This window comes from Porphyromonas cangingivalis (assembly GCF_900638305.1).
Lineage (GTDB): Bacteria > Bacteroidota > Bacteroidia > Bacteroidales > Porphyromonadaceae > Porphyromonas_A > Porphyromonas_A cangingivalis.
Genome location: NZ_LR134506.1, coordinates 980415 through 1038085, shown reverse-complemented (window position 1 = coordinate 1038085; position 57671 = coordinate 980415). Strand labels below are relative to the sequence as shown.

The 57671-nt window shown below is 48.7% G+C and carries 49 protein-coding genes and 1 pseudogene (2 of these 50 cut by a window edge); 16 read left to right on the top strand and 34 right to left on the bottom strand.

The window, feature by feature from the left end; translation table 11 throughout:
* Both EL262_RS04350 and EL262_RS04345 read left to right on the top strand, forming a co-directional pair.
* Positions 1 to 386, top strand: the 3' end of a protein-coding gene (locus EL262_RS04350; RefSeq protein ID WP_036852668.1) for a RagB/SusD family nutrient uptake outer membrane protein. 1009 nt of this gene lie to the left of the window's left edge; 386 of the gene's 1395 nt are visible here — the last part of the coding sequence; its start codon lies off the left edge, out of view; it ends in the stop codon at positions 384 to 386.
* 6 nt (positions 387 to 392) lie between these two features.
* Entirely contained in the window at positions 393 to 1781 is a 1389-nt protein-coding gene (locus tag EL262_RS04345) for a TlpA family protein disulfide reductase (protein WP_234983413.1), read from the top strand.
* A 420-nt stretch (positions 1782 to 2201) separates the two neighbouring features.
* On the opposite strand, the gene EL262_RS04340 is transcribed toward EL262_RS04345, so the two are convergent.
* The 11 genes from EL262_RS04340 to EL262_RS04290 form a co-directional block, all read right to left on the bottom strand.
* Positions 2202 to 3170: a calcium/sodium antiporter gene (locus EL262_RS04340; protein WP_025837174.1), complete on the bottom strand. Its 969-nt coding sequence runs from the start codon at positions 3168 to 3170 to the stop codon at positions 2202 to 2204.
* A gap of 39 nt (positions 3171 to 3209) precedes the next feature.
* Positions 3210 to 5225, bottom strand: a complete 2016-nt coding sequence (locus EL262_RS04335; RefSeq protein ID WP_036853377.1) for a M3 family metallopeptidase — start codon at positions 5223 to 5225, stop codon at positions 3210 to 3212.
* A 139-nt stretch (positions 5226 to 5364) separates the two neighbouring features.
* Positions 5365 to 5802, bottom strand: a complete 438-nt coding sequence (gene rpiB / locus EL262_RS04330; protein ID WP_025837177.1) for a ribose 5-phosphate isomerase B — start codon at positions 5800 to 5802, stop codon at positions 5365 to 5367.
* 32 nt (positions 5803 to 5834) lie between these two features.
* Positions 5835 to 7862, bottom strand: a complete 2028-nt coding sequence (locus EL262_RS04325) for a transketolase family protein (protein ID WP_078735566.1) — start codon at positions 7860 to 7862, stop codon at positions 5835 to 5837.
* Positions 7863 to 8127: 265 nt separating this feature from the next.
* Positions 8128 to 8514 (bottom strand): DUF3127 domain-containing protein, encoded by a 387-nt coding sequence (locus EL262_RS04320; RefSeq protein ID WP_025837180.1) that lies wholly within the window; start codon positions 8512 to 8514, stop codon positions 8128 to 8130.
* An 83-nt stretch (positions 8515 to 8597) separates the two neighbouring features.
* Positions 8598 to 9590: a tryptophan--tRNA ligase gene (gene trpS / locus EL262_RS04315; RefSeq protein ID WP_025837182.1), complete on the bottom strand. Its 993-nt coding sequence runs from the start codon at positions 9588 to 9590 to the stop codon at positions 8598 to 8600.
* 307 nt (positions 9591 to 9897) lie between these two features.
* Entirely contained in the window at positions 9898 to 10641 is a 744-nt protein-coding gene (gene pflA / locus EL262_RS04310) for a pyruvate formate-lyase-activating protein (protein WP_036845248.1), read from the bottom strand.
* Between the two features lie 2 nt (positions 10642 to 10643).
* Entirely contained in the window at positions 10644 to 12872 is a 2229-nt protein-coding gene (gene pflB / locus EL262_RS04305; protein WP_036845245.1) for a formate C-acetyltransferase, read from the bottom strand.
* A 640-nt stretch (positions 12873 to 13512) separates the two neighbouring features.
* Entirely contained in the window at positions 13513 to 16524 is a 3012-nt protein-coding gene (locus tag EL262_RS04300) for an NAD(P)(+) transhydrogenase (Re/Si-specific) subunit beta (RefSeq protein WP_025837190.1), read from the bottom strand.
* Positions 16524 to 16853: an NAD(P) transhydrogenase subunit alpha part 2 gene (locus tag EL262_RS04295; RefSeq protein ID WP_025837193.1), complete on the bottom strand. Its 330-nt coding sequence runs from the start codon at positions 16851 to 16853 to the stop codon at positions 16524 to 16526. The genes EL262_RS04300 and EL262_RS04295 overlap by 1 nt, the downstream gene beginning before the upstream one ends.
* Before the next feature lie 99 nt (positions 16854 to 16952).
* A complete protein-coding gene (locus tag EL262_RS04290) occupies positions 16953 to 18110 on the bottom strand; it encodes an NAD(P) transhydrogenase subunit alpha (RefSeq protein ID WP_025837195.1) in 1158 nt (385 codons plus the stop codon).
* 151 nt (positions 18111 to 18261) lie between these two features.
* Between EL262_RS04290 and EL262_RS04285 the strand changes: the two genes are divergently transcribed.
* On the top strand, positions 18262 to 18465 hold the full coding sequence (locus EL262_RS04285; RefSeq protein WP_126464354.1) for a hypothetical protein: 204 nt from the start codon (positions 18262 to 18264) through the stop codon (positions 18463 to 18465).
* Between the two features lie 40 nt (positions 18466 to 18505).
* Here EL262_RS04285 and EL262_RS10230 read toward each other — a convergent pair whose 3' ends face one another.
* Positions 18506 to 18640: a hypothetical protein gene (locus EL262_RS10230; RefSeq protein ID WP_262501320.1), complete on the bottom strand. Its 135-nt coding sequence runs from the start codon at positions 18638 to 18640 to the stop codon at positions 18506 to 18508.
* 111 nt (positions 18641 to 18751) lie between these two features.
* On the opposite strand from EL262_RS10230, the gene pyrF reads away from it, so the two are divergent.
* The 6 genes from pyrF to miaA are packed head-to-tail and all read left to right on the top strand — an operon-like array spanning position 18752 to position 24443.
* Positions 18752 to 19585, top strand: a complete 834-nt coding sequence (gene pyrF / locus EL262_RS04280) for an orotidine-5'-phosphate decarboxylase (RefSeq protein WP_025837197.1) — start codon at positions 18752 to 18754, stop codon at positions 19583 to 19585.
* Between the two features lie 36 nt (positions 19586 to 19621).
* A complete protein-coding gene (lpxD, locus tag EL262_RS04275) occupies positions 19622 to 20671 on the top strand; it encodes a UDP-3-O-(3-hydroxymyristoyl)glucosamine N-acyltransferase (protein ID WP_036852285.1) in 1050 nt (349 codons plus the stop codon).
* 24 nt (positions 20672 to 20695) lie between these two features.
* Entirely contained in the window at positions 20696 to 22078 is a 1383-nt protein-coding gene (locus tag EL262_RS04270) for a bifunctional UDP-3-O-[3-hydroxymyristoyl] N-acetylglucosamine deacetylase/3-hydroxyacyl-ACP dehydratase (RefSeq protein ID WP_025837199.1), read from the top strand.
* Between the two features lie 25 nt (positions 22079 to 22103).
* On the top strand, positions 22104 to 22892 hold the full coding sequence (lpxA, locus tag EL262_RS04265) for an acyl-ACP--UDP-N-acetylglucosamine O-acyltransferase (RefSeq protein WP_025837201.1): 789 nt from the start codon (positions 22104 to 22106) through the stop codon (positions 22890 to 22892).
* A 42-nt stretch (positions 22893 to 22934) separates the two neighbouring features.
* Complete coding sequence (locus EL262_RS04260) at positions 22935 to 23519, top strand: IS1096 element passenger TnpR family protein (RefSeq protein ID WP_025837203.1); 585 nt, start codon at positions 22935 to 22937, stop codon at positions 23517 to 23519.
* A 15-nt stretch (positions 23520 to 23534) separates the two neighbouring features.
* Entirely contained in the window at positions 23535 to 24443 is a 909-nt protein-coding gene (gene miaA / locus EL262_RS04255; protein WP_025837205.1) for a tRNA (adenosine(37)-N6)-dimethylallyltransferase MiaA, read from the top strand.
* Between the two features lie 114 nt (positions 24444 to 24557).
* Here miaA and EL262_RS04250 read toward each other — a convergent pair whose 3' ends face one another.
* A complete protein-coding gene (locus EL262_RS04250; protein WP_078735564.1) occupies positions 24558 to 26069 on the bottom strand; it encodes a Do family serine endopeptidase in 1512 nt (503 codons plus the stop codon).
* Positions 26070 to 26851: 782 nt separating this feature from the next.
* Here EL262_RS04250 and pheT point away from each other — a divergent pair.
* Together pheT and EL262_RS04240 are read left to right on the top strand one after the other, a co-directional pair.
* Positions 26852 to 29307, top strand: a pseudogene (gene pheT / locus EL262_RS04245) (phenylalanine--tRNA ligase subunit beta).
* 44 nt (positions 29308 to 29351) lie between these two features.
* A complete protein-coding gene (locus tag EL262_RS04240; protein ID WP_025837208.1) occupies positions 29352 to 30080 on the top strand; it encodes a YebC/PmpR family DNA-binding transcriptional regulator in 729 nt (242 codons plus the stop codon).
* 54 nt (positions 30081 to 30134) lie between these two features.
* Here EL262_RS04240 and EL262_RS10030 read toward each other — a convergent pair whose 3' ends face one another.
* Positions 30135 to 30275, bottom strand: coding sequence for a hypothetical protein (locus EL262_RS10030; RefSeq protein ID WP_159100497.1), 141 nt, complete (start codon positions 30273 to 30275; stop codon positions 30135 to 30137).
* A 108-nt stretch (positions 30276 to 30383) separates the two neighbouring features.
* On the opposite strand from EL262_RS10030, the gene mfd reads away from it, so the two are divergent.
* Both mfd and EL262_RS04230 read left to right on the top strand, forming a co-directional pair.
* Positions 30384 to 33764: a transcription-repair coupling factor gene (mfd, locus tag EL262_RS04235; protein WP_025837210.1), complete on the top strand. Its 3381-nt coding sequence runs from the start codon at positions 30384 to 30386 to the stop codon at positions 33762 to 33764.
* Positions 33761 to 34639, top strand: coding sequence for a CPBP family intramembrane glutamic endopeptidase (locus EL262_RS04230; RefSeq protein WP_078735563.1), 879 nt, complete (start codon positions 33761 to 33763; stop codon positions 34637 to 34639). The genes mfd and EL262_RS04230 overlap by 4 nt, the downstream gene beginning before the upstream one ends.
* 393 nt (positions 34640 to 35032) lie before the next feature.
* Here the strand turns inward: EL262_RS04230 and secG are convergent, their stop codons facing one another.
* From secG to rpmB, 13 genes are all read right to left on the bottom strand, one after another.
* Positions 35033 to 35422, bottom strand: a complete 390-nt coding sequence (gene secG, locus EL262_RS04225) for a preprotein translocase subunit SecG (RefSeq protein WP_025837216.1) — start codon at positions 35420 to 35422, stop codon at positions 35033 to 35035.
* 22 nt (positions 35423 to 35444) lie between these two features.
* The gene (locus tag EL262_RS04220) at positions 35445 to 36188 is read right to left on the bottom strand and encodes a hypothetical protein (protein ID WP_025837218.1); all 744 of its coding nucleotides are present in this window, start codon (positions 36186 to 36188) and stop codon (positions 35445 to 35447) included.
* Between the two features lies 1 nt (position 36189).
* The gene (gene lptE / locus EL262_RS04215; RefSeq protein ID WP_052095442.1) at positions 36190 to 36714 is read right to left on the bottom strand and encodes an LPS assembly lipoprotein LptE; all 525 of its coding nucleotides are present in this window, start codon (positions 36712 to 36714) and stop codon (positions 36190 to 36192) included.
* A complete protein-coding gene (locus tag EL262_RS04210) occupies positions 36701 to 38026 on the bottom strand; it encodes a sigma-54 interaction domain-containing protein (RefSeq protein WP_025837220.1) in 1326 nt (441 codons plus the stop codon). Before EL262_RS04210 ends, lptE begins: the two co-directional genes overlap by 14 nt.
* Before the next feature lie 17 nt (positions 38027 to 38043).
* The gene (locus tag EL262_RS04205) at positions 38044 to 39537 is read right to left on the bottom strand and encodes a lytic transglycosylase domain-containing protein (protein WP_078735562.1); all 1494 of its coding nucleotides are present in this window, start codon (positions 39535 to 39537) and stop codon (positions 38044 to 38046) included.
* Positions 39538 to 39571: 34 nt separating this feature from the next.
* Positions 39572 to 40348: a DUF5683 domain-containing protein gene (locus EL262_RS10145; protein WP_025837228.1), complete on the bottom strand. Its 777-nt coding sequence runs from the start codon at positions 40346 to 40348 to the stop codon at positions 39572 to 39574.
* The gene (locus tag EL262_RS04195; protein ID WP_025837230.1) at positions 40345 to 41235 is read right to left on the bottom strand and encodes a ParB/RepB/Spo0J family partition protein; all 891 of its coding nucleotides are present in this window, start codon (positions 41233 to 41235) and stop codon (positions 40345 to 40347) included. Before EL262_RS04195 ends, EL262_RS10145 begins: the two co-directional genes overlap by 4 nt.
* Before the next feature lie 43 nt (positions 41236 to 41278).
* Positions 41279 to 42046, bottom strand: a complete 768-nt coding sequence (locus tag EL262_RS04190) for a ParA family protein (protein ID WP_025837232.1) — start codon at positions 42044 to 42046, stop codon at positions 41279 to 41281.
* Positions 42047 to 42122: 76 nt separating this feature from the next.
* Positions 42123 to 42695 (bottom strand): crossover junction endodeoxyribonuclease RuvC, encoded by a 573-nt coding sequence (gene ruvC / locus EL262_RS04185; RefSeq protein ID WP_078735561.1) that lies wholly within the window; start codon positions 42693 to 42695, stop codon positions 42123 to 42125.
* Positions 42696 to 42720: 25 nt separating this feature from the next.
* The gene (locus tag EL262_RS04180; RefSeq protein ID WP_025837234.1) at positions 42721 to 43728 is read right to left on the bottom strand and encodes an NAD-dependent epimerase/dehydratase family protein; all 1008 of its coding nucleotides are present in this window, start codon (positions 43726 to 43728) and stop codon (positions 42721 to 42723) included.
* 187 nt (positions 43729 to 43915) lie between these two features.
* A complete protein-coding gene (locus EL262_RS04175) occupies positions 43916 to 44071 on the bottom strand; it encodes a DUF4295 domain-containing protein (RefSeq protein WP_078735560.1) in 156 nt (51 codons plus the stop codon).
* A 25-nt stretch (positions 44072 to 44096) separates the two neighbouring features.
* The gene (gene rpmG, locus EL262_RS04170; protein ID WP_025837236.1) at positions 44097 to 44285 is read right to left on the bottom strand and encodes a 50S ribosomal protein L33; all 189 of its coding nucleotides are present in this window, start codon (positions 44283 to 44285) and stop codon (positions 44097 to 44099) included.
* Between the two features lie 23 nt (positions 44286 to 44308).
* Positions 44309 to 44560 (bottom strand): 50S ribosomal protein L28, encoded by a 252-nt coding sequence (gene rpmB / locus EL262_RS04165; protein WP_025837238.1) that lies wholly within the window; start codon positions 44558 to 44560, stop codon positions 44309 to 44311.
* 592 nt (positions 44561 to 45152) lie between these two features.
* On the opposite strand from rpmB, the gene EL262_RS04160 reads away from it, so the two are divergent.
* Both EL262_RS04160 and EL262_RS04155 read left to right on the top strand, forming a co-directional pair.
* Entirely contained in the window at positions 45153 to 46058 is a 906-nt protein-coding gene (locus EL262_RS04160) for a DUF2156 domain-containing protein (protein ID WP_052095440.1), read from the top strand.
* A 9-nt stretch (positions 46059 to 46067) separates the two neighbouring features.
* Positions 46068 to 46697 (top strand): GNAT family N-acetyltransferase, encoded by a 630-nt coding sequence (locus EL262_RS04155; RefSeq protein WP_025837240.1) that lies wholly within the window; start codon positions 46068 to 46070, stop codon positions 46695 to 46697.
* 89 nt (positions 46698 to 46786) lie between these two features.
* Here the strand turns inward: EL262_RS04155 and EL262_RS04150 are convergent, their stop codons facing one another.
* The 7 genes from EL262_RS04150 to EL262_RS04120 form a co-directional block, all read right to left on the bottom strand.
* Positions 46787 to 48451, bottom strand: a complete 1665-nt coding sequence (locus EL262_RS04150; RefSeq protein WP_078735559.1) for a hypothetical protein — start codon at positions 48449 to 48451, stop codon at positions 46787 to 46789.
* Positions 48452 to 48555: 104 nt separating this feature from the next.
* Positions 48556 to 49254 (bottom strand): DUF5020 family protein, encoded by a 699-nt coding sequence (locus EL262_RS04145; RefSeq protein WP_025837246.1) that lies wholly within the window; start codon positions 49252 to 49254, stop codon positions 48556 to 48558.
* Between the two features lie 275 nt (positions 49255 to 49529).
* Positions 49530 to 51056 (bottom strand): PepSY-associated TM helix domain-containing protein, encoded by a 1527-nt coding sequence (locus EL262_RS04140; protein ID WP_025837248.1) that lies wholly within the window; start codon positions 51054 to 51056, stop codon positions 49530 to 49532.
* A gap of 149 nt (positions 51057 to 51205) precedes the next feature.
* Positions 51206 to 51883, bottom strand: coding sequence for an HmuY family protein (locus EL262_RS04135; RefSeq protein WP_025837250.1), 678 nt, complete (start codon positions 51881 to 51883; stop codon positions 51206 to 51208).
* Between the two features lie 27 nt (positions 51884 to 51910).
* The gene (locus tag EL262_RS04130; RefSeq protein ID WP_051522656.1) at positions 51911 to 53971 is read right to left on the bottom strand and encodes a TonB-dependent receptor plug domain-containing protein; all 2061 of its coding nucleotides are present in this window, start codon (positions 53969 to 53971) and stop codon (positions 51911 to 51913) included.
* 247 nt (positions 53972 to 54218) lie between these two features.
* Positions 54219 to 55316 (bottom strand): redoxin domain-containing protein, encoded by a 1098-nt coding sequence (locus EL262_RS04125; RefSeq protein ID WP_025837255.1) that lies wholly within the window; start codon positions 55314 to 55316, stop codon positions 54219 to 54221.
* A gap of 237 nt (positions 55317 to 55553) precedes the next feature.
* Positions 55554 to 56729, bottom strand: coding sequence for an AI-2E family transporter (locus EL262_RS04120; RefSeq protein ID WP_025837256.1), 1176 nt, complete (start codon positions 56727 to 56729; stop codon positions 55554 to 55556).
* 91 nt (positions 56730 to 56820) lie between these two features.
* On the opposite strand from EL262_RS04120, the gene dacB reads away from it, so the two are divergent.
* A protein-coding gene (gene dacB, locus EL262_RS04115) for a D-alanyl-D-alanine carboxypeptidase/D-alanyl-D-alanine endopeptidase (RefSeq protein ID WP_025837258.1) crosses the window boundary here: on the top strand, positions 56821 to 57671 show its 5' portion. The gene runs 628 nt beyond the window's last position; the window shows 851 of its 1479 coding nt (coding positions 1-851); the start codon lies at positions 56821 to 56823; its stop codon lies off the right edge, out of view.

The following is a 57671-nucleotide window of genomic DNA, read 5'->3' as shown; positions in this document are numbered from 1 at the left end:
GGGTGAATCTGGCAGTGACCACCCCCGAAATGTACCTGATCGCTGCGGAGGCTGAAGCACGATTGGGTGCCAAGGATGAGGCTTTGAGATACCTCAATCATCTCAGAGACCATCGCATCCTGGAGCACACACCGCTTGTCGCATCGACGAGTGACGAGGCTCTCAAGCTGGTGCTTGATGAGAGACGGAGAGAACTACCTTTTACCGGTTGTATTCGCTTGATAGACTTGAAGCGTCTCAACAGAGATCCGAGGTTTGCAAAGACCGTCACTCATATCGTCGCCGATGAGACATACACTATCGAGCCAAACGATCCCAAGTACATCCTTCCGATCCCTCCGATTGTGTTGCAGTTCAATCCTGATATGATCCCTAACAAAAGATAAATCAATATGAATATGAAATTTTACTATGGAGCTCTCGCTCTGTTGCTCGGTCTTTCGGGCATTACTGCGGGTTGCTCTTCCCAAAATAAAGACCAAGTCACCCAGAATACCGTCCATCTCAGAGGGCAGATAATCGATCTTGGGGCTGACCAAGTCGAGTTGAGATACAATGGTGCTACTTCTCAGATAGGGACAAGTAGAGATGTCACGCTCCATCTCGATGCTCAAGGCTATGTCGATACTGTCCTTACCATCGATGCTCCCTCTTATTACAGTATCGGTCGCAACATACTCTATCTCACCCCTGGTGACGATCTTGAGGTGAAGATCTTTGCGAAGGCGGACGAAGCGACATTTACAGGCAGAGGAGCAGAGGCGAACAACTATCTCAAGGGACGCGTACTCCCCAAGAGGGGTTCCTTCCTCGATGGGGGGCGCAATATTGTGGACTCTTTTGAGAAGACCAAGGCTGTCGTCGATAGCCTTGCACGAGTTCGTATGAGTGTCCTCGATACGCTCTCGGGAGTGAGTGACGAGTTCAAAGAGCTTGAGTCTGCACGCATCAAAGCGGATGTGATCAACTCTTACATCTACTATCCGATGTATGCCAATACCTATACCGGTCCTGATGCACAGAAGCTCTTTGCCGAAGTGTGGCAGAAGCATTCGGAATCTCTTGCCGAAGAGATGAGGGAGCGTTTTGGTGAGATCACCAATGCCAAGTATCTGGATGTGGCGACCGTTCGTGATGTCTTGAAGCACCATCAAGATACGGTGCTACACAGCCTTTGGTTCGAGGGCGTACAGATCCCTGAGCAGATTTCGGACTTTTACGAGGTCGTCGCATACTCTTCTCGTCTCAAGGGGCATATCTCCGAAGAGCTTGCTCGGGATGCTATGACATTTGTCTCGACCGTCAAGTACGAACCCTTTGCCAGCGAACTCAAATACTCGATAAAGAAAGCTACTAAGCTATTTGCGGGAGAGCCTGCCATTGATATTGAGATGACGGACATAGAGGGTAATCCCCGAAAGCTCTCAGACTTCAAGGGTCGTCTCATCTATGTCGACCTATGGGCTACATGGTGTGGACCTTGTCTGAAAGAAGCCCCTCTCTTTGAAGCTCTTGCCAAGAGGTACGAAGGCAAGGATATTGTCTTTGTCCCCATCGGAACCGATACCAAGGCGCAAGTCTGGCGGGACTTTCTCGCCGAGCATAAGAAGGAGCTGCCACAGTATCATACCACCGATGCCGTCCTGCATACGGACTGGGCCGTTGATTTCATCCCACGTTTCATCCTCATCGACAAGGATTTCAGGATCATCGATGCCCATGCACCCAGACCATCGGAAGAGGCTATCGTAGGTCTCATCGATACATGGCTTGCGAAGTGATCCGTGCTTAGCGTAATCCCGATGATATGAGAGGGTGTGTCAAAAGAAGATTTTGGCACACCCTCTTTTTTCGTTACGCACGAGAGATGTACGAAGCCACGTCTTTGAGGGTAAGATCTCCTATGTGATGGAGAGCTCAATGTCGGAGTGCATCCTACTTTTAAGGAGGGGGCTGAAAAAGTCGTTAAGATTGATTTCGAAAGTCGTTAAAGGAGAGATATCGATCTTAACGACTTTTTTTCGACTCTTCTACCTTTGTTTCATGGACTGGTTTGTGCGTGGAGCGTCATGCCCAAATGTTTGAGAGGGCATATGATTGGAGGCTTGGATTTCGGTCACGGAGCCCCCAAAAACAAAGTCTCTATCCGACGATTGTCGGACAGAGACTTTGTGGTCTTGATTGCTTGGTTCTATATGATCCTATGCGACTGCTCCGGAGATGAGATACCAGTTGTATGCCACAAAGATGAGGAAGAGGAATACCCCTTCTTTGCGAGATAAAGTACCGGTGGATAGAACCCTTGCAAACAAGAATAGGAGGAGCGGTGCCAAGAGCTGTACACCCAGGTCGACGAAAGAGAATGTCAGGCCGGTCTGATTGTGTACCAATCCGGTGAAGCCGAGGACAAGGAAGATGTTGAAGATGTTGCTTCCGACCACGTTCCCTATGGCAATGTCTGCGTTTTTCTTGAATGCTGCGACAATCGAGGTGGCAAGCTCGGGAAGTGATGTCCCCCACGACACGAGGGTCAGACCTATGAGTGTCTCGCTCACACCGAGTGTCCGGGCTATCTCAGATGCAGAGTCCACGAATAGTCGCCCTCCGTAGACCAGTCCTACAAGTCCGCCGATGACATAGATGACAGAGAGCCAGGTCTTGATAGGCTTGGTGGGAGAGGAGCTCTCCTCTGCACTGCCTTTCCCCTTACTTGCCATATAGAGCGTGTAGAGGAGAAAAAGTAGTCCGAATGTGAGAAGTGTAGCCCCCTCGGAGCGTGTGAGCTCAGCTTCTCCTTTGCCATCGATAAATATATCTCCGATTACGAAAATCAGTACAAGGGCAGTGAGTATCGCCATCGGTATCTCGATGTTGCGAGAGGTGCGACCGATGGGGAGAGGGGTGATGATGGCGGTGAGTCCAAGGATGGCAAGGATGTTGAAGATATTGCTGCCGATGACGTTACCGACAGCCATCCCCCCATTGCCACTGAGACCGGAGAGGACACTCACGGTGAGTTCGGGTGCCGAGGTCCCGAACGCAACTATGGTAAGCCCGATGACCATCTGTGAGATGTTGAACCTTGTGGCGATTGCGGATGCTCCATCTGTCAGGAAGTTTGCTCCTGCAAGGATGAGCACGGCTCCGACAATGACGAGTAAGATGTCTATTATCATATATACATTATTTGTGAGGGTTATTGTTTTTCCTTATATCTTGAGGCCTGATCTTCTTTTCAGTGCTGTCACGGTGGCGTCTTTGCCTTTGAAACGCTTGTATAGAAGGTCTGCATCTTCGGAGTCTCCTTGTTCGAGGATAAACGTTTTGAAGCGTGCGGCTGTAGCCTTGTCCTTGAGACCGTGGGTCGCAAACTCCTCAAAGGCATCGGCATCGAGGATCTCAGCCCATTTGTAGCCATAATAGCCAACAGCATAGCCTCCGTTGAAGATGTGAGAGAATGAGGTGCTGATACAACCTCCCGGTACTCGTGGCATCAACGCAGTGCGTTCGCCTACGGTAGTTTCGAGGAGCTCGATGTCTCTCGTCTCCAACTCTTCTGATTTGCCCATGTGCCACGCCATGTCGAGATACCCGAAATTGAGCTGACGGATGCAAGCATACCCTTCGAGGAAGAGGGCGTTGCGTTCGATGGCAGATAGAAGTTCGTCTGAGATCGGTTCGTCTGTGATGTAATGTGTCGCAAAACTCTTGACAAACTCCGGGCTACGCATCCAGTTCTCCATGATCTGAGAGGGGAGTTCGACAAAATCCCTGACTACGTTTGTGCCACTGAGAGAAGCGTACTTGACCTTGGTGAGCAGGCCGTGGAGACCGTGGCCGAACTCGTGGAAGAGTGTTGTCGCTTCGTCAAAAGTCAGGAGAGATGGTGTGCCCGATGTCGGTGGAGTGAAGTTCATAACGAGACTGACGACAGGTCTTATGTCTCCATAGGCCTCGACATAGTTGGTCATCCAAGCTCCTGACTGTTTGCCTTTTCGTGGGAAGAAGTCCGTCATCAGTATCCCGACGTCTGCTCCATCACGACTTTTGACTTCGTAGATATCTACATCCTTGTGGTACTTGGTCAGTGTGTCATTTGGCATGAATGAGATGTCGTAGAGTTCTTCGGCAAGTGAAAGCATGGCTTTCATCACCTTGTCAAGAGCAAAGTAGGGGCGAGTCTCTTCTTCGTCATAGTGCAGGGTCTCCACCTTGTATTGCTCAGCATAATAGCTCCAATCCCATGGCATAAGCGTTTGTCCTTGAGGAAGAGGGGCGTATGTTGCACGATGAGCGAACTCCTCCACTGTCTTGACCTCCTCTCGAGCAAGTCCGATGTACGCATCGTAAAGGTCATCCAGCATCTTGAGGACATTTTCCTTTGTCTTCGCCATACGCTCTTTGAGGACATAGTCGGCATAAGTCTGATAGCCCAAGAGGCTTGCTATCTGCTTTCTTAGTTCCACGATCTTGAAGACGATAGTGATATTGTCCGTCTCTTTGTCTGCATCGAAGCAGAGTCGCTGACGATCTCGGTACATCTGCTCTCTGATCTCCCTGCTGTCACAATACTTCATGATAGCCATATATGACGGAAAACTGAAGTCAAAGAGATAGCCATCAAGACCCTTTTCTTTGGCCTTCTCTTCCGCCACTTCGATAGCTGAAGAAGGCAGTCTTGAGATGATCGAGCGCTCAGTGATCATGAGGGTATAGTCGTTTTGCTCTTTGAGGACATTTTGTCCGAACTTCAGTGTCGTGAGGCTCAGCTCTTTTCTCAGGCTTTTCAGTTCCTCACGCTTCTCTTCTTCGAGGAATGCCCCCCTGTCTCTGTATCCCTCATAGGTACGTTGAAGAAGTCGCTTGTCTATCCCGGTGAGGTTATCGAACTCATTGGTGTAGACTCGTTCGATATTCTTAGCAAGGTCTATGTCCATGCTGATCTCGTTGTTGAGGTCGGATAGCAGAGGGGTAAGCTCCTCAGAGATACGCATGAAGTCATCATCCGCATCGCAGTGAAGGAGGTTAAAGAAGACTGATGTGTGCAGATCAAGCTCTTTGCCCGACTCCTCGAGCGCCAGTACTGTGTTTGTGAACGTAGCCTTTTCGATGGGAATGGCTTTGATCTCTTTTATCTCTGCCCTGTGCTTCTCTATCTCTTCTCGAATGACACGAGATAGGTATTCGGCATCTCTGTTCTGAAAGTCAGGGTATATCATTGTCATAAAAACGTTGTTTGTGGAACTTTACGAAAGATGAGTGCTACCAACTACTTCTTGTGACGAAGAAGAGTGTGATAGCACTCATTTTGTATCCTTTTGTTGCTTGTCGTTTGGGACTTGAGACGACAAGTCTTCCAAAATTTTATCTCTTCGGTGCTATCTTATCTACTCTCCGTTGGTGGCGACCACCCTCAAAATCAGTATCAAGGAAGATATCCACCATTTTGAGAGCTTTGTCTTGTGGTATAAATCTTGCAGGAAGAGAAAGGACATTGGCATCATTGTGCTGACGAGCCAAGGCGACGATCTCATCGTCCCAGCATAAGGCCGCACGAACGGCATCATACTTGTTGAGCACCATGGATATACCGTTGCCCGAACCACAGATCGAGATACCTCGGTCTACCTTACCACCACTTACCGCCTCTCCGAGAGGGTGGGCGAAGTCCGGATAGTCTGCACTCTCAGTGCTGTCTGTCCCGAAGTTGACGACCTCGTAACCTTTGTTTTTTAGGTGGGCGATGATCGTCTCTTTGAGTTCGTAGCCTGCGTGATCACAAGCGATGCCTATGGTCTTTATCTCTTTGTTACTCATAATGTTTTGTGAGCTTATTATTTCTTTTTAAGTAGTTTGGTCACTTGTTTTACTACGTTTTCGGGAGTGAAACCAAGTTTTTCATCAAGCACCTTGTAAGGCGCAGAGAATCCGAACGACTCCAAGCCCCAAATACTGCCTTGCCCTGCCACGAGCCCTTCGAGTGTCACAGGAAGTCCCGCAGTAAGTCCAAATCTAAGCACGCCTTCGGGAAGTACTGCAGATTGATATTTTGCACTCTGTCTGCGGAATAGACCTTCCGAAGGCACAGACACGATCTGAGCTTTGATCTTCTTTTTCGCAAGAAGGTCAGCCCCCGCTACGAGTGTAGATACTTCCGAACCACTTGCCAGCAAGACCACATCAGGATTTTCGACCTCACGTACGACATAAGCTCCCTTTGCCACTCTCTTCGCCTTGCTGTACGTATTCGCGGGCAGGTCATCGATGTTTTGACGAGAAAGGATGAGTGCAGTAGGTGTCTTGGTGTTCTCCATTGCCAACTGCCAAGCCACTGTTGTCTCATGGACATCTGCAGGACGGAGGGCAAGGAGTGAGTTGTCGCCCGAGTGATTTTTGAGCTTTTCGAGTAGACGGATCTGAGCTTCTTGTTCGACAGGCTCGTGTGTGGGACCATCCTCACCTACACGGAAGGCATCGTGTGTCCATACAAACTTCACAGGTACTTCCATGAGAGCCGCCATACGAGCGGCCGGCTTGATATAGTCAGAGAACACAAAGAACGTACCACAGGCAGCAATGATACCTCCGTGAAGAGCCATACCGATACATAGACAAGCCATCGTGAACTCGCTCACACCGGCTTGGAGGAAGCCCCCGCCAAAGTTGTTACGTGTGATGACGGATGTGTGTTTGAGGAATCCGTCAGTCTTGTCAGAGTTTGAGAGATCGGCACTTGATACCACCATATTGGGCACTTGCTGAGCCAAGTAACCAAGGACTGTTGCCGAGGCTGCACGTGTCGCTTGGTTAGGCTTCTGTACGATACCCTTCCAGTCCACTTTTGGAGCTTTGTCCGACAACCAGGTATCCAACTCGTCGGCAAGAGTCGCATTAGCTTTTCTCCAAGCCTGATACTCCTTTCCCCAAGCCTTGCACTCCTCTTTGAGAGCCTTTTGGCGGTCAGCATACATCTTCTTCACGTCGTCGAAGATGACGAACGGATTGTCGGGATTGCCCCCCATCCCCTTGATCGAAGTTGCCGTGCAAGCACCGGCTGCCGATAGAGGCTGACCGTGGGTAGAGACCTTGTTTTCGAAGGACTTTCCGTCTGCATCCATGGCTCCCTTACCCATGAGGGTCTTACCGATGATGAGTGTAGGCTTACCTTTCACGGCAATAGCTTTGTCGAGAGCCTTACGGATCTGTTCGTGGTCGTTACCATTGATTTCGATGACCTCCCAGCCCCATGCCTTGTACTTCATCGCCACATCTTCCGAAGTGACCTCGTCCACTGTTGTAGAGAGTTGGATGTTGTTGGCATCGTAGAATATCACGAGGTTATCCAATCCCAAATGACCGGCTATCCGGCCTGCACCCTGTGAGATCTCTTCTTGAACACCGCCATCGGAGATAAACGCGAAGATACGTTGGCGCATGATCTTGCCGAACTTTGCCTCCATCTTCTTCGCAGCGATCGCTGCACCTACTGCGTAAGTGTGACCTTGACCGAGAGGACCCGATGTGTTTTCGACCCCTCTTCGGACATCACGCTCGGGGTGCCCCGGGGTGACACTCTCCCACTGACGGAAGTTCTTGAGGTCTTCCATACTGTACTTACCGTGCATGGATAGAGTAGCGTACAACATAGGAGACATATGTCCCGGGTCTAAGAAGAATCGGTCTCTGGCAAACCATTCGGGGCATTCGGGATCAAATACCATGTATTCTCCGAAGAGTACTTGTGCAAAGTCTGCACCGCCCATTGCACCACCGGGGTGACCTGATTTAGCCTTTTCCACCATCGAAAGAGCAAGTATTCGGATGTTGTCCGCTGCTCTTAGACTTAGTTGTTTCTTATCCATAACTGTCTGGTAAATGTATAGTATGTTAGATATTTAGAATCTCTGTCCGAGGTCTCTGGTTTTGTGACAAACCGTTGAACAAATTTACGAAAAAAGGGTCTCTTTCTCAACCTCTTTGTGTCCTATTTTCTTCCCAATGGTATTTCTCCTCTTTTTTCGATAAATAAGACGCCTCAGAAGTGGGCTGCTCTCACAAAAAAGGTCGGCACAGCTCCAAATGAGCTATGCCGACCTTGTCTTATGCTATCGGGTTCCGAGAGACGGATCAGAATGGCAGGTCGTCCGCACCACTTGGAGTACTTGAGCCGAACGAGTTCTCTGTCCCGGGCATCTGCGGAGCAGTAGGCGCAGGACCGAAGTTAGGTGCCATAGGCTGACCCTTGGTCACTGTACGACCGTTGATGGTGGTGTACCAACGTCCTTGATACTCACGACTTTCGATATCATACTCTACGGTCACGAGGTCATCCATCTGGATGTTCGCACCTTTGATACGGTCTTCGCCCCAGATCTGGAAGCACACCTTACGTGGGTACATCTCTTGAGTCTCAAGTACAAACTCCTGTCTCATCCAAGTCGAACCCGGATTCTTTTTACTTTCGCCCGTAGCGGGAGGAAGTATCGCAATAATCTTGCCTGTGATAGTGTTCATTATAAATTGTTGTGTTGTTGTGTTTTTTCTGAACCGAAAGGTAGTGAAAAAATGTGTGAGACGAAAATCCCCTGAGAGCCGCCTTAACGTCCCGACTTAAATCCCACGATTTCTCTCACCGCTTCCACTGTCTTGCGTGCACTCTCCCTTGCTCGTTCAGCACCTTCACGTGCCACACGGTTGAGATACTCCGTGTCTTGACGGATGTCAAGGATACGTTCTCTGATGGGGTTCGTGAATGCTACGATATCTTCTGCAAGCTGTTTCTTGAGGTCTCCATAACGGATCGAACAGTTGTTATACTGTTCGTCAAAGTACTTGTATGTATCGGGTGTCGATACGATTTCCAAGAATGAGAAGAGATTGCTGATGGCTTCGGGCTTCTCGCTGTTGGGCTCCGTAGGACCTGAGTCAGTGACTGCTTTCATGACCTTCTTGCGGATCGTCTTCTCGTCATCTATGAGGTAAAGGGCGTTCCCTTCGCTCTTGCCCATCTTGCCCGATCCATCAAGTCCGGGTACTTTTACGGACTTGTCGCCGAGGAAGAAGGACTGTGGCTCGGGGAAGAACTCGCAGTCGTATATCGTGTTGAAACGACGGGCAAACTTCCTCGCCATCTCCATATTTTGTTCCTGATCCTTACCCACGGGTACCTTTGCCGCCTTGTGTAGCAGGATGTCTGCAGCCATGAGACAAGGGTAGGTAAGCAGGCCGGCATTCACGTTGTTGGGTTGCTTCCGAGCCTTGTCCTTGAAAGAGGTCGTACGCTCAAGCTCGCCCAAGTAAGCATTCATATTCAGGTAGAGGTAGAGCTCAAGTACCTCACGCACATCACTCTGTATATACAGGGTCGCCTTTTCGGGATCTACTCCGCAAGCAAGGTACTCCGCAAGGATAGTATTGACATTCTGCACAATATCCTCGGGTTTGGGGTGAGTCGTGAGCGAGTGCCAGTCTGCGATGAAGAAGTAACATTTGTACTCTTCTTGCATCTTCAAAAAACTCTTGATCGCACCGAAGTAATTGCCCAAGTGTAGGTTACCTGTGGGCCGGATGCCACTGACGACTATCTCCATAGATATATGAAATGTGTATGAATGTTTGTAGTTCGTTTAATGTTCGTTGTAGAGCAAAAAGCTCCTTTTACAAAGGTACGGAAAAGGAACAAACTATCGTACTTCGATCGAGATTATTGCATTTTTTGCCTTGTTCTGCATGCTGACAGAGTGCATTCTGCTACCCAACAGAAAGTGTTCTGCTGTGAGACAGAATACTTTCTATTGCCGAGTAGGAAATCCTACCATGTCCCTCCTTTTCTGTAAAGAAAGCAGAGGAACTGTCGCAGTTGCGGTCAGCTCCTCTGTCGATTGTAGAAGTCACATTTTACTGAGACCAAACGTTGTCGAAGTATTTTGATAAGATGGCTTTGGCACTGTCGATCTCCTCTGGTGAGGGTTCTCGGACAGCTTCCAGCAGGTACTCGGAGCCCATGGATTCATACTTATGTTTGCCATAGGTGTGGTAGGGTAAGACTTCGACACGGTCGATGTTTTTGTATTGTGAGAAGTGTGCGCCCCATGCTTCGAGGTCTTCGGTAAAGTCCGTGTAGCCCGGTACGAGTACGTACCGCAGTCGGACGGGTTTCCCGATAGAAGCGAGATATTCGGCGGTCTTTAGTACCTGAGTGTTTTCCCTCTGTGTGATGGCCTTGTGTCGTATGGGATCAAACTCTTTGCAGTCGAGCAGAACCATGTCTACGAGGGATATGAGTTCGCGGACATGATCGTTTGAGATACTGCCATTCGTGTCTATGCAGATATGGATCCCATTCGCCTTGAGCATACGACAGAGAGGGATGAGCTCTTTGGCCTGCACGGTAGGCTCTCCTCCGCTGAAAGTGACGCCTCCCCGCTTCCCGAAAAAAGGCTTTTCGCTGATGGCTCGTCTCAATATCTCTTCGATAGGGATGAGCTTACCTCCGGAGCCTATGGGGATGGTATCGGGGTTGGCACAGTAGAGACACTTGAAGTTGCACCCTTGCAAGAAGACTACGAGCCGGAGTCCCGGCCCGTCGAATGTTCCCATAGATTCAAAAGAGTGCACCCTGATGGGGTAGTTTTCTGTCATCTTCAACCCATACGTTTGTGGAACGAACGAGAGATTACTTCCAACTGATGCTCACGGCTCAGCTTGATGAAGTTCACAGCGTAGCCCGAGACACGGATCGTGAGTTGAGGATAGTTCTCGGGGTGGATCATCGCATCCTCAAGCATCTCTCTGTTGAGGACATTGACATTGAGGTGGTGTGCACCCTTGCTGAAGTATCCATCCATCATGCAGGTGAGATTTTCGACTTGTTCTTCTCTGTTTGAGCCCAAAGAGTGGGGGATGATGGAGAAAGTATTGCTGATACCGTCCTCTGCATCTGCATAGTTCAGCTTCGCCACAGAGGAGAGCGATGCGATGGCACCGTGGCTGTCTCGTCCGTGCATGGGGTTCGCTCCGGGTGCAAAGGCAACACCCTTCTCACGACCATCGGGTGTCGCTCCGGTCTTCTTGCCGTACATCACGTTGCTTGTGATGGTGAGGACAGAGAGTGTAGGCTGTGCGTTCTTGTAGATAGGTAGAGCCTTGAGCATCTGGCTGAACGTATGTGTCACATCCTTGGCGATCATGTCCACACGATCGTCATCATTGCCATAGCAAGGGTATTCGCCTACTGTGTCGAAGCCCTCTGTAAGCCCCTGCTCGTTGCGCTTTGCTGTCACTTTGGCATACTTGATCGCAGAGAGGGAGTCGGCCACGATGGAGAGACCTGCCACACCGTAGGCAAGATTGATCGCCGGATCTGTGTCGATGAATGCCATCTGTGCACGTTCGTAGTAATATTTATCGTGCATATAGTGTATGATGTTCATGGACTCGTTGTAGACACGTGCGATCTCTTTCAGCACAATGAGGTAATTAGCCCATACTTCGTCGAAGTCCAAGAGGTCGCTCTTAAGCTCTGGGATACCTTCAATCAATCGAGTCCCCGTAAACTCACAGCGACCACCGTTGAGAGCAAGGAGGAGCGACTTTGCCAAGTTGGTACGAGCTCCGAAGAACTGTATCTGCTTGCCGATCTCTTGGTAGGAGACACAGCAGGCGATACCATAGTCGTCACTACAACGAGTGGTGCGCATGAGATCATCATTTTCGTACTGTATTGAGGATGTCTCGATCGATACCTGGGCACAGAAGTCCTTGAACCCCTGTGGCAAGTCTTGACTCCAGAGTATGGTGAGGTTGGGTTCCGGGCTGGGACCGAGGTTGTAAAGGGTCTGGAGGAAGCGGAACGAAGTCTTTGTCACCTTGTGGCGACCGTCTACAAGGCATCCGCCGACAGACTCGGTCACCCACGTGGGATCGCCTGCAAAGATTTCGTTGTATGAATTCATACGCAAGTGGCGTACCATACGCAGTTTGATCACAAACTGGTCGATAAGCTCTTGAGCCAACTCTTCCGTCAAGCCTCTGTGATCCATATCGTACTTGATGTAGATATCGAGGAAAGAAGATACGTTGCCGAGTGACATTGCAGCACCATCTTGATCTTTGATCGCTGCGAGATAAGCGAAGTACACCCATTGTACCGCTTCCGAAGCGTTGAGTGCAGGGCGACGGACATCGAAGCCGTACATGGCAGCCATCTCTGTGATCTCTCTGAGTGCCTTGATCTGTTCGCTCACCTCTTCGCGCAAGCGGATGGTGTGCTCAGTCATAGGGCCTGTGATGTTGTTAAGGTCTTCTTCCTTCGCTTGGATAAGGCGATCGCTACCATAGAGCGCCAGACGGCGGTAGTCACCGATGACACGGCCACGTGCATAGTTGTCGGGCAGACCGGTCAAGAAGCCCAAGCTGCGGTACTGGCGTATCTCCTCGGTGTAAGCATCGAATACGCCATCGTTGTGAGTCTTGCGGTAATGCGTGAAGATGTCTCGTACACGCTCATCCACTTCGAGACCATTCTCTTCGACAGCTTTCTCGACCACTTTATATCCGCCGAAAGGTTTCATCCCTCTACGGAGCACTTCGTCCGTTTGGAGACCGAAGATCACTTCATTCTCCTTGTCAATATATCCGGGCGCAAAGGCTGTGATTGTCGAGATGGTTTTGGTGTCTATGGAGCGCACCCCATTATTTTCACGCTCCTCTTTGAGTGCCGTAAGACACTTTTGCCATACGGCTTTGGTTTTTTCAGTTGCGGGTGCAAGGAAAGACGCATCACCATCATAAGGAGATACGTTCTTGGCAACAAAATCACGGACATTTATCTCTTTCTGCCAAAGTCCGCCAACAAAATCCATTACATCCATAGTAGTTAAATAGATAATTATATCAATAAATCGCTTTGATTGTCTAAAATTGCAAAATGGACTTTGCAATTTCAGGTGCAAAGAAAGCACATTATTACGAATTTGCAACTATCTTTTCTCTTTTTCTGAGGCATATTTTTGTGCCAATTCAAAAAATGTTTTCTCTCTGATTATCAGTATACCTATAGTATGTTATGAGTGGGTGGGATTTCGTCTTCTTGATACCTGAAATCAGGTATTGGTGAAAATTCTCTTTTTTATGAGTCTGAGTGCACTCCGATACCCGCAGAATACTTTTTTGCTGTCCGATGGATTGAAGTGATGAGTGAAAATTGCTCTGATGATGAATTATATCATTATTTATGAGGCTTGATTTTTTTCTTTGGACCATTTTGTGTTGGAAGATCCTCTTTGTTATGTTTCCGCTTCAATGTTTATTTGATGCCAAAAATGATCTGGCTTGAAGTCTATGTGGATCTAAAAGGTTTAATAAGTCAGGGGATTCTGTTTGTGCTTTCGATGACTTTTAGTGAGGGTTGGAGAAGTGATATGGGTGTATCGAGAAAAACTAAAACCACCCCTCAGAGACCGAAAGGTTTCGGCTTTGAGGGGTGGTTTATTATAGATGTTTATCTGAATGTTAGAATTCGGAAATGAGGGTAATCAATGACTCCTTCGCATCGCCAAGTATCAGGCGGACACCTTTTTCTCTATCGTATAGAGGGTTGGGGACGCCGGCATAACCGGGGTTGCGGTCGAAGTTGCAGATGACCACGTGCTTAGCCTGATCTACATTGAGGACGGGCATACCGTAAATCGGTGTGCCTTCGGCTTCACGTGCGGCAGGGTTGAGGACGTCGTTGGCACCGATGACGATGACGAGATCCGTCTCTTCAAAGTCATCGTTGATGGCCTCCATCTCGAAGAGAAGGTCGTAGTCGACATCCGCTTCTGCAAGGAGGACATTCATGTGTCCCGGCATACGACCGGCTACGGGGTGGATGGCATAACGCACCTTTGCACCTCCACGTTCGAGTTTGTCTGCAAGTTGCTTCACCTGATGTTGAGCCTGAGCGAGTGCCATACCATAGCCTGGTACGATGATGACGCTCTTTGCCGACTTCAACCAGTCTGAAGAGGTCTCGCCGGTCTGCTCTGCCACAGGAGTAGCATCCTTCGTATTGACTTCATCTAAGAGGGTCGCAAGGGACTCCTTCGCATCCCCGAGCATGAGACGAACGCCTTCGGGACGATCGTAAAGAGGGTTAGGCACACCTGCATAACCGGGATTGCGGTCGAAGTTGCAGATGACCACGTGCTTAGCCTGATCTACATTGAGGACGGGCATACCGTAAATCGGTGTGCCTTCGGCTTCGCGTGCAGCAGGATTGAGGACGTCATTTGCGCCTACGACGATGACGAGGTCTGTATCCTTGAAGTCGTCATTGATGGCTTCCATCTCAAAGAGTACATCGTAGTCGACATCTGCTTCTGCAAGGAGGACATTCATGTGACCCGGCATACGACCGGCTACGGGGTGGATGGCATAGCGCACCTGAGCCCCCTTGCGTTCGAGCGTGTCGGCAAGTTGTTTGACCTGATGCTGTGCTTGAGCGAGTGCCATACCGTAACCCGGTACGATGATGACGTTCTTAGCTGATTGTAACCATGCAGTCGAAGGTGACGTCGGAGTACTTGCTACAGGTGCGGTCGCTTTTGTGTTTGCTTCATCCAAGAGGGTCGCAAGGGACTCCTTCGCATCCCCGAGCATGAGGCGAACGCCCTCTGCACGGTCATAAAGAGGATTAGGCACTCCTGCATAACCTGGGTTGCGGTCGAAGTTGCAGATGACCACGTGCTTAGCTTGATCTACATTGAGGACGGGCATACCATAGATCGGTGTGCCTTCGGCTTCGCGTGCAGCAGGGTTGAGGACGTCATTTGCGCCTACGACGATGACGAGGTCTGTATCCTTGAAGTCATCATTGATGGCTTCCATCTCGAAGAGCACATCATAATTGACATCGGCTTCTGCAAGGAGGACATTCATGTGACCCGGCATACGACCGGCTACGGGGTGGATGGCATAACGTACCTGAGCACCCTTGCGTTCGAGCGTGTCGGCAAGTTGTTTGACCTGATGCTGTGCTTGGGCGAGTGCCATACCATAACCCGGTACGATGATGACGTTCTTTGCCGACTGTAGCCATTCGGATGAACTACCACCGACGGTCTTTGGTGCTGTTGCAGGCTTTGTGGTGATCTGATCAAGGAGGTTGGTGATTGTCTCTTTCGCATCACCCAACAAGAGATCTACACCCTCTGCACGGTCGTAGAGAGGATTAGGCACTCCTGCATAACCTGGGTTGCGGTCGAAGTTACAGATGACCACGTGTTTAGCTTGATCTACATTGAGGACGGGCATACCGTAGATAGGGGTGCCTTCGGCCTCACGTGCGGCAGGGTTGAGGACGTCGTTGGCACCGATAACGACAACGAGATCAGCATCCTTGAAGTCATCATTGATGGCTTCCATCTCGAAGAGCACGTCATAATTGACATCCGCTTCTGCAAGGAGGACATTCATGTGTCCCGGCATACGACCGGCTACGGGGTGGATGGCATAGCGCACCTGAGCCCCTTTGCGTTCGAGCGTGTCGGCAAGTTGCTTGACTTGATGTTGAGCTTGGGCAAGAGCCATACCGTAACCCGGTACGATGATGACATTCTTTGCCGAGTTAAGGACTTCGGATAGGGAGTGACCTTTCTTCGTTTCAGCAATCTCTTCTTTCGTTGTTTCTACGGTCTTTGTTGCTTGTGTTGCCTTTGACTTGGATGGGGCTGCACTCTTACCGAGAAGGATGTCCATGAGCTGGCGGTTCATCGCACGGCACATGACCTGTGTGAGGAGAAGCCCCGAAGCCCCGACGATACCTCCGACCGCCACGAGCATCACGTTGCCTACTGCCATACCGGCAATACCGCCTGCCACACCACTGAGCGAGTTGAGGAGTGAGATTGTGATAGGCATGTCTGCTCCTCCGACACGGATAGCGAAGACGACACCGAAGAGTCCCGATGCCACTGCTGCAAGGAGGATGATCCACAACATCGATGACGCATCATAGGCGAATGCACCCCAAAGCAGTGAGAGTAGCGATAGCGCCAATAGCAGATAAACTATACCCATGTGTCCGGGGAGCACGATGGGCTTCTGAGGAAGCACTCTGTGCAACTTACCCGCTGCCACAAGACTACCGGTAAGGGTCAGCATACCGATGAGGATGGCAAGTACACCTGTGACTACCTCAAAGACAGAGCCGGTCGTGCCGATGCCTGCCACGGTGAGGAAGCCCACCAATGCCGATGCACCACCTCCCAGACCATTGAGGAGACCCACCATCTGTGGCATCTGTATCATCTGTACACGCTTGGCCATCATCCAGCCGATGCCTCCACCGATGAGCAGACACGCACCGACGGCGATGTATGTGATCCAAGATGCTCCTGCCGAGAGTACGGTCGCGAGGATGGCAAGAGTCATGGCAAAGATGCTCAATCCGTTACCTTTGACAGCCGTCTGCACACGGCTCATCATGATGAGTCCGACGAGGACGAGTATAGGGATAATGATCATCAAAAACATATTCATCACTCATTCCCTCCTTTCTTCTTTTTGTTGAACATACGAAGCATTCTGTCTGTCACACCGAAGCCGCCGACGATGTTGATCATCGCGAGGATCAAGCCCAACGCTCCGATGAGGATGGCGATATAATAGCCGGCACTGCCGACCTCAAGGCTTCTGCTTGTAAAGATGGAGATGATGACAATGATAGCTCCCACGGCAGTGACTCCCGACAAGGCGTTCATACCCGACATGAGGGGGGTATGCAGTAGGCTTGGGATGTTTTTGATCACCTTGTAGCCCAGTATGGCGGAGATGATGAAGACAACCACCAATACGATTGGATTATCCATAATGTTTTGTCTATATGATTAAAAACATAGAGGGTCGGGAACAATGTTGATAAAATCAAGGTTGCCCCAACCCTCTCAGGTATTTCTCAAACGATGGGATCAGATACCCATTGCTTCACGAGTACCCGTGTGGACGATCTCGCCATCACGAGTGACGATGATCTTCTGGCAGATCTCATCGCTCATGTCGAGGCTGATCTTGCCGTCCTTGGTGAGGTACTTCACGAGGTTGTACACATTCTGTGAGAACATCCAAGTCGAGCTGTTAGGGATAAGCCCCGGGATGTTTTTGATACCATTGAGGAGGACACCATGCTTGACCTCCTTACCACCGGCAGGAGTGATGGCACAGTTACCACCTTGGTCGATGGAGATGTCCACGATGACCGAGCCACGCTTCATCTGCTTCACCATGTCTTCGGTGATGAGGATAGGAGCGACCTTGCCGGGGATGAGTGCGCTACAGAAGACGACATCCATCTCCTTGATGGTTTCCATGAGGATCTCACGCTCACGAGCGAGGACATCATCGGGGAGCTTGTTGGCATAACCACCTTCAGCAATGGCGAGCTCAGCAGGGACGCCTGTCTCAACCACCTTCGCACCAAGGCTTGTCGCTTGTTCGACAGCAGCAGGGCGGATGTCGGCAGCATAAGTGATCGCACCGAGTCTCTTAGCTGTCGCAAGTGCTTGGAGACCTGCTACACCGACACCGATGACCATGACCTTTGCAGGCTTGATCTGACCGACAGCGGTAAACATCTGAGGCATGAAGTTTGCCATATCGTCAGCTGCCATGAGGATACCCTTGTAACCTGCACAAGTACTCATAGAGGTGAGGGCATCGAGGTTCTGAGCACGAGAGATACGTGGGATACCGTCGAGGGTAAGACCGATGACACCCTGAGCAGCGAGCTTGCGCACCATGTCGTGGTTGACAGGAGATGCAGGGTGGATAAACGTGATGAGGTACTGCCCCTTGTGCATGAGTTCGACTTCGTGCACACCGAGAGCCTCGTTAAATAGGGGTTCTTTCACCTTGAGGATGACATCAGCTTTTTCGAACAAAGCTCTTGTGTCTTCGATGATTGTTGCACCGGCAGCGATGTAGTCTTCATCATCGTGAAGAGAAGCGTGGCCTGCATTTTTTTCGACAAATACTGTCGCACCATCAGTAACAAATTTCTTTACTGTTTCGGGGGTAGCAGCCACACGGGACTCTCCCTTCATAATTTCTTTTGGGACGCAAATAATCATAATCCGTCTTCTTTAATATTGATTGTTAGGTTTAGTACCGCGATTTGTCCGTGAATGAGGAGGGAAAGAAAAACACCTCCTTCACTCCGACAAATATATGACATTATTTCCATTTAACTCTTTTTTTCTCAAAAAAAACGGTTGTGTCTCGATGATGTATTTTCGATGGGGCACAGCAGACTCTCCATCCTTGTCAAAAGCTGTGTCTGAGTCTGTCGAGAGTGACATGGCTTGTGCGATGTTATGGGCTTATCCTACAAGTGTCATATATTATTGTTGTGGTGCGGACGAGTGGGATCGGTGGTCTCCTTCGCTCTCGCACTCGTCCATCGGTGGTGTGCCAAAAAAGTCGTAAGATTCGATAAATCGATTCGTAAGACTTGTCGCATCGAATCTTACGAATCGATGTCGACGGTCGTACGACTCATCATTGCTCCCTTTTCGGAGCTGAAATCCCGGGGGCAGAGATGGAAAGGATTGATCCATGCTGTGTAGCTCAAGAGTCCTCCCTGAGCAAGTGAGATCGACATTGTCTGTCTTTCGCTCCATGCAAGGATGGGTGCAATGATGTAGAGGTATCGACCTTTTTATGTATATTTGTCAAGATTTACAGCTCCCAAACGCTGTGACAATTTAAGAACATGAATAGACAACAACTTTTCGAGCAGATAAAACTGAAGCGTTCATTCTTGTGCGTAGGCTTGGACACGGATATCCGTAAGATACCTGACTGTGTCAAAGACTGTGATGACCCTATATTTGAGTTTAACAAAAGGATAGTCGAGCAGACAGCACCATACACCGTCGCTTACAAGCCCAACATAGCTTTCTATGAGTCCATGGGGTCGTATGGATTCCTTGCGTTGCAGAAGACCATCAGTTTTATCAAGGAGCAGTATCCCGACATCTTCATCATCGCCGATGCCAAGCGTGGGGATATCGGCAATACTTCGGATATGTATGCACGTACGTTCTTCGACGTCTTCAAGGCCGATGCCGTGACGGTCGCTCCCTATATGGGCTCGGACAGTGTGCGTCCGTTTTTGCAGTATTCGGACAAGTGGGTGATCCTGCTTGCCCTCACTTCGAATGAGGGGTCGGCAGACTTCCAGCACCTTGTCGTGGGGGAGGACGGAGAGCGTCTCTTTGAGCGCGTGATCAAGACTTCGCATGAGTGGGGCAACGAGGACAACATCATGTTTGTCGCCGGAGCGACACAGGCCAGACTCTTCAAAGATATCCGTGCCATCGCCCCCAAGAGTTTCCTCCTCGTCCCCGGTATCGGTACGCAGGGAGGTTCGCTCGAAGAGGTCTGCGAGTACGGTATGAACTCGGAGTGCGGACTCCTTGTCAATGCTTCGCGCAGTATCATCTATGCCGACAGTAGCGAACACTTTGCCGAAAAAGCAGCTGAGCAGGCAAAGTTGCTTCAGATCGACATGGAGAAGAGCTTGCTCGAACACGGTCTTCTTTAAGCTTCATCGCTGGTGTCCGAAACAAAATAAAACATTATGCTCAAATTCACCGCCCAACAGATCGCTGATTACCTCCAAGGTACTGTCGAAGGGAATCCCGATATTCAGCTTACCGACATCGGTAAGATCGAGGAGGGCTCGGCCGAACAGCTGACCTTTCTCTCTAACATGAACTACGAACCGCACGTCTACACCACCAAGTGTGGAGCTGTCCTTGTCAGTAAGGACTTCACACCCACCAAGCCCGTCACAGCGACACTCATCCGTGTCGAGGATGCTTACAGTGCACTTGCACAGCTTCTCAAGCTCAGAGAGGAAGCCATGCGTCCTGAGCCGGGCATATCTCACTTGGCATTCGTCGACCCATCGGCAGAGGTCGGCAAGGATGTGTACATCGCACCTTTTGCCGTCATACAGAAGAATGCCAAGATCGGTGACCGGACCATGGTGATGGAGGGGGCTTTCGTTGGTCAGAATGCCCGTGTCGGTGAGGGCTGTATCCTCTATCAACACGTGACTGTATGCTCGGACAGCATCATCGGACCGAAGTGTATCCTCCATTCGGGGGCAGTGATTGGTGCTGATGGATTTGGTTTTGCACCTACGGCTGAAGGGTATGACAAGATCCCACAAAACGGAAATGTCGTCCTCGAAGATAATGTCGAGGTGGGAGCAAATACCTGTATCGACCGAGCGGTGATAGGGTCGACGATCATCCGAAAGGGCGCGAAGCTCGACAACCTCGTCCAGATCGCTCACAACTCCGAAGTGGGTGAGCATACCGTCATGGCAGCTCAGAGTGGTATCGCAGGCTCGGTGAAGATCGGACGTTGGAACAGGATGGGGGGGCAGGTCGGTATAGCCGGACACCTCACCACCGCTGACAATGTCACCTTTGCGGCACAGTCGGGTGTCCTCAGTAGCATCAAGACAGAGGGGATCACCGTCTTCGGTACTCCTTCTCAGCCCCATATGCGCGCCATGAAGGCGGCAGCTATTTATTCACGTTTGCCCGAGCTATCGAGAGAGATCGATGCTCTCAGGAAAGAGATCGAAAGCCTCAAGGCGGCTTTGGCTGAAAAATAAAATCGAGTGGATATGTCAACGATAATGGATAAACAACAAACACTGGCTTCTGCATTCGAGTTGACCGGTAAAGGCCTGCATACAGGCTTGGAGATACATATCAAGTTTTCTCCCGCACCGGAGAATCATGGCATCAAGATACGTCGTGTCGATCTTCCGGACAATCCTACCATCCCGGCTTTGGCGGAGCATGTCTCCAAGACGGATAGAGGGACAGTCCTCTCCAACCAAAGCCTGCAGGTCAGCACCGTGGAGCATGCCATGGCAGCACTCTACGCCATGGGTGTCGACAACTGTCTTATCGAGGTGGATGCTCCCGAGTTTCCGATCCTTGATGGTAGTTCTGTCGAGTATGTCAAGAAGATCCGTGAGGTCGGTGTCGTGGAGCAGGATTTTGTACGTGATGTGTACATCGTGAAGAAAAAGATCGAAGTGACCAACCCCAATACCGGATCGTCTCTTCTCTTATTACCGGATGATCACTTTGCGTTGAATGTTTTGATTTCCTTTGATTCTCCGATCTTGTCCAATCAGTATGCAACCCTCGAAGATATCAGGGACTTTGAGGAGGAGATATCTATGGCAAGGACTTTTGTCTTTGTGAGGGAGATCGAAGTGCTTCTCGAAAAGGACCTTATCAAGGGGGGAGATCTCGACAATGCCATCGTCATATACGACAAACAGATACCTCAGGAGCAGCTCGACAGACTTGCCCTCTCCATGGGAGTGCAGACAAAGCCTGCCGACCAGCTCGGGTACATCAATAATAAGCCTCTGAAGTATAACAATGAGCCTGCTCGTCACAAGTTGCTCGACCTCATCGGCGACCTTGCCCTCATAGGTAAGCGTATCCAAGGTCGTGTCATTGCGACTTGTCCCGGGCACCACATCAACAATCAGTTGGCTCAGCTTATCCGTAAAGACATCCGTTTGAACGAAAGCCAGGCGCCCTTATATGATCCGAACGCAACACCGCTATTCGACACGAATGCGATCAAGGGGATGTTGCCCCACCGTTTTCCTTTCTTGCTGGTGGACAAGATCATAGAGATCACACCCAACAGTATCGTCGGTGTCAAGAATGTCACCAGCAATGAACACTTCTTCGAAGGACATTTCCCGGACGAACCCGTCATGCCCGGCGTACTTCAGATAGAAGCCATGGCGCAGGTCGGTGGGATATTGATCCTCAACCAAATACCCGACCCTTCACAGTACTCTACTTACTTCATGAAGATAGACAATGTGAAGTTCAGGCAAAAGGTAGTCCCCGGTGATACATTGATATTCAAGCTACAACTCATCTCTCCATTGCGCAGAGGCGTAGCAAATATGAGAGGTCTTGTATTTGTCGGAGAAAAACTCGTCTGTGAAGCCGAATTTATGGCTCAGGTGGCGAAGAAATAACGGAACAACATAACAACAGATTACTATGTCACAACTCATACATCCTCAGGCCATCGTCCACCCCGACGCAAAAATAGGCGATCATGTACGTATCGACGCCTTTGCGGTCGTCGAAGAGAATGTCGAAATCGGAGACTATACTCATATCCACTCGGGAGCCATGATCAGATACGGTGCACGTATAGGTATGCATTGTCAGATCCATCCTTATGCCGTGATCTCGGGTATCCCACAAGACTTGAAGTTTGCAGGGGAGGATACCGTAGCCATCGTGGGAGACTATACGGTGGTGAGGGAGTGTTGTACCATCAATAGAGGTACGGCATCTGCAGGGCTTACCAAGGTCGGCAAGCATTGCCTTCTCATGGCTTATGCACATATAGCACACGACTGTATCCTCGGGGACAATATCATTATCGGCAATGCCTCTCAGATTGCCGGAGAGGTACATATCGATGACTTTGCCATCGTCAGTGGTGGTACCCTTGTGCATCAGTTTGCCCGCATCTCCAAGCACGTGATGATCCAAGGCGGATCAAGGATCAACAAAGATATCCCACCCTATACTCTTATCGGTCGCGAACCCGCGATGTACTGTGGTATCAACATTGTCGGTCTTCGTCGCAGAGGCTTTACGAACGAGCAGATATTCCTCATCAACGACGTTTACCGTACGCTTTACAGCCGTGGGCTCAACAACTCTGATGCCATTGATGCCATCGAGAGGGAGTATGACTCTTGCGAAGAGCGTGATCTCATTTTGAATTTTATCAAAGATTCGAAGAGAGGCATCGTCAGAGGTTCAATCGATTGATATTCTGTCAGCGCATATAATCACTATTAGATACGACGCATCATGATATATAGATTTGTGATCATTTCCGATGAAGTGGATGATTTCCGCAGAGACATCAAGATCAATGCCGATGTTACTTTTTGGGACTTCCATCAGGCGATCATCGACAGCGTGGGTTACGAGGCCTCACAGATAACCTCTTTCACCATCTGTGACGAGTCGTGGAACAAGACCAAAGAAGTCTCTATGATCGATGAGTCTCGCAGTATGGAAGAGGACGTTTATCTCATGAAGGATACTACCCTCGACGAGTTTCTCACCGAAGAGAGACAGAAGCTCATGTATCACTTCGATACGTTGGGCGATAGAGCTTTCTTCATCGAGTTGAGAGAGATCGTGTATGGTGAGACCATCGATAAGCCCGAGGTCGTGCGTAGTAAGGGTAATCCTCCTCGACAAGAGAGCGATATCGAAGAACTCCTCGCAGCACCCATCGTGGCACCTCCCGTGGCGAAGTCTTCGAGCGGCTCTTATGGTAGCAATGATGACTTCAACGACGATGATTTCTACAATGAAGACTTCGAGCTCGACAGCTTGGATACTCTCGATGAGCATGGTATAGGTATCGAGGACGATATCTTCTAAATCCCCTCAAGACTCTTGGCGACCAAGACCCTTATCATCATCACAGGCCCCACCGGTGTTGGCAAGTCCGAGCTTGCTCTTTCTGTGGCATGTAAGTACGATACTCCCATTATCTCTGCCGACTCCCGACAGATATATAAGGGGATGAGTATCGGTACGGATGCGCCCACGGAGGAGATGCTTCAGAGGGTGCAGCACCACTTTATCGCCACACGTGATGTTACCGAATATTATAGTGCCTCTCTGTACGAACAGGAGGCACTTCGTGTTATAGAAAGTGTACATCGAGATAAGGATGTCGCCTTGCTCGTCGGAGGCTCCATGATGTATATAGATGCGGTGGCAAAGGGTATCGACGAGATCCCCGATGTCAAGCCTGAGATCCGCGAAAGGTTGTGGCGAAGATTTGAGCAGGAGGGTGTCGGGCAGATGAGAGAGGAGCTGCGTATCCTCGATCCTGGCTATCTGGGGTGTATCGATCCAAACAACCATAAACGTATCATCCATGCTCTTGAGGTGTGCCTCACGACGGGGCTGCCATTCTCATCGTTTCACACACATAGTCGTAAGGTGCGCCCCTTCGAGATCATCAAGATAGGTCTCACACGAGACCGAGCCGAGCTTTACGAACGCATCAATAGTCGTGTGGTCTCCATGGTGGAGCGAGGATTGATTGACGAAGCCCGACAGTTCTTGCCTTATCGACATCTCAACGCTCTCAATACCGTTGGTTACAAAGAAGCCTTTGCTCATCTTGACGGAGATATTTCGCTCGAAGAGTGCATCCTGAAGATCAGCAAAAATACCAGAGTCTATGCTCGTAAACAGCTCTCATGGTACCGACGAGATCCACTCATCGAGTGGATGCACCCCACACATATTGAGGAAGTGATGGCGTACATCGATGCTCGTATCAAGGGATAAGTCATTCGTCCTATTTCACCTTTGTTTCTTTTCTTCACAAAAGCGAGGGTGCACCATGATCCCTCATGATGCACCCCCAAGGAGTATTAACTATTGTAAGAAAGATTGATTTGCTTAGCTTAGATCTACGGCAAAGTACTTGATCTTACCGTTGGGGTATGCCCCCTTGATGAAGAGTACCTTGTCCGGAGACTCCTTGATGACCTCATTCACGATGGCATCCACATCGTCCGAAGTGCTCACCTTGACGTTGTTGATCGAGAGGATGATGAAGCCCTTGGGCACACCTGCCTCTCTCAGTTTGCCACCATCAAGGCCTGCGACGACCACACCGTGGCTGATACCGAAGCGTTTCTTACCATCTGCATCCAACGGCTTGAAGGCTGCTCCCAGAGATGATGCCGTCACCTTGCTCACCGCTTCGGTCGTGCCTTGGGCATTCTTGAGGGTGAGATTGATTACCTCCTCCTTGCCCTTACGGTTGAGCGTGATCGAGATCTTGTCGCCCGGACGGTACTTGCTCACCTGCTCTTGGACTTCCGCCATACTACGGACCGGTACCTTGTTGATGTGGGTGAGGATATCCCCTTCGACCACACCGGCACTTTTGGCTGGGCTTTGGTCTGCAAATCCCACTACTGCCGCGCCCTCGGTGATCTTGAGGTCATACTTCTTTGTGAGATCCGAAGAGATGTTGCTTCCGACGATACCCAGTACCGCACGCTGGACCGTACCATATTTCTTGATGTCCTCGACCACCTTGGAGGCGATGCTCATGGGGACAGCGAAGGAGTAACCTGCGAAGTTGCCGGTCTGAGAGTAGATCATCGTGTTGATGCCGATGAGTTCGCCCTTCGTGTTGACAAGTGCTCCACCACTGTTGCCCGAGTTCACCGCCGCATCCGTCTGGATGAAAGATGCGATACGCAGATCACCCTGAGCCATGCTCGAACGCCCCTTGGCACTTACGATCCCTGCAGTGACGGTCGATGAGAGGTTGAAAGGATTACCGATTGCCAGTACCCACTCACCCACGCGCAACTTTTCGCTGTCGCCGATCGGGATGGGCGAAAGACCCTTCGCATCTATCTTGATGAGGGCAATGTCAGTCGCAGGATCCGAACCGATGACTGTGGCTTCCCATTCCCTGTTGTCGTTCGTCGTGACGACAAGTTTTGTTGCATCCTCGACGACATGGTGGTTCGTGATGATGTAGCCATCCGTGGAGATGATCACTCCCGATCCGATACCGACCTTCATCGGGCGTTTTTGGTCTTGGCGAGAGTCGTTGCGCCTGTTGTATGGCCCGAAGAAGAACTCAAACGGATCTATATACTGACGTCCCATGTCTCTGTTTGACATCGTGATCTCGGCACGTATGTTGACCACGCCGTTGATCGAACGCTCCGTCACATCGACGAAGTCTTGTGGTGCGTGCTCTGTCCCCAGTAGGGCAGGTGCAGTATAGTTTACAGTCTTGAAAGTCCCTTGTCCATGCTCCGAAGGGTGTGATGCTCCCTCCGAAGTATGATTGGTCTTGTAGAAGTCATAAAGCCCCACGGCTCCCACCGCACTGAGGGTCGAACAGCCCAAGAGGGCCAACGCTGTTTTGATTTCTTTTTTCATATCTCTTATTGTCTTGAATAATGATTGAAATGAATGTCTCTTTATTTTATCTCGTCACAGGGGATTTTGGTGTCTCTCCGGACGTATCAGTCAGTCGCAAAGAAAATAAAATTCTTTCTGTTTTTCCTAATGCCATCGGTGCTTTTTAACAAAGTTAATGACGAAAAAGGGGGTGTTTAATTATGATTAACAGTAATATGCTTTGCAAACTACCAATCTTGTTTGAGATGGCTGCCTTTTATAGTAGTGCTGGTTTACTTCTTTGTTATCGGTTATGTCCCAAATAGGTGGAGTTTAGGTGTGTCCTTTTTACTTATTTCCTTGTTATTTTGGAGGTTAGTCGGTTGATCGGAATGTTTCTGTCAGACGACAGAACACATTTTGATGCCCGACAGAATGTGTTCTGTCCATGGCCGAATAAGGAGAGACGGAGCAAGAATCGGAGTGAAGTGTCACTTTCTGTACGCTCTTGTCTTGGCTTGGTCTTGTCGAGGAGGATTTGATTATGTGTGGCAGAGGTCCCTTTTGGAAATGGGTTTCAAATGTTAAACCGATAACTGTGATTTTGTTGTTTGTACTCTTGGGCGGAGACGTTGATTTCTTTCTCTTCAGAAGGCAATGAGGTAAAGGGGGAAGATTTATTTCGATACGTTCGGAATTCCTGAATTTTGGATGTGAACAAGTGTCTGAGATGGGCAGAAAATGATTAAATTTGCGTACTAAAACATTGTACACCTATTCGGTATGCGTATATCTGACTGAAAAAATACATTTAAGCCATTATGAATATATCTTACTCTTGGTTGAAGAAGTATATAGACTTCGATATGTCTCCCGAAGAAGTGGGGAAAGTATTGACCTCCATCGGTCTCGAAGTGGGTGGTGTCGAGGAGTATGAGTCTGTCAAGGGCGGACTGCGTGGGCTCGTCATCGGTAAGGTCCTCACCTGCCGTGAGCATACCAACTCCGATCACCTGCACGTGACTACCATCGACCTCGGTCCCGAGATCAGTCCCGAGCCACTTCAGATCGTCTGTGGTGCGCCCAATATCGCTGCGGGTCAGACCGTCGTCGTGGCGACAGAAGGTACGACCCTATACAGTGGGGACGAGTCCTTCAAGATCAAGAAGAGTAAGATCCGTGGCGAAGAATCCAGAGGGATGGTGTGCTCGGAGGTGGAGATCGGCCTTGGGACGAACCATGACGGTATTATGGTGCTTCCTGACGATTTGCCTGCCGGTATGCCTGCTGCAGAGTATTTCAACATCTCTTCGGATGCGATCATCGAGGTGGACATCACGCCTAACCGTGTCGATGCGACTTCTCACTACGGGGTCGCTCGTGACCTCTATGCTTACCTCAAGAGCAGAGGCATAGAGACTGCTTTGCGTTATCCCGAAGGGGCTGTGACGCCTACGGACGAAGAGCCTATCTCAGTGACTTTGGAGTCGCCCGAGGCTTGCCACCGTTATAGCGGTATTGTCATCAAGGGTGTGAAGGTAGAGCCTTCGCCCAAGTGGCTCCGGCAGGCGTTGGAGTCGATCGGTCAGAAACCTATCAATAATGTGGTGGACATCACCAACTTTGTCCTCCACGAGATCGGTCAACCTCTCCATGCTTTCGACCTCGGTAAAGTCAAAGGTGGCATCCATGTCCGTCTTGCTCGTGAGGGAGAGACACTCACTACACTTGATGGCATAGAGCGCAAGCTATCGGATAGAGACCTTGTCATTTGTGACGATCAGACTCCGCTCTGTCTCGCAGGTGTGATGGGGGGCATTGACTCGGGTGTGAGTGGAGACACTGTGGATCTCTTCTTGGAGTCGGCTACGTTCCACCCCACATTTGTGCGCAAGAGTGCTCGTCGTCATGCGTTGAATTCGGACAGTTCGTTCAGATTTGAGCGTGGCCTTGACCCTGCTGCGACGATCAAGGCCATCCATCGTGCGGCTTCTCTCATTACAGAGATCGCAGGGGGGAGGTCGTCTCTCGCATCTATGATATCTATCCTGAGCATCTCGGCCCATACGAAGTGAGCCTTTCGTTCGACAAGATCAATAGCCTCATCGGTATCGAGATCCCCGAAGATAAGGTACGTGCCATCCTCTCAGCCTTGGACATCAAGGTCAAGAAGGAAGAAGCCGGTGTGATGTCTCTCGAAGTCCCCAGATACCGCTACGATGTCACTCGTGATGTCGATGTGATCGAGGATATCCTCCGTATCTATGGCTACAACGAAATCCCATTGACACACAAGCTGTCAAGTACCATAAGTCCTGCCGGACTCTCGGACATCAGCCTCCGACTTCAGCAGACGATCTCCGAGCAACTCGTCGGAGCCGGCTTCTACGAGATACTCAACAATTCTCTCTCCAAGGAGAGCTACTACACCGAGGAGACAGCACAAGCCAAAGCAGTGCGCCTCCTCAATCCCCTCTCGGGCGACTTGTCCACGATGAGGCAGACTCTACTCTTCGGGGGCTTGGAGTCCATCGCCTTCAACCTCAACCGTAAGGCTGTAGGTGTCCGTATGTTTGAGTTCGGCACGTGCTATGAGCGTGTGGACGAAGCGGTGAAGACACCGCTCAAGGGTTTCAAGGAGACTTACCGTTTGGGCGTATGGATGACAGGAGACAAGACCCAGGGTAATTGGAGCGAAGCGAGCAGGACGGTGTCGCCGTTTGAGCTCAAGGCCGTAATGTACAACATCCTCAGTCGTATAGGACTCTCTCCTGCCGAACTTCAGTATGAGCCTGCCGACAATGATCCTTACATCGCTACGGGTGAGGTGATCTCTCTCCGTGGTGGGGCAGAGGTCATCCGTTGGGGTGTCGTCGATACAAAATGGACCAAGCAAGCGGACATCGACTGTCCTGTGTACTTTGCAGAGTTTGACTGGGCTGAGATCATGAACCGTATCGTTCGTCGCAAGGTGACGATCAGTCCGGTGGCCAAGTTCCCTTCGGTGAAGAGAGACTTTGCCCTCTTGATCGATAAGGCCGTGCCTTTTGTTGAGATCGAACGTGTGGCATACAAGACCGAGAAGAAACTCCTCAAGAGTGTGACCCTCTTCGACGTGTACGAAGATCCTAAGCACCTCCCGGAGGGCAAGAAGTCTTATGCCGTCTCGTTCGAACTACAAGATGCGGAGAAGACTTTGTCCGAGGGGATGATAGAGAAGACGATGGCACGCCTCTTCGATGCGCTGCACAAGGAGTTGGGTGCCGAACTGAGATAATCACAAAATCAATAATATACACCATATACTAAGATAACGACATCATGGGAAGAGCGTTTGAATATCGCAAAGCAAGGAAGATGAAGCGCTGGGGCAATATGGCTCGTGTCTTCACAAAGTTGGGAAAAGAAATCACCATCGCTGCCAAAGAGGGTGGCCCGGATCCCGAGGCCAATCCTCGTCTGAGGGTCTTGATGCAGACAGCGAAGAAGGAGAATATGCCTAAGGACAATGTCGAGAGAGCAATCAAGAAGGCAACATCAAAGGACTTCACCGACTATAAGGAGATGAACTATGAGGGTTATGGCCCCCATGGCATCGCGATCTTCGTGGAGACAGCCACGGACAATACCACTCGTACGGTGGCAAATGTCCGCAGTTACTTCAACAAGTTTGGCGGATCGCTCGGTACGACAGGTAGCTTGGAGTTCCTTTTCGAGCACAAGTGTGTCTTCCATATCGCCATGAAAGAGGGGCTTGATCTCGAAGAACTTGAGCTCGAACTTATTGACTTCGGTGTGGATGAGATCGAAGCCGAGGATGACGAAATCGTGCTTTCTGGTGAATTTGCTTCGAACTCGGCAATCCAAAAGGCTCTTGAGGATAAGGGACTTGAGATCACTTCGGCAGAGTTTGTCCGTATACCAATGGACTACAAAGAGGTCACTCCTGAGCAACGTGAACAGCTCAACAAACTCATCGAAAAACTCGAAGAGGATGAAGACGTGCAGAATGTCTTCACCAACATGAAGGAAGAAGAGGACGGGGAGTGACACTGTGTCACCATCGTCTGCTACTGACATAGAGGCTACGTGTAGTGATGAGTATCAGGTGCTTGTCGCTACACGTAGTGTCTTTTTTGCCGACTCTCTTGCCCGTATCTGGCGATGATCGACTTGTGCCCTGTCTCTGTATGGCATCGTCATACTCTCCATCGGATGGAAAGGGATACGGAGGGGATCAATCATTCATCTTTGGCTTGATCTTTGTTGTAGCGAAGCGATTCACTTCACTCATAAAACTTCTTCTCTTGTCATCATTCATCTCAACATCAGTATAGCATATATCACAGTTTTATGGAACTTTCCCGGCTTGTCTCACGACTATCATCCACAAAGGCTGCAACAGCTCTGATCAGACTCCTCTCTGAGGGGAAGCAACGTTTGATCCATATCGATCAGGTGCATGGGTCGGCAGTGGCTCTCCTTTTTAAGGGCGTGTCGGAAAAAATCTCTGCCCCCATCTTATGTATTGCCTCGGATGAGGACGAGGCCGGCTATCTGTGTAGCGACTTGACTGCGCTCTGTGAAGAAGAGAGTACGGTGTCCTTTTTCCCCTCGCTCTATAAGAGAGGAATACGCTTCGGGCAGACGGATGGGGCGAACGAGATACTGAGGTCTCAGCTCATTGAAGCATTGCGCTCGGGGCACACTCCCTCGTTCATTGTGACTTATCCCGAAGCTCTTATGGAGGGGATCGTCCATGAGGAGGACTTCGAGAAGTCTCGAAAGATCATTGCCAAGGGGGATGAGGTCGATCGTAAGAGTCTGCGCGAAAGGCTTTGGGAGATGGGGTTCGAGGAAACGGATTATGTGTATAACCCCGGTACTTTTGCTGTCCGTGGTAGTCTCATCGATATTTATTCGTACGCTCATGAGCGTCCTGTGCGGATAGACTTCTTCGGTGATGAGGTGGAGAGCATCAGGAGCTTTGATCCCGAGAGTCAGCTCTCTCATGACTCGATGCCCGAGGTGACGATTTTGGCTTCGTTCAGTAACCAATCTCGCAGTCATCACGTCTCTTTGTTGTCGCTTCTATCCGAGCAGAGTCTGCTGTATGTGGATCAATATACGCTTTTGCCGACATCGTTGTCTCAGGTATACGACACGCCGCCTGTACACAAGGAAGAGAATATCCATGCTTCGCTGGAGGATATGCGTAGGTTCTTGATAGAGCCTGCAAGCCTCTTGGATGAGGTACGGTCGTTTACGTTACTGTCAAGGACTGTCCCTTATGGCGAGAAGTGGAAGAGTGTCGACTTCGGACAGTCGCCCGAGCCTCTCTTTCACAAGCGATTTGATCATCTTTCCGATGCTATCCTGAAGCATGAGACTGAGGGCATCATGACGGCGATCATGAGTGGACAGAAGAGTCAGATCAGGCGTCTGGAGTCTATCTTCGATGATCAGGGGAAGGGCGTGAAGTTCGAACCCATTTATCCCACATTGCACAAGGGCTTTGTAGACAGGCAGGCTCGTATCGCTTGCTATACGGATCATACGATATTTGAGCGTTTTCATAAGTACACACTCAAGAGTGATCGTATCCGCCACAACGATGCTGTCCTTACACTCAAGGAGATACACAAGTTTGAGCATGGTGATTATGTCGTCCACATCAACCATGGGGTGGGGGTGTTTGCCGGTCTTTTTACGATCGATCGAAACGGAAAGCAACAGGAGTGTGTCCGTATCAACTACAAGGGGGGCGACAGTATCTATGTGAGCATCCACTCTTTGCACCACATCTCGAAATACAAGAGCAAGGATAATGACGAGCCGCCACAACTCAGTAAGTTGGGCACGGGTGCTTGGGAAAAGCTCAAAGAGCGTACCAAGAAAAAGGTCAAGGACATTGCTCGCGACTTGATAAAGATATATGCAAAGAGGTTGGAAGAGAAGGGGTTTGCGTTCAGCCCCGACTCCTTCATGCAGAAAGAACTTGAGGCTTCTTTTACCTACGAAGATACGCCCGATCAGGAGCTCGCAACGGCTCAGGTCAAGGAGGATATGGAGCGTCCTGTACCGATGGATAGGCTCATCTGTGGTGATGTGGGATTCGGGAAGACGGAGATAGCTGTCCGTGCAGCTTTCAAAGCGGTGGCGGACAGTAAGCAGGTGGCAGTGCTCGTGCCTACGACGGTACTTGCTTATCAGCATTATCGTACGTTCAGGAAGCGTCTGGCAGACTTCCCTTGTCGTGTCGAATACTTGAGCCGGGCAAAGACAGCAAAGGAGCAATCGCAGCTCCTTGCAGACCTCGCCGAAGGGAAGATAGACATCATCATCGGTACGCACATGCTCACCGCAAAGAGGGTCAAGTACAAAGACCTTGGGCTATTGGTCATCGATGAAGAGCAGAAGTTCGGTGTTTCTGTCAAAGAAAAGCTTCGTGAGTACCGTACCCATATCGATACCCTTACGATGACAGCAACCCCCATACCGAGGACATTGCAGTTCTCCCTCATGGGCGCAAGGGATATGTCGAACATACAGACTCCGCCACCCAATAGACAACCTGTCCGTACCGAACAGATTACTTTTGATGCGGAGGTTATTGCTGAGGTCATCAACTATGAGTTGGCAAGGGACGGGCAGGTCTTCTTCGTCCATAACCGTATCCACAATCTCAATGATATTGCTGTGAGCATCCGTAATGCCGTCCCCGGAGTGAAGATAGCCATCGGGCATGGGCAGATGGATCCAAAAGAGTTGGAGACTCTTCTCATCGATTTTGTCAATCATGAGTATGATGTCCTGTTGACGACAACTATAGTCGAGAATGGGATAGATGTCCCTAATGCGAATACGATCATCATCAATGATGCACACCGTTTCGGCTTGAGCGACTTACACCAGTTGAGAGGACGAGTGGGACGAGGAGATCGGAAGGCTTATTGTTATCTCATCACCCCTCCGCTCGACATCCTGACGCAGGATGCCAAGCGGCGTATCCGTGGTATAACGACCTTTTCGGATCTTGGTAGCGGCATCCATATCGCCATGCAGGACTTGGACATCCGTGGGGCAGGCAACCTCCTCGGTGCAGAACAAAGTGGATTTATCGCAGACTTGGGATATGAGACCTATCGTCGTATCCTCGAAGAGGCTGTGATGGAACTCAAAGATGAGGAGTTCGGCGATATATTTGAGGAGGATGAGAAGGAGGATACCCCCCAAAAAATGCCTTCCGGCTCTGAACGCAAGTCATACGTCTATGAGACCAATATCGAGACGGATGTCGAGGCCTATCTGCCACCGACTTACGTCCCCGGTGATGATGAACGGATCGGTCTCTATCGCGAACTTGATTCTATTACACAACTGAAGGCGATTGAGGAATTTAGATACAAGCTTGAAGATCGTTTCGGAAAACTCCCGGTGGAGGCTGAGGAACTTCTCAAGATCCTTCATCTCAAACTTCTTGGCAAGAGTATAGGTGTGGAGCGAATCTCTCTCAAACGCAGTCTCCTGCGCCTTCAGCTTGTCTCTGATCTCAATAGTGCCTATTATCGTAGTGCCACTTTTGCGACCATCCTCTCCAATGCTTCGACATGGAGCCGAAACCTAACGTTCAATGAAGAGGGTGGAAAAAGGTTTATCACTGTCCGTGAAGTCAAGAGCATCACTCAGGCTTACGATATACTCACTCAAATATCTGGAAAAACATTGTCATGATACCAACCCAAACTTACAATACTCAACACTCCCCATCCACAGGGTATGTCCTATTTGTTTTTTTGCTTTTCCTCTTGCTTCAGATCTTTTCGAGTGTCATCGTTGGAGGGGTACTGATGTTCACATCATATCCTGATGCCTTTGAGATGGCTCTGAGCCAAGCCTTGATCGCCACTTGTACTTATGTCATTCCTCCACTTCTCAATGAGTACTACTACCGTCGTCGTAGGGGGACCTTTGTTTTTCGAGATGCTCCTTGGGGAGATGGCAAGATCTTGTTGTATTCAATAGCACTTTTTGCTTTGTCTTATGTAGTGATGATATATTCTGCCGATATCAATGCGCTCATAGGATATCCGGAATGGTTAGGCCGTTTTGGCGAGACTCTACAAGGGCTCGAAGCCAAGCTTAATGCCTCTTTTCGGATGATGCTATCGGACAAGTCTCCCTCAACAGTCGTTTTTACCTTCCTAAGCATCGTGGTGATTGCTCCGATAGGGGAAGAGTTATTGTTCAGAGGGGCTGTTCAGGGGTGGATGTTGACACGTACGAAGAATGTGCATCTTGCTGTATGCTTGAGCGCAATCCTTTTCAGTGCCGTGCATATGCAGTGGATGGGCTTTATCCCAAGGACTGTCATAGGGCTTGTGCTCGGTTATGTCGCAGTCTATGGCTCTTTGAGACTGGCAATACTTCTCCACGCTCTCAACAACCTGCTTGCATATATCCAGTTTTGGGTTAGTGAAAGCGTCAATGAAGCTCCCGAAATTGTTTCGAAGGTACCTGTCACTGCCACACTCGTTATGCTCATTTGTCTCGGTTTGTCTGTCCTTGTAATCAAGAAAATGAGGGAAAGACAAAGGGCTCTTTTATAGTCACTCAAAAGCAAAAAGGCCGGCGAAGAAAAAAATCTTCGCCGGCCTTTTTGCTTTTGATCTGGATGATAGGTGGCAGTCAAAGGTTGATCCTCCTAATCATCGAAGCGAGGTTGTAAGATTCGTTTCATCAACTCGTTAAACTTGATGACAACAGTCGTATAACTTGATTATCCCTCTTTCGGGCTTTTCTTCAATGGTGTTTCCTATATGGTATCTCTCTTTTTATCACATGGGTATGAAATGGATGGGAGGTTATGGTTGTAAGTCTCTAAACTGATGGGTTATCCATGATATGGCAGGTACAGAAAGAGGGCGTTTCAAAATGAAAATTTTGAAACGCCCTCTTATCTTATGCTATTTGCTCCTATTGGGCAGAGCTTCTATGTCAGATTAGTTGGCTGTGCTATCTGCAGGCACGGTCTCCGCTTCGGTTGCCGGTGCAGCCTCTGTTTCTGTTGTGGGAACAGTCTCCCCAAATGGCTGCGCATCGGGAGCCGTAGGCATCTGAGCCTTGTTGACAAACTCTTCGATAGATGAATTTGCTCTTGGGTTTTCATGGCGAGGTGCATATCTCGCTGAGATGATACACAATACTACCATCGCAGCAGTAAGACCCCAAGTCATCTTTTCGAGGATGTCAGTGGTCTTGCGTACACCCATGATTTGGTTTGAAGATGAAAAGCCTGATGCTAGGCCTCCGCCTTTGGAATTTTGAATTGTTACGATAAAAACCAAAAGTGCTGCAATGATTACGATTACAGCTGATAGGAAAATATACATAGGTCTAAATTAGTTTGTTGAATCAACTATTAAGTATCAACTTTTCTAAAAAATCAATTTGCTCCGCAAAGTAACTGCTTTTTTTTGGATTATTCAAATTTAATGACTTGATAATTCGCAGAGCATTATCATATTTGCCTTGCTTGATGTATATGCGAGCGAGGGTTTCGGTGAGGAGTTCTTCCTCGGGTGGAGATGTTGTGATTGTGTTATTTGTAGGAGCTGTGGAGGGCTTCTCTTCCTCTCGGGGAGAGAGACGTTCGGCTTGAGTTCCCTTGTTGAGGAAGTCGGAGATGAGTGTCATTGTGTCTTCCTGAGCCGAAGAAGAGGGAGGAGGAGAGGTGTTGTCCTCTACCCAAGAGAGGTAGTCGTCGGTGACCGTAGGTTTCTCTTCACCTGTTTGGGAAGAAATGAGGTGTTCAATGTCTGATGATGAGTCGTCAGGGTGTTCGGCAAGGAAGGTGTCAATGATGTCAAAAGTCCCACGGATCGCACTCTCTCCTTCGGCTGTACGAGATTGCAATGAAGCCTTGTCATCACCCTTGAGGAGTAGGAACAACTTTGCCAAGTCCGGGATGTAAAGTGATCTACGCTGGAGTTCGGACGCAAATCTCAGGTCTTGTGTCTTGTACAAACCGAGCAATATCATTGCATGAAGCGAGGCAGAGTATGGGTACCGTGTGCTCAGTGTAATGAGATCACTGAGATGAGCCTCATTGATCTGACTCTTGCCTTTGATGATGTTATGTAGCTCCTCGAACCTCATCTTACCAGTTCTCTACTGTCGCGTTGAATATCTGTTGGATGATGTCGTCGATCAGCTCTTTGCAGAGACCGTCTTGGACTTCTGTAAACATGATGTTGCTGTCAAAAGTGGTGAAAGAGGAGAACTCTCGCTCGAAGTCTTCATCGGGATTGATCCTGTTGGAGTAACGCACCTTGATACGCATGGTGAACTTTGTCTTCGCAGAATAAGCATCCTCTTGAACCGCTTCGGCAGCAAGGTCGTAGCCGACAATCTCTCCTTCTATGGAGAGATCACCACCATTGGGCTGCATACTGAGACGGGTGCGCCTTTGGAAGTTATCCCTAAGGTCTTCGGTAAACTTTTGTGCCAAAGGTGGATATACGAGTGGTGCAAGGTTCGAGAAGTCTCGGATGGTGACGGTTTTGATCCTCGTGTAGTCGATGCTGGCGCCATTGAGCTTGTATGAGACGATGCACCCTGAATAACTAAGTAGCAGGATGAGGAATGTCAGGGCTGTGGCAACTTTGTATTTAGTCCAAATCATGTTCTTTCAGTTTTCTGTATAATGTGCGTTCCGAAATCTTGAGATCATCGGCGGTCTTTTTGCGTACTCCATTGTTACGTTTGAGGATCATCTTGATGTACTCTTGTTCCATCTCTTCGAGAGAGAGAGTTCTGTCAGAGTTGAGTATCTCCTCGTAGTCTGAGGTGCTGAACTCACTCCCAAGATGGTGCGTCACGGGGACGGTCATATCTCTCGGTATAGCTTCGACGAATGCACCTCTCTCATTGATAGGAGTGACTATGGCCGTTGGTAGTGTGCGTATGGAACTGTCGACGTATGAGGTCGGTGCAGTATCCACGCCGTGTGGAGCACGAGCATCCATTGCTTTGTGCAGATGTCTCGACAGGTCTGAGACTTCGTTTTTGAGATCATAGATCATCTTGTAAAGCATCTCCATTGAGCCTCCGGGGATGTCTCCCTTGGTTGAGTTGTTGTCGAAGCTTCGGTAGTTGTCCTCCATGTGTGAGACTCGTATGATCGCAGGATGTCGTACCTCTGCATTTGCGGGCAGATGCTCTCGGAGCAGTTCTTTTGATATCTCTCTGTCCTCTGCAATGACACTGAGGCGTTCGACAATATTGCGCAACTGACGGATGTTGCCCGGCCAGTTGTAGGCCAACAAGAGAGACTGTGCTTCTTCGTTCAGACGTATGGGGGGCATCCTGTATTTGTCAGCAAAGTCTGCTGCAAACTTTCTGAAAAGTAGCCTGATATCATCTCCACGGTCACGAAGCGGTGGTAGTTCGATGGTTACCGTATTGAGACGATAATAGAGATCCTCTCTGAACTTTTTACGCTTTATGGCATCCTGGAGGTCGACATTCGTTGCCGCTACGACACGGATGTTTGTGCGTTGAACTTGTGATGAACCAACCTTCATAAACTCCCCCGACTCCAATACCCTGAGTAGGCGAGCTTGTGTAGGAAGTGGTAATTCTCCCACCTCATCGAGGAAGATTGTGCCTCCATCAGCGACCTCAAAATACCCTTTGCGTTCGCTGACGGCATCGGTGAATGAGCCTTTTTTGTGTCCGAAGAGTTCCGAGTCTATTGTCCCTTCGGGGATTGCACCACAGTTCACTGCGATGTAAGGCCCATGCTTCCGTGCGCTATTGTTGTGTATGATCTGTGGAAAACTCTCTTTGCCGACGCCACTCTCTCCCGTGACCAGTGCCGATACATCTGTCGGCGCAATGAGGAGAGCTACCTCAATGGCTCTATTGAGGCTGGGGGCATTCCCGATGATACCGAACCTTTGCTTCGCTTTGGTTATGTCGTTGCTTACGTTCATCTTGATTGACGGTTACTTTATGGGATGAGAAGTTTTTGACCGGGGTGTATTTTGTTGTTCTTAAGCTTATTGGCTTTCTTTATTTTGTTTACTGTTGCACCCCTATATTTGCTTGCGATGATATTTAGAGATTCCCCCTTACGCACTGTGTGATAGCGAGACGAAGACTTCTTTGTCACACTTTCTTCTGACTTCTTCTCAGTCTGCCGTTGTGGTTCTTGCTCTATCGCAGGACGAGAGGAGGAAGCCGACGCATCTGCAAGAATGGATTTATCTTCTGTTACAGCCTGCTCTGTCACAATCTTTATCGCCAGACTCTGACCGACCTTGACCGCATTACGTTTCATCTTGTTCCATCTCTTGATGTCCTCAACGTCTACACCGTACTTTTTAGCAATACTTGCGATTGTCTCGCGTTTTCTTACCTTGTGATAGACGGTACTCTCGACGGTACGCATCGGTGTGGAGACTATCGTATCTTTGACCTCTGAGAAGTTTTGAGCGCTTACAAGGGGTAAGATGATTACTTGATCGTCCGAGTGTCCCGGTACAATGCCTTTTCGGTACTTCGGGTTGAGGAGCATCAATGTATCTTCGCTGACTCCTGACAGGGTACTTAGGTGCTTGAACGAATACCTTTTGTTTACTCTGACCGTATCTGTCGCCAAGGGCATGTTGATGCTTCCCGGTGTCAACTGATAGTCATTGTAATACTCCATTGCATAAAATACTGCGATGAAGTAAGGGACATACGAACGAGTCTCTCTCGGTAAGAACTGATATATCTTCCAAAAGTCTTTGGCTCCACCGGCTCTTCTTATGGCCTTGTTGACATTTCCAGGACCACAATTATAGGCTGCAAGTGCCAGCAACCAGTCTCCATAGAGCCCGTATAGGTCTTTGAACAAAGCACAAGCCGCCTGAGTCGATCGCTTGGGGTCTCTGCGCTCATCGATCAGGCTGTCGATGCGTAGGCCGTAGACCTTCCCTGTCGGGAGCATCAACTGCCATATCCCTGTCGCACCTCGGGGAGAGACGGCTATCGGGCTGAGTGCCGACTCCACGATCGCAAGGTATTTGAGCTCCAGCGGAAGACCATGTTTGTCCAGCTCTTCTTCGATGATCGGGAAGTAGTAAGTGCTTGCCGAAAGGACTTGCTCGAAGAGTCGTCCACGCTTATTGACAAACTGATCGATGCACTCGTGCACGACAGAGTTGTATGTCAATGGGATGATGCTGTTGAGGGCATTGAGTCTCTTCTGATACTCCTCGCTCGAAAACTCTCTCGTCCTGTGTGCCGAGGGGGTGGAGTGATCAAAGTAGGTCTTGTACTTATCCTCTATAAGGCTGGTGAGCTTATTGTCGAGAGCCTCCGGAACCACTTCCCTTGAGGGTAGAGTATCCTTCGGTACACTTGTCGTTTCTGCCCCCAAAGCTTCAGGCGAAACGAGCCATCCCAAGACAATGGTGCAAACGAGTATGACGTATTTTATATAACTCTCTTTCCTCATAAAAGCTTAATTCCGCTCCATCACATAACTATCCTCAAAATCTCAATGCCAACTGAAGCCCATAGGATGTCTGTGGCGTTGTCGTTGTCGGCATCGATATGACGGGGTGATATGACAGAGATACATTTGGGGTAATGTCGAACGAATACAACTCTGCATCGACATAAGCATCCACCATAATCAGGATGTATGTAGCCACAGAGAAGATGATACTAAGGTCTCTGTTACGGCGATAAAAGTCTCGCCCACGTCTCAACTTTTCGTGAAAAGACGTATTGTTGATGTAGTCTTCCGGCTTCGCATTCGAAGGTATGAAGTCTACCCAAGACCTGTTTTCAAGGGGTGCATCACTCTTGATGTCACGGAAGGCATTGGCATACTCGGTAAGGTTCGCATGGTTCCAAGTGATCGCGTAGTAAAAGCCTGTATAGGCTGTTGCGATCAGGGGGAGCTTCCAATACTTACGGTTATATATCTGTCCTCCACCCGGGATGATCGACCACAAGAGTGCCATTTTGGGTTTCGGCACAAATCTGCTTTGTTTCTTTTTGATCGTTTTGAGATCGAAAGCCTTACCTTGCTTAGCCACGGCACCGTCCAATCCCTTTGTTTGTTCGATTATCTCGATTGCATTTTTTGTGTCCTTGACTGCGACAGAGTCTGCCGAAATGATCTCTTTGGGGAGATCTACGACCACACTGTCTCTCGGAGGGATACTGTCTTGCCCCCCCGTTGCATAGGCTTTATGTATGCAAAGTATCCCGATCACCACCAAGCCAAGAAGGTGTCGGATACTTATCGATGGTGTCATAACTTGTCCAAAGTGCTAAGTATCGCTTCAAGTTGCTCTTCGGAGGCAAAAGGAATGGTGATCTTGCCTTTTCCTTTGTCGTTACAAGTCATCGAGACCTTTGTCTTGAAGATGCTCGAAAAGTGTTGAGAAAGTAATGCAAACTCCTCAGGCGTCTTCACGCTTGATTGCTTCTTCGGTGTCGATGCCTGCTTCTGCCCTTCATTGTAGCTCCTCACGATCTCCTCCACTTGTCGCACAGATAAGCCCTCCTTGACAGTCTGTTCATATAGAGCCAGGAGGAGTTCGGTGTCGTCCAAAGAGAGTAGGGCACGAGCATGACCCATGTCTATCTTCGAGTTTTTGAGTCCCATCTGTACCTCGGCAGGCAGCTTGAGCAGACGGAGATAGTTGGATATTGTGGCACGCTTCTTTCCGACCCTTGCGCTGAGATCATCCTGAGTGAGGTGATAGGTGTCAATGAGCTTCTTGAATGCCAAAGATATCTCTATTGCATTGAGGTCTTCACGCTGGATATTTTCGATCAGAGCCATCTCCATGACCTGCTCATCTTCCGCCGTGCGGACATAAGCCGGGATGGATTCCAGTCCTGCTATCTTTGCAGCCCTGTAACGTCGCTCGCCCGAAATGATCCTGAACATCCCCGGCTCCTCAGGGATGCCGTACACTGTGATCGGTTGTACGATGCCTATATGCCGGATAGAGTCCGCCAGTTCCGCCAAAGTCTCCTCTTCAAAGAACGTACGAGGCTGCTCCTCATTCGGGATGATGTCCGATAGGGAGATCTCGTTGATCGATGACGAGCCCTGAGTTTCTATGGAGAGGTAATCGGTGGAGATAAGGGCATCCAAGCCTCTTCCCAATGATGATCTATCTTTTTTGCTCATTTTCAAATGTCTTGTTCAGTTTCGATTAAGGGGAAAAGTCGCCTTACTTTTGATTTTTTGTCAAAAGTTCTTGTGCAAGCTGGAGGTAGTTCTGACTACCACGGCTTTCCAAGTCGAAGTCCAATACCGATTTCCCGTGGCTCGGTGCTTCGCTCAAGCGGATGTTGCGATGGATCACACTTGAGAAGACCAACGACTTGAAGTGCTTCTTCACCTCCTCGTAGATCTGATTCGAGTGGCGAGTACGGGCATCGTACATTGTCATCAAGAAGCCCTCGATGTCGATGTTCGGATTGAGCTTCCGTTTGATGATCTGGAGCGTGTTGAGGAGCTTGCTGATCCCTTCGAGCGCGAAGTACTCGCACTGTACGGGGATGATGACCGAGTCCGCCGCCGTGAGGGCAGCCACGGTGATAAGTCCTAACGATGGCGAACAGTCAATGAAGATGAAGTCATATTCGTTTTTGAGTGTGTCTGTGATCTTCTTCATCACGAACTCTCGCCTCTCGACTTTGATCAACTCTATCTCCGCTCCTGCGAGATCGGTATGCGAAGGGAGTATCATCAGCCCCTCTACAGAAGTCTCTGAAATACAATTCTTAGGGTCGGCTTCTCCAAGTAGACAGTTGTATATGGTCAGATCCGTCGAAGTCGGCTTGACTCCGAGGCCTGAAGTGGCATTTGCCTGTGGATCGGCATCTATGATGAGCACCTTCTTCTCCAGTGCCACGAGTGATGCTGCCAGATTGATTGTCGTTGTAGTCTTACCTACACCACCTTTCTGATTCGATATTGCTATTACTTTTCCCATTAGAATGCTTCGTAATCAACATACAAACATACCTTTTTTTATCCAAATAGTGAAATCATTTAGCCCCTTTTAAGGCTTATAAACCGTGTACTTTGTCGGGGTTTTTGCGGACAAAATCAGCCCAACTGCTCGTTTTTTGTCGCTGGAGAGGTGAGGTTGACTGTACAAAGTGGCAGAAAGCCACAGCCAAACCGTCTGTGGCGTCAAGCTCGATCTGCATAGAGGTATCGGGGATATGCAGCATCTTTTGAAGGAGGGATGCCACTTGTTCCTTTGAAGCTTTACCTGTGCCTGTGATGGCACGCTTGATCTCCATCGGAGCATACTCGTGTACTGCGATGTCCGAAGCCAAGGCTGCCGCTATCGCCACTCCTTGTGCTCGACCGAGCTTGAGCATCGACTGGATGTTCTTCCCATAGAACGGAGCCTCGATCGCAAGTTCATCCGGGTTGTAACGACGGATGAGAGCCGATACTCCATCATATATCTTCCTGAGCCTTTCGTAAGGTGACGCGTCCTTGTTCATCTTCAGTACACCCATTGAGAGCATCTCGGCATTCTTCCCTGAGACGGAGAGTATGCCGTAGCCCATGATGACACTACCCGGGTCTATGCCGATGATGATTTTCTGACTTTGGTCCTTCTTCATGCGTGTTCTTTCCTTTGAGGGGTGGTTATAGTTTGCCCTCCTTTCGGGCCTCTTCTATGACTTTTCTGAAGCCCTCTCTCAATGAAATCTTTGGGGTGAAGCCTAACGACCGTATTGGCGAGTCATCACAAGCCCATGAGCGTTGGGCAAAGATCTTGTACTTGTCGCTGTTCAGGGGTGTCACTTTCCCTGTAATTTTTCCGACGACATCCCCTATGAGGCATGCAAACCGCACAAGCGGAAGCGGAGCTCTCAAGTGTAGTGCTCGTTTCCGTCCCAGTAGCTCTTGTACTGTACGCCCGAAGTCAATGTCTCGGTATATTTCACCGTCTGTGAGCATATAACTATGTCCCAAGGTGTTGGGGTGGTTTAGGACAAAGAGAGTTGCCCTGGCGACATCAGATGCATGGACAAACGTGAGCTCTTGTGGCCTACAGCCTGCGAGTATATTCAGTCCTTTGTTGATTTCGCGGACAGCCATGAAGTAGTCCGCATCTCCGGAGCCATATACCCCCGTAAGGAGCATGATCGAGTAGGGGAGACCTGATGTTCGCAGAGCCTTTTCGCCTTGGAGCTTGGAGCGACCGTAATGGGTGTTGGGGCGTTGTGGATCTTCGGCACGCATGGGGCATCCTTTCTCGATGGGTGGACCATAGGTGCTCAGGCTACTCATCAGCACCACTCGTTCGGGAGGAAGGGGAGATGAGGCTAAGGCAGAGAAAAGGTTGCCGGCATAGGTGCCATTGACAAGGTAGAAGTCCTTTGTCTGAGCCGTCTTTGTCACCCCGGCATTGTGTATGACATAGTGCCACGCTGGCTCTCCCTCTTGGGTCAGGGCTTTGATCTGTGTCAAAAGAGCGTCTGTTGACGAATAATCCAAGTCTATCCGATGGATGCGACTGTCTGAGAGGTGGCGAAGCGAACTACTTGAGCGTACCCCTGCCCATACCTCAAGCCCCTGAGCCAATGCTTCTTCGACGAGGTATCTGCCTATGAAGCCTGAGGCTCCCGTGATGAGTATTCGTTTTTTCATGCCTTCTGACTGTTTTTTTGAGTACGACAAAAAGCCCAAAGGACTCAAGCAGGCTCGAGTCTCTTCAGGCTTACGATGTCATATGATTTTGCGCATTAAGGGTTTACGGCAAGCATCCCAGTGCTTCACGCACTGTCTGATGGTATCGCCTGCTCGTAAAGTGTACCTTCTTTTTTGTAAGGTTCGATTACTTCTTGCTGAAGTAGTCTTTTACGGCATCATTTGGAACCATCTCTTCGACAAATACGTATGCACCTGTCTTTGGAGACTTCTCCATCTTGATTACCTTAGAGAATGTACGTCCTTCACCCTTCTGTAGATTTGCGACTGCTTTCTTTGCCATGGTCTACTATAGTTCTCTTAGTTTATTACTTAATTTCTTTGTGTACTGTCATGCGCTTCAAGATGGGATTGTACTTCTTGAGCTCCATGCGTTGCGGTGTATTCTTTCTATTCTTTGTGGTAATGTATCTTGAAGTACCGGGCATACCGCTTTCCTTGTGTTCTGTGCACTCAAGGATGACCTGTATTCTATTACCTTTCGCTTTCTTTGACATTGTCTTTGTTTCTTTACCTTAGATTAAAGTATAGTACATTTTCTAAGAGTTCCTGTTTCGAGACCTCTCTTGATAGCAGCGTCGAGACCGATTTTGTTAATGAGTCTGAGACCTGCTGCAGACACCTTGATCTTGATCCAGCATCCTTCTTCTACCCAGTAGAATTTTCTCTCGAATAGATTTACCTCAAACGTGCGCTTTGTATGACGCTTAGAGTGCGACACGTTGTTTCCGACCATCGCCTTCTTTCCGGTGATTTGACAAATTCTTGACATCTTCTTTTTATGTATATTGTTTTGTGTTACTTTACGTTAGTCGTATCAAGGGTGCAAAGTAACAACTTTTTTATGGATTTTCCAAACGCACCATAGTGTTTGCTCCCTTGTTTAACTATATATAATAAGCTATTGAGACTGCAAATTTACGGAAAAAGAATGGAATAAAATCAGTGTGTATGAGGAAACTATGTTTTCTTTATTGTGAAAATGTTTGGGGGCTGATATTTCTTTAGGGATAGATATTGCTGACTATTGTTACTGATGATTCTTTTGTCAGTATTCTCGCAACTTTTCATGTGAATTTATGCAAATTATTTCGAGTTCAGTGGAGATTCGAGTATATTTGCACAAATAATTTGGCGGCACCGAAACTTAATGATCACTCCTGCTCTCTTCGACTTATCCTTGACAGAATATACTACGAAGCAGGACAGAAAGCGTTCTGACATGGGACAGAAAACATTCTGCCCTCCCACAGAATGCTGGCCTTGCGCCGAGAGAGAATAGGATGACAGCGGATAGAAAGATTGGATTTTATGTTTTTACTTTCGGACTCTGTGGCCGTCTACATACAAAGCTACGCAAACACATGATAATAAAATTTGAAAGAGTGTCTCTTGCTCACAAGGATAGGATAATGGCTTTTACGGCTGAGTCTCCCTATCGCAACTGTGACTATTCGTTTGCCAACCTCTACAATTGGGGTGGGTACTACGATACCCAGGTTGCCTTTCACAAGGGGATGATGATTGTCCGCTTCCTCTCATCGGATGGGCGTCCTGCTTGCCTTATGCCCATAGGGGATGGCGACTTCGAGGGCGTGCTGGCAGACCTCAATGCGGACTTCAAGGAGATGGGATACATGCTTACCTTCATGGCGGTGACTGCCGAGGGTGTTGAGGCTCTGAATGAGTCATATTGTGGTAATATCCATGTCCTTGCCAACGAAAACTACACCGATTATATCTATGAGCGGGAGAAGCTGGTCACCCTCTCGGGCAAGAAACTTCAGAGCAAGCGCAATCATATCAATCGCTTCAAGACCACTTACCCCGACTATAAGTATGAGGAGATATCTGCCGCCAATGTCGAGGACTGTATTGCTCTCGAAGAGCGTTGGTTCTGCAACAGCGAGCGTACAGATGACATCAAGGCAGAGAGGGACATGGTCGTCAAAGCTCTTCGTGAGCACGCCGAGATCGGTATGCTCGGGGGCTGTATTCGTGTCGATGGGCAGGTCATAGCGTTCTCTATGGGTATGCCGATCAATAAAGATACTTTTGGAGTCCATATCGAGAAGGCAGATACCGCTTTCGATGGAGCTTTTACGATCATCAATCAGGAGTTTGCAGCTCACATCCCTGAGCAATATACTTATGTCAACAGAGAAGAAGATCTGGGTTTAGAGGGGTTGCGTAAGGCTAAGTTATCTTACCGACCTGCCATCATGCTTGAGAAGCAAATCATCCTACTTCGTTGCGAACAAGGTCAATAACCCAATACTATGTCTCCTTCCTATCACTTCCGTAGATACAACCCTGCAGACAAGGTGCAGGAGAAAGCTCTTTTGGCACTCCTTGTCGAGGCTTTTGGGGCTTATGAGCCGTATTACGAGGCACAACTGAGCCTCGTTGCCGATGCCGAGAGCACTCTTTTGTATTATGCTGAGGGAGACGAATTGGTGGCACATATTCAAGTCGTGCCTTATGAGGCGACAACAGCCCAAGGTAAGCGACTCAAGGTGGCATACCTCTATGCGATCTGCACGGCAAAGAAGTTTCAAGGGCAAGGGATCATGGGTAAGATGCTGAGGGAGACACTGGCACAACTACCGACCATGGGATACGATGTTGCGGCGCTCGTCCCTGCGGAAGAGTCTCTCATCGGGTATTATCGCCCCTTCGGGTTTGAGATGATGACGGGAGGCACTCCCCCTTCAGTCGCATCCGCCACCGTGCCCATCGTAAGGGCAGGTAAGGGGGCAAAGGTTTTTAATCGTCGTTCGCACGAACTGGATATCGAGCTCTACGGCTCTTCCGAACCGAAGCCCCTCGTCGGCTGGATGCTACACCCGCTCTCCGCAACCACACTCCCCCTACCTCTCGATACTCCCATAGAAGCCCCGATGGTATAAGTCTACTAAGGACACTCGCAGATAAACGACAACACCCTTGGCAATAGGAATAATCCTATGCCAAGGGTGTTGTCATTTGTTTTGTCATCTTATAAACCTATGGCATATCTTGATGATCTGAAGCGATGGGGTTTTATTAAGGATTCGAACTTTTCTTCAGGCAAGCGTTTTACCCACTCCTTAATTCCGTACAGTGAAGTCATACGTTCGATCTCGGAGGATAGGGTCTCATTGGTAGCAAAGAACGTTACCCCCTCAAAATAATTAGGACCACTATAGATGATGAAGCGTTTTTCGTTCGAGATAAAGTACTTCTTTATCGGAATTGCTTCCCTCTTTTTGTCGAGTATGCAGAAAGTATAGAAGAATTTTTCTTCCTCGTGGTTGTTGAATCGAGCTGCTGAGTTTACTTTGATCTCAAGGGTAAAGATCTTTGCAAGTGCTTCTTTCAATGCCTTTGCAGCTTTATCAAAGCCTTCTTTGCTCTTATAACCCTCCATCATTTGTTTATCTTCAAAATAGTTTGGGTTAAGGTATTTTGTAAGCAGGACTCTATCACCATTTCTTGTGTAGAGACAAGCGCCGACATCATACAAGTTTAAGTTTTTGTCAGGCTTTATACGCATGATTTCGATGAATGGTTTAATCTCCTTGGTTGGATGGCTGGCTTTATTATCATCGGATAGGCGCTCTCTGAAGTTCTTTTCGATGATCATATCTGACACCGGGGAGAGAAATCTTTGCTTCAGCATTATCACATATCCGTTAGAGTCTACTACGTCTTGAGCCCATTTTTTGAGATTCAATTCTCCTTTCTCTGCATTTATGATGTTATCCGCGGTCACTTTGCCTGAGCCTCCTAAGAGGTTCAGGTGATAATAGTAAAGATCTCCATTTGTGCGAATATGCTTCTTCAGACCCATTTGGTCAAGCTTGCCAATCAGATTTTCGAATGCTTGTTTTACTTTTGGATTTGAGTCTTCTTGCATCGCTTTGGGGACAAGGCAAGAGTAGAACTGACTCATAAAGCCCTGATGGTAACCGTCAATCACATATGAACCATAGCCTTGTACTGCAGTGCCTAATGCAGAAGAATACAGACCCTTCGTGAACTCATCGGATATGAAGAAGGGTTTATCCATGTCTTTAATAGGTTGAAATGCAGTTTCAACTCTATTTATGACAGCTTCTTGATAAATAGTGCCTACTTCTACCGTATGTCCTCCAACCTCTATTCTAGAGGGGTGAAGGTTTATAGAGTTAGATGACAGAGAGAGTTTTTTGACAAGGCATTTGTACTGCGGATCGGTGGACACTTTTCTCATATCAAGGATGCCCTTTAGCAGGAACTTCTTTTCTAACCCCCCCTCATGGTCTGTATCTAGTGTGAACCCCAGGTATTTGTGATCTTCCTCACCCGAAAAGTTGAGGTAGGAGCTTGGATCTACTTTCAAGCCTTCAAGGGTTTCCTTTTCCCAGTTTATGAAGTATTGATTTTGTGTCGGATCCTTTACTTCCGGAGTCTTGTCGTTCTCATCTGTCTTGGGTGTGTCTTTCCCTTTCTCTCCTTCTTTTGGAGTCTCCTCCTTTTGCTTGTCTTCGGTCTTCGGAGGCTCCTCTTTTTTCTCGACATTTGTCTGAGGTTCTTCTTTTTTCTTTTCCTCTGGTTTTTTCTGGTCGTCCATACAGCCCGCCAGGATCAAGAGGACGGAGCCTATAGACGCAAAAATAAAGTGGCGTAGTGTTGTTTTCATAGGACTTTAATATAATGTTGATATATGCGATGTTTCAAATGTATAAAGAAAAAACGAGACAACCTAAAAAGATTGTCCCGTTTTTTCTTTATTTCGGAGTGGGATTACTTGAATGTCCACTTGAGTGCGAGTGATGGACGTACCCAGAACTTATCCTTGTTGATGAAGTTGTATGCAAGGCGGACTTCTGTACCGATGCTGAGGTTGAAGTCGTCAGACACTCCGACAAACTGGTTGAGGTTAATCCATGCTTGTGGCTCCGCAAGGAATGTGACATTGCCCTTTTCGCCCAAGTCTGTCGTCCATAGATCCGCAAAACCGTTGAGCGTGAAGACTCTGTTCCAAGATGTCCAAGACCATACCCCTGTCAGTTGCATATTGTGGGGCTTATTGAAGCCTTGGTCGTGGCGATACATCATGCTGAGGTTAAACGCATTGCCATTCTTCGCCCAGAGGTAAGATACACCACCAAGATAAGTGTGGTTCATAGGAGCGTACTTAGATATGCCTCCGTTATACTCTACGTGAAAGGCGATAGGAGCCTTCCAAAACTTTAGTTCCCTTGCGATCTCGAGGTAGGCGCAGTCCATGATCTTTTCACCGAGCTCCAAGTCTACGAAGTAGAAGGTCTGTCCCCATTTGTCAAACGAAAGATTTTCGATCGTCAAGATCATGGGAGAGTGTGTCTCTTGATTTGTCTTATCGATACGCTTGCCCACGTTGTAGTGTGCTTGTACGTTCTGAGCATTTGCTACACCTATAGATGCCACGAGAAGAGCAACGATTGCAAATAGTTTCTTCATTGTTTTGTTTTTTACTTTGACATTAAATAATGATTATCCAATGGGACAAAGTTAATGTAATTTCTTAATTGTACTAAATCTTATGTCGAAAGGGCATCGGAAAGCTCTCTCTTTTTAGGACTTTTCACAAAGAGTAGCTATGCTGTAAGCGATAATTAACGTGATAAGCCTAATGCAGAGGGGTATGTCCTTCGACAGAATGTGTTCTGGTGTCCGATAGAATATGTTCTGTCTCGGGGCAGAAAACTGTGATGTTTATGCTTATTGAGGTGAGGTTATGCCTTCTTGGAGATCTGCTTCTTGCGCCTCTTGTGCCACTTGTGGTAGATGATGTAGCCGGTGATGATGATACTGAGGAGCAGGAAGCCTGCGAGGAAGACGAACATCGGAGCCACGGGACCGAGGAGTCCGTCATAGAGGCGACCGACATGTAGCTCAAGTGCCGTGTGCCAGAGTGATATACGCCCGGGCTTCATGCCATCGGGCATCTTGACAAACGCACTGCCGTCAGTGACAAGTCTCGCTCCTCGGTTGTAGTCAAATAGCACCTCACCTTGGGCAAAGTCGGAGGAGTAACCGCTGATGGCATTATCGAAGGTGGGCATACCGCCTTTTCGTTGCTTGTAGGGTTCTTTCTTTATGAGATCAAAGGAACTGCCGTCTTCTCTATTCCATTCGAAGAGTCCACTGAATGAGCCGGCGATCCATCGGCCGTTCTCTTTCTGTTCCCACGCATTGATACCCATGACGCTCACGGGTGGTGCTTGGGGCAGGGCTATAGGTCGGGCATTGAGGTCCGAAAGGCTGAAGAAGCCGTCGGAGGTCGAGAGCAACCAGTCTTGATGTACGTGATCAAAACGAATCTTCCTCAACTTGTCGTGCCAAGGGTTATCACTCGAGAGTTCTGTCCCCGGCATGGGACTTATCTTGGAGCGGATGATTGCTATCATTAAGGGAGGACGAAGAAACATCCCTGTAAATGTCACGAGGATCAGTAGCGCGAGAAAGAGACTGCCGAGCTTGTTGTGGAGCTTTAGGGACTTCCTCGTCACGGTCCCATCGGTCTTGAGTCCTTTCTTTTTTCTTCTCTTGGTAATCATCATGCGGATGGTGATGATGAGGCCTGTGACACAGAGGATGATGAGGATGATCCCCACGCCATCAACGACGAGCTGCCCGGGAAGACCGAAGAGTTCGCCACTGTGAAGTAACCACAGCATACGGAAGAGTGAGACCTTGGGGCTGTATCCCTCAGGAACGGAGAGCTCGAGCTCCTTGAAGCCCTTGCCTTCCCCCTCGGAGAGATAGAGGTGTGAGCGTGAGAGTAGTATCAGGCTATCGCCATGAGCGATGAGGTCGGTGTAGTACTTCTCGGGCTTAGGCAGATCTTCGAGGACTTGCCAGCGGTCTTGGGGGGCGTCATACTTGTAAAGAGCAAATGGTGAAAGCGCATAGAGACCTCCTGAAGTAGTCTCTGCGAGGGAGCGGATGCCGAGATGGTCGGCACCTTGGGACAAGCCTTCGTTGTGAGTCTTGAAGGAGGAGCCCAACGGATCTGTTTCCCATACCCCTATGCCTCCGTACATCCACACAGAGCCATCCTTGAGGGTGAGTGTCCCTGTCACACTGCCGTTGTCCCAGTTTTCGTACTCGTAGTGCTTCGGAAGGTGTGCACGTGAAATATCCAACCCTGAAAAGGCTGTACGATGGTTGAGGATGATCCCCGAGAGGGCAAACATAAAGATGAAGAAAATGAAGACGATGCTCACCCACTTGTGGGTCTTGAGGAGAAACTTTCGCATACTACTAAGATAGATTAGTGTCGATACCGGTGTGGAGGAGGGACAAAGACAAAAGAAACAACCTGCATTCCATCCTTAAACAGGATGGAGTGCAGGTTGTCGTATTTTTTAGATCACTTTCATGATCGAAGAGTTGGGGTTGCCTTGGATTACTTGCCAAGGTTGGTGGAGCCGTCGGGCTGATATACATATTGGAATGTGATGTAGCCCGGCTTGCCCTCTGCATTCTTGTAACTGATGAACTTCACCTTGGCATACTTGCCGTCAGCAGTGCGGATGACAAAGATGTTGTCGCTCGCCTTGTAAACGTATGTAGGAGGTGCACCATAGAATGAGACTGCCTTACCGAGCTTGATTTCGATCTTGGGCTCTGTCTTTATGTCGGATATGCCGCTGAGCTCAACATTGGCAGTGCTTCTCTTTCTGATGATGCCTCTTCCATAGCCCAATAGTTGATAGGTGTCATCGGTGAGATAGTCATCCTTTGGGGCTTCAGTAACTGCTGCAAGGTCAGTCTTGAAGGTCATGTACGCACCACCCTTGCCCTTGCCGGACTGCCCGCTGTTGGTGCGGATGAAGAAGGTGTTGAACGCAAGGTCCCAGTCCAACCTTTCCTTGTAGTTGGCTTCTGTCACACCCTCCACTTCTTTACCTGTTGCAAATGAGAAGTAAACCCATTCGCCATTGACATCAGTAGTTCGGCTTTGTGTATACTCTTTTACTGTTCCTTGGGAAGGTTCGGGAGTGTTGTTTTTGTTATCGCATGAGGTGAGCGTGAATAGTCCTGTTATGAAGAGCAGTGCTACCGTGAAAATTGATTTGTACATAAAAGTTTGTGGTGTTTAGTAAGTAAATTAAATCTCCAAGTGGAGAGCAACGAAGCAACTGCGTCCGATGCCCGTGTAGGAGTTAAAGCTATGTATCTTGGCGTGATAGTCAAAGATGTTGTCTATCCCGAATGTTAGTCTGCCAAATCTGTCGTAACTGTAAGACATTGCAAGATACCAAAGCGTATAGCTTGGTATCGTCGTGGTGTAAAAGGTCTTGACGATCCGATCTTTTAGGTTGAGATCATCTTGAATGTCAAACTCCTTCTTTCCGATGTAGGATGCTGTCAAGTTGATGTTCAATCCGTGTTTCTTCCAGTTTTTACCGTATTCGGCTCTGAAGTTGCCGGAGAACTTGCTTTGAGAGTTGAGTTGGGTGCCATTGACTTCGCTTGGATGGAGATAATTGGCCGAAGCATGAAGTTGGAGACCTTCGATGAATGGGTTGAAGCGGACTTGGGCTTGTAGTCCCATGAGTTCGGTAGACCGGATATTATGATAACGACGCTCTTTCTGGTTCTTTCCCCAGATACCTTCGATCTTGTTGGAGAAGGCATTGATGTAACCCGAAAGGATCGCATAGAAACGTTTTGATATGTATTCGGTTGAGAGAGAGAGGTGGTGATTGCGCTCCGGCTTGAGGTCGGTGTTACCATAGATCATGAACATCCCGAAGTGATCCCAGTTCATGTAGAGTTCCTTGATACTTGGCGAGCGGTATCCGGCGCCGTAGTTGAGGCGGAATGTAATGGGCGGGAGCTTGTATATTGCCGAAAGTTTTGGTGAAAGGTTGAATCCATAAGTAGCATGATAGTCTGCTCGTAATCCACTTACCAAGCCTATGCGAGAAGTGATCTGCCAGTCATCTTGGATATACAGGGCACTGCTGTGATGACTGCGTGAGGTGTAGCTATCGTTGGTGAACTTGTCCGTATAGAGCATCTCGTCGAAGTACTCTGCACCTATATTGAGTTCGTGACGCTCCCCTAATCGCTGTATGTAGGATAGGCGAGGTTGTATCATGCGGTGTTTGTAGATAAGATCTTTGCGCCCCTGAATCAGTTCGAACTTATTATATCTGTTGTATTGATCCGCAAACAGCGAAGCCTTTATCTCCCCCTCATTGTGGAGTCTGTAAGTCCCCGAGAGTGTCCCTGATATATCAGTGTTGTACTCATATAGATTATCGTGGTTGAGGTCATACTTATTCATCTCGTAGAGACTCCCCACAGCAGAGAGCGACCACCTCTCATCAAGTGTGAAAGTAAACGCTTGGCGCAGACTGTTCAGACCAAATCCTGAAACGTTTGTCGGCACCTCCTTGACCGGCGATGCGACCGTAAGGTCAAATTCCTTGTAATACTTCTTCTCTCCTTCTGTGTCGTAGAGGCTGAAAGCATCTGCACTTCTGTGAGTGACGGTTGTCTGTGTGCTCCACTTTTTATGACGGTAAGAGGCGGTGAGGGTGCCATTAAAGTTCGATCTGTCGGCGTTCCGCTTGAAGAGCTTGTATTTATCATTTGATGCTATCTGTGGGAAGTTCTTCTCGTAGAGTGGTGCCCACTTCGTATCTAAAGAGGCATGAAACCGTCCTTTGGGCTTCTTCGTGATGATATTGATGACACCTCCCATCGCTTGTGTGCCATAGAGAGCCGATCCTGCGCCTTGGACGATTTCTATACGTTCGATATTGCTAAGGCTGATGCGTTGGTAGTCAATGTTATTGCCTGTCTCACCTGCGATACGTTCACCATCGATGAGAAAGAGGATTTGCTTGGCATCCAAGCCCTGCATATTGATGCTTGTCCCGAAGCCGACCTCGTTGAAGGTCAAGCCGGGCACCTCCTGCATCAATAGCGATTTGATGTCTGTGAGTCCTCTCTCTGCTATCTGCTTGTCTGTGATCACTTGTGTCATGACAGGAGAATCCGAAATCTTTTTTGGAGTGCGTGTTGCAGTGATGACAAACTCATTGAGAGCGTGCTGTCGATCCTCATCAAAGAGGCTTTTTGACGGTCGCTGAGCTTGTATCGATGTAATGTGTGCAAAGACGCCGAGGAATGTGGCTGCAAAGATAAGGAGCTTCATGTAGGAGCAAGCGAACATTGATGTTTTTTTAGCACTGTGGTTTTTATGTTGCAAAAATAAATATTGTGCTCTGCTCTTGCAATAACTATAAATTGGTATTTTGTCGCTGAAGTCTTTTCGATTGCGACACTGTTGTCATTACTTTGTTTTGAGAATACCGAAAACAATACCCCTCGCTCCAAGAAGCTGCTGGAGCGAGGGGTATTATTTATACTGCCTGCTACAATTTGTAGCTGATAGTCGGATCTTACTTGATCACTTCCTTGATTACTGCATCTACATCTTCAGGATTATGAGTGCGAACAAGGATCTTACCTTCTGGAGAGATGAGGAGAAGTGATGGGATACCTGTAAGACCGTAAACCTTAGCACCGTTACTTTCTGTATCGAGGATAACATCCCAAGTCATGACCTCAAGCTCTTCGATTGCCTTTGCGTTGTCTGCAGGATCTCTTTCCCAAGTACCGATACTGAGGACACGAAGACCCTTGTCTGCATAAGTCTTGTGAAGGTCTGCCAAGTGTGGCATAGCACGACGGCAGGGACCACACCATGATGCCCAGAAGTCTACGAGGAGGTACTTACCTTCGCCCATGAATGAAGAGAGCTTTGTTACGTTACCTTCTGCATCCTTGATGTCGAAGTCGATGTAGTCTGCACCTACTTGGGTCTTTTCTGCGTTCTTGAGGTTTTCGTAGCGATCCTTGAGGTTAGCGTTGTTCTTGATGATGTCAGACGCATTTTCGTAAGCTGCAAGGTATTGGCTATCTTCTTCAAAAGAGATGTTGCTGAATGCGATTACACCGATTACGTTGTTCTTTTCGATTTCCAAGTACTTCTGAGCCACAGCATTTTGCTTTTCAGCCATTTGTGCCATGTAATTTTCGATGGCAGCTTGCTTCTCTTCCATTGTCTTTTCAGTGTCTTGGTAGAGAGCTTGTGCTTCTTCTCTTAGAGGGGTGATGGCTTCTGCGATTTCGTTGTTCATCTCTGTGAAGCGATCGTATAGTCTCGAGCCCTTCACAGTGAAGCCACTGCCGTTCATGTCTGTACTGTCTTCTACGATGACAGCCTTAGTCTGATCCTTGAAGATAGGAAGTGCATAACCACCAAATCTTACATAGAATACATTGACTGTATCGACATTAGAAGTGTACTTGAATGAGCGATTTTCGATAAGGACAGAGTCCAACTTTTCGTCTTCGCCACGCATGCCTACGTAGACATATTGGCCGTTCAATTCTTCCGGCATGACTGTTGATGACAGCTCAAAACCTTGTGGTTGAGTCTGACAAGCAGCAAACGCCATTGCAAGCGCACCTGCTGATAGGAGGATTTTCTTCATGATTTTAATCTCGTTGTGAGTAATTGTTTGTTGTATTTACACCGCAAAGATAAAGATATTTTGTCTTTATCGACTATTGTTTTGATCTAAATTATCATCTCTACCAGATATTTGCATCAGTTTTGATGAGCTCATGGGAGGGTGTCTCGCTTCCGTTATAAGTAGATCATATATGCAAACATTCGATGCGGTTTTGTAGAATTTACAAACTCTTTGGGTTCTGATCACCGGTCAAAATCACTCTTCGATTTGAGCCTTTTCCTTGGACTTGGTTGTGATCCACTTTTTTAGTTTGGACTCCTTTGCAGGCTCGATGAGTCCCCCCTTTTCGATGGGCTCACCCACGATGTATTTCATGTGATAAGTGTAGATGATCATCGTAAGTGGGAGTGCAAAGAGCATCCCTATGACACCGAGGAGCGATCCCCATACCGAGAGGGAGAGAAGGATGACAGCAGGCTTCATGCCCATTGTCTTACCGAGGATCTTTGGGACAAGTACTGTGTCTTGGATCACTTGTACCAGACCGAGTACGCCCAGCGAGAGGAGAAGGACAACAAAGAAGTTCTGATCGGCATCTGCCGCTTTCAATAGAGACGCCAGTATTATCGGAATGAGTCCAAGTGTCTGCATATAAGGGATGAGATTGAAGACTCCGATCAGAAGCCCGATCGAGATCCCCATAGGGAGGCCTATGATCTTGAAGCCTATGGCCAGCAGTACACCGACACAGAGGGCGATGAGCGACTGCCCTTTGAAATAGTTGTTGACATAGTACTCGACATTGTCTATGGCTTCGCTGACGAAGGGGTGTGTCTTCTTCGGCATCAGGTGGAAGATACCTTTGTTGAGTGACTCATAGTCATTCAAGATGAAGATGAGATATAGTACAAAGAGGAAGATCACGAATAGCCCCATCAAGAATGAGAAGGTACTCATAAGCAGGCTCCACGACTTGGTCACAAACTGTCGTGCCGTATCGAGGACGCTTTCGAGGTTGAACTCCGTCAGGAACGACTCTATGTCCGTGTATTCGAGTATTCGAGTCCTCAGACTCTCGGGTAAGATGTTCAGCAGAGCCTCAGAGCTGGCATAAAACGATATAAGCTCCCAGCCCTTGCTGACCTCTTCTTTGATCGAAGGAAGCAGGAGAAGGACAATGCCCGTGACGATCGAGATAAGCAAAAAGAGAACGGTGAGGATCGACAATATACGGCTTTTGAACTTTAGTTTCTTTTGGAAAAACAGGACTACGGGCATCAGCATATAAGCCACCAACCATGCTAACCCAAAGGGTAGGAGAATCGGCATGAGCTCACGTACAACGTATGCGATCAGGATGACGATGAGCACAGAGATGACGATGCGTGCTATACGATCCAGTGTGAAGGGTTTGGTGAAAAAATCTTTCATTACTGTCATCAATTATCAATATCTTTGTGGACATAGCTGTCTCTTGTATAGCACAGCATAGGTCGCTTCAAACAAAGATACACAAAATAATATGATAAATCTCACACACAGCACTGTAGCCAAACGATTTCTATTTCTTTTGGCTCTCTTCACCCCCTCCATGATTGTGGCACAAAATGTGCGTACCCCCATGGAGCCCGAAGTGCTCAAAAATGTCTTTTGGTCTCTGTGTGTCCAAGATGCCGAGACGGGCGAATCCCTTGTCGATATACGTTCGTCCTATCTGATGACCCCTGCCAGCACCCTCAAAGTCCTCACCACGGCCACAGCCCTGGAGTGTGTCTCGCCCGAGACCCGTCTTTCGACCAAGCTCTATACGACAGGTGTCATCTCGGAGGGTGTGCTGTCGGGTGATGTGTTGATCGTCGGCGAAGGTGATCCTTCGATAGGATCTCGTCATCTCAAGGACACTTCGGCTGACTCCTTCTTCAATAATGTCGCACACGCTTTGACCGCTAAAGGGGTCAAGAAGATCAAGGGGAACATCATTGCACTCTCTCCCAAATCCTTCGATCACCAAGGGCTCAATCCTCGCTGGCTGCACTACGATATGGGCAATCATTATGCTGCGGGGGCCTACGCCCTCAACCTTTTTGACAATAGTTACAATGTCATCTTCACCGATTACGGTCGTAAGTTCACTCACACCCCCTCTGTCCCCGGACTTAAACTGAAGAGGAGTTATGTCATCTCTAAATCCCGTAAGACAGACTCTTTGTATATTGCCCGTCCTTCGTCCGGTGAACAGGTGCATCTCATTACAGGTATCTATCCTGCTGGTGTCAAACAGTGGCACATCAGGGGCGACATCCCTGATCCGCCTCTCTTCTTTGCTCAGTATCTTGCGATGACCTTGAAGAAGAAGGGGATATCCATTCAAGG

Coding starts and splice junctions, on each gene's coding strand:
- rpmB (WP_025837238.1), bottom strand. CDS start 44,560: ATGTCAAGAATTTGTCAAATCACCGGAAAGAAGGCGATGGTCGGAAAC.
- EL262_RS04190 (WP_025837232.1), bottom strand. CDS start 42,046: ATGGGAAAAGTAATAGCAATATCGAATCAGAAAGGTGGTGTAGGTAAG.
- EL262_RS04130 (WP_051522656.1), bottom strand. CDS start 53,971: ATGAAGCTCCTTATCTTTGCAGCCACATTCCTCGGCGTCTTTGCACAC.
- EL262_RS04250 (WP_078735564.1), bottom strand. CDS start 26,069: ATGAAAAAAGAAATCAAAACAGCGTTGGCCCTCTTGGGCTGTTCGACC.
- EL262_RS04125 (WP_025837255.1), bottom strand. CDS start 55,316: ATGAAGAAAATCCTCCTATCAGCAGGTGCGCTTGCAATGGCGTTTGCT.
- EL262_RS04175 (WP_078735560.1), bottom strand. CDS start 44,071: ATGGCAAAGAAAGCAGTCGCAAATCTACAGAAGGGTGAAGGACGTACA.
- EL262_RS04290 (WP_025837195.1), bottom strand. CDS start 18,110: ATGATTATTTGCGTCCCAAAAGAAATTATGAAGGGAGAGTCCCGTGTG.
- mfd (WP_025837210.1), top strand. CDS start 30,384: ATGGAACTTTCCCGGCTTGTCTCACGACTATCATCCACAAAGGCTGCA.
- EL262_RS04135 (WP_025837250.1), bottom strand. CDS start 51,883: ATGTACAAATCAATTTTCACGGTAGCACTGCTCTTCATAACAGGACTA.
- pflA (WP_036845248.1), bottom strand. CDS start 10,641: ATGACAGAAAACTACCCCATCAGGGTGCACTCTTTTGAATCTATGGGA.
- secG (WP_025837216.1), bottom strand. CDS start 35,422: ATGTATATTTTCCTATCAGCTGTAATCGTAATCATTGCAGCACTTTTG.
- EL262_RS04260 (WP_025837203.1), top strand. CDS start 22,935: ATGATATATAGATTTGTGATCATTTCCGATGAAGTGGATGATTTCCGC.
- EL262_RS04150 (WP_078735559.1), bottom strand. CDS start 48,451: ATGAAAACAACACTACGCCACTTTATTTTTGCGTCTATAGGCTCCGTC.
- EL262_RS04120 (WP_025837256.1), bottom strand. CDS start 56,729: ATGAAAGATTTTTTCACCAAACCCTTCACACTGGATCGTATAGCACGC.
- EL262_RS04180 (WP_025837234.1), bottom strand. CDS start 43,728: ATGAAAAAACGAATACTCATCACGGGAGCCTCAGGCTTCATAGGCAGA.
- EL262_RS04145 (WP_025837246.1), bottom strand. CDS start 49,254: ATGAAGAAACTATTTGCAATCGTTGCTCTTCTCGTGGCATCTATAGGT.
- rpmG (WP_025837236.1), bottom strand. CDS start 44,285: ATGTCAAAGAAAGCGAAAGGTAATAGAATACAGGTCATCCTTGAGTGC.
- EL262_RS04295 (WP_025837193.1), bottom strand. CDS start 16,853: ATGGATAATCCAATCGTATTGGTGGTTGTCTTCATCATCTCCGCCATA.
- pyrF (WP_025837197.1), top strand. CDS start 18,752: ATGAATAGACAACAACTTTTCGAGCAGATAAAACTGAAGCGTTCATTC.
- EL262_RS04205 (WP_078735562.1), bottom strand. CDS start 39,537: ATGAGGAAAGAGAGTTATATAAAATACGTCATACTCGTTTGCACCATT.
- EL262_RS04240 (WP_025837208.1), top strand. CDS start 29,352: ATGGGAAGAGCGTTTGAATATCGCAAAGCAAGGAAGATGAAGCGCTGG.
- EL262_RS04195 (WP_025837230.1), bottom strand. CDS start 41,235: ATGAGCAAAAAAGATAGATCATCATTGGGAAGAGGCTTGGATGCCCTT.
- EL262_RS10145 (WP_025837228.1), bottom strand. CDS start 40,348: ATGACACCATCGATAAGTATCCGACACCTTCTTGGCTTGGTGGTGATC.
- pflB (WP_036845245.1), bottom strand. CDS start 12,872: ATGGATGTAATGGATTTTGTTGGCGGACTTTGGCAGAAAGAGATAAAT.
- lpxA (WP_025837201.1), top strand. CDS start 22,104: ATGTCACAACTCATACATCCTCAGGCCATCGTCCACCCCGACGCAAAA.
- EL262_RS04220 (WP_025837218.1), bottom strand. CDS start 36,188: ATGAGGTTCGAGGAGCTACATAACATCATCAAAGGCAAGAGTCAGATC.
- EL262_RS04320 (WP_025837180.1), bottom strand. CDS start 8,514: ATGAACACTATCACAGGCAAGATTATTGCGATACTTCCTCCCGCTACG.
- EL262_RS04285 (WP_126464354.1), top strand. CDS start 18,262: ATGATGTATTTTCGATGGGGCACAGCAGACTCTCCATCCTTGTCAAAA.
- EL262_RS04230 (WP_078735563.1), top strand. CDS start 33,761: ATGATACCAACCCAAACTTACAATACTCAACACTCCCCATCCACAGGG.
- EL262_RS04300 (WP_025837190.1), bottom strand. CDS start 16,524: ATGAATATGTTTTTGATGATCATTATCCCTATACTCGTCCTCGTCGGA.
- EL262_RS04140 (WP_025837248.1), bottom strand. CDS start 51,056: ATGCGAAAGTTTCTCCTCAAGACCCACAAGTGGGTGAGCATCGTCTTC.
- EL262_RS04155 (WP_025837240.1), top strand. CDS start 46,068: ATGTCTCCTTCCTATCACTTCCGTAGATACAACCCTGCAGACAAGGTG.
- EL262_RS10030 (WP_159100497.1), bottom strand. CDS start 30,275: ATGATTGATCCCCTCCGTATCCCTTTCCATCCGATGGAGAGTATGACG.
- EL262_RS04210 (WP_025837220.1), bottom strand. CDS start 38,026: ATGAACGTAAGCAACGACATAACCAAAGCGAAGCAAAGGTTCGGTATC.
- trpS (WP_025837182.1), bottom strand. CDS start 9,590: ATGGAGATAGTCGTCAGTGGCATCCGGCCCACAGGTAACCTACACTTG.
- EL262_RS04335 (WP_036853377.1), bottom strand. CDS start 5,225: ATGACAATGATATACCCTGACTTTCAGAACAGAGATGCCGAATACCTA.
- EL262_RS04270 (WP_025837199.1), top strand. CDS start 20,696: ATGGATAAACAACAAACACTGGCTTCTGCATTCGAGTTGACCGGTAAA.
- EL262_RS04345 (WP_234983413.1), top strand. CDS start 393: ATGAATATGAAATTTTACTATGGAGCTCTCGCTCTGTTGCTCGGTCTT.
- EL262_RS04160 (WP_052095440.1), top strand. CDS start 45,153: ATGATAATAAAATTTGAAAGAGTGTCTCTTGCTCACAAGGATAGGATA.
- EL262_RS10230 (WP_262501320.1), bottom strand. CDS start 18,640: ATGTCGATCTCACTTGCTCAGGGAGGACTCTTGAGCTACACAGCATGG.
- EL262_RS04325 (WP_078735566.1), bottom strand. CDS start 7,862: ATGGATAAGAAACAACTAAGTCTAAGAGCAGCGGACAACATCCGAATA.
- lpxD (WP_036852285.1), top strand. CDS start 19,622: ATGCTCAAATTCACCGCCCAACAGATCGCTGATTACCTCCAAGGTACT.
- ruvC (WP_078735561.1), bottom strand. CDS start 42,695: ATGAAGAAGGACCAAAGTCAGAAAATCATCATCGGCATAGACCCGGGT.
- lptE (WP_052095442.1), bottom strand. CDS start 36,714: ATGATTTGGACTAAATACAAAGTTGCCACAGCCCTGACATTCCTCATC.